Below are 41929 nucleotides of genomic sequence, written 5' to 3'. Positions count from 1 at the left end.
GACAGCATCGGGCGCGCGTGGCGCACGGTCGGGCCGGTCAGCTCCGCCGGGGCGTTGACCTTGCCGAGCGGGCTGTCGGCCGGCTCCAGTTCCGGATGCTCGGCGACCAGTGCCGCCAGCTCGTCCTTCAACGCGTCGTAGTCGGCGTCCGGCAGCGGGCTGTCACCGGCGCCGTAGTACAGATCGTTCAGTCGCTTGACCTGGGCGGTCAGCTCGGCGATGCGCTCTCCAACGTCCACCCCTCGATTAAACGCGACGCCACCGACATCCCGGCCCCGAGCCGCGCTTCGCGTCTAGACGATCCTGGCGCAGAGGACTCCTCGGCGAAAATCCCAGGTCAGGGAGCCCTTGGGGCATCTGCTCCTGTAGTAGCCGGTGAACTGGAGGACGTGTGCGTACTCCTTCGGGAGGTCGCCCTTCCCGCATCTCCAGGCGGTCATCAGGCCGTACCCGCTGATGGCCGCCAAGCCCGGCCTGCTGCCCTGCTTGCCCAGGAAGCACTCGCCTTTTCTGAACTGCCGTTCCACGCAGAGATAGGTTCTTTCGCCCCCGTGAGCGGGGGACTCCCAATACGATTCTCCGTCGAGCGGCTTGGAGCCGCACGCGCTGCTGGTCTTCCCCACCCTGGTGACCCTCAGGTAGGCGTCGCTCTCCCCGCAGGGAACCGCGCGGGGGGCGTCTCCGAGCCAGCCGCCGGGGTTCCAGGGGTTCCCGGACGCGCCCAAGCAGTCGTTCACCGAGATCTCGTTGAACGCCTTCCAGGTGTGGTCAGGAGTCGGACTCGGCCGGGTACTGCCTCCTTCGCTGGCGAGACCGGTCGAGCGGCTCGTTTTGGAGGTCGACGCCGCGGCATCGTTGTCCGATCCTTTGGAGTCCCCGTTGCCCACGACGGCCATGAGCAGGGCGACGAGCGCGACACCCGCGACCCCGGCCACGACCGCGACCCCTGCTTTGGCAGGTGAACGCTCCCCCGGAACCGGCTTCGGTGGCGACTGGCCCGGGTCCGCAGGCGGCCGTTTCCCATCGCGGGACGGAGGAGGCGCCCGGTGTTCGCCTGTGCCCGCCTTCCGCGTGAAGACCTCGGTCTCGGCCACCCGCGACGCGATCATGGTGGTGAACGGCTTCGGCAGTGACATGCCCTCGTCCGCGACCAGTGCGGAACAGCGGTCCAGGAAGTCCCCGGTCGCCGGGCGGTCGTCCGGGTCCTTCTCCAGACCCGCCGCGATCAGGGGCAGCAGCGACGCAGGGACGCCCGTCAGGTCCGGGTCCTCGTACCGGACCCGGTAGCCGAGGGCCTCGGACGGTCCCTCCCCGAAGGGATGGCGGCCGGTCGCGGCGTAGGCCAGCACCGCGGCCAGGCAGAACACGTCGCTGGACGGTTCGAGGTCGCCGCCCAGGAACTGCTCGGGCGACATGTACCCGGGCGTGCCCATCAACGTCAGGCTCTGGGTGGGCGCGTCCATCGCGCGCGCGATGCCGAAGTCGATGATCCGCGGCCCGTCCCGGGCCAGCAGCACGTTCCCCGGCTTGAGGTCCCGGTGGATCACGTTCTGCTCGTGGACCGCCCGCAGTCCCTCGGCGAGCCCCGCGCCGAGGGCCGCCAGCGAGACCTCGGGCAGCGCGCCGTTCTCCTCGACGGCGTCCTGCAACGATGGTCCGGCGATGTACTCCGTGGCGAGCCACGGCGGCTCGGCCTCGGCGTCGGCGTCTATCACCTGCGCCGTGTAGAAGCCCATGATGCGGCGCGCCGCCGCGATCTCCTTCGTGAACCGGCGCCGGAACAGCGCGTTGTCGGCGAAGTGCGGGTGGACGACCTTGACGGCGACCAGCCGCCGGCCCTGGGACCGGCCCAGGTAGACCTGCCCCATGCCGCCCGCTCCCAGCCGTGCCAGCAGCCGGTACGGCCCGACCCGTTCCGGATCGGCGGCCCTGAGCGCCCTGAGTCCCGTGCCGGCCATCTCACCTGCTCCAGGTTGGGAGAACAACGTCGGTCGAGGACGAGCCTGGTGATCGTCCGGTTGGCGCGTCCGCCGCGCGATGCATCCGGTCACGCGCCCGAGCCGGGGCCAGTCTGCGCGGCCGTATCCGGTGATCGCGCCGATATGGCGAGGACTTTGCCGGACCCAGGGCGGGCCGATGAGTTCGCTCGAGTTCCGCACGCGCCGGGCCACGGCGGAGGGGTCGCTACGCTTGGCGGCGTTCCAAGATCTGGTGGAGTTGAGAGCGCATGACGTCGGTCGACGATACGGTCCTCGCCGCCCTACGTTGCGCTGCCCCGGACCGGCTTTCGGCCGCCCTCGATCCGTTGCGGTGTCCGCCGGGCGTCCTGCGGCTTCTCGTCGCGCACGAGGATCCGCGCCTGCGGGAGCTGGGCCTCGTCTGCCTCACCGAACGCCTGGAGGCCGGGCGGGATGAGGACCGCTCCGAGCTCGCCGAGTTCGCGGCGTCGTTGCCGGGCTCACTCGATGGGTCGCCGGAGGCGGCGCTGGCCTTGGCGCGCCTGCATCTCTTCTTGCGCTCCCACGTTCGGTCCCGGCCCTGGCCGCGGTGGCGTGAGGCGGATCTGCCGGCCCGGGTCCGGGTCGCCTGGCTGAGCGCCGAGATCGCTGAGCGGCCCGAGACCCTGCGGGACGAGCGCCCGGGCGAACTGCTCTACCAGGCCGTCCGCGAAATCAGTGTGGCCGATGTGGACGAACCCGAGAGGTTCGCACGCGAGCTGATGGGCCGGCCCGATCCCGTGTTGCGGAAGGAGGCACTGCGGGTCACCCGCGAGGCGTTGCACGCCGGCCTGCTGGCACCGGAGCGAGCCCGGACGCTCGTCGTGAGCCTCGCCCGATCCATCGCCGGGGAACCCGAGCCGAGCGCTGCCGCGGCGGACGTCGCCACGGCGGCGCTGCGTGAGCTGTCCGAGCCCTGGGCCGCGTTGGATCCGCTGCCCCAAGAGCGTCTGTTCCGGTTCCTCGAAGCCGGGCCTGACAGTGCCGCCGCGGCGATCGAAGCCGCGGCCCGCCATCGGCACCAGAACCTGCTGCGCGATGTCGCCGCCGACCGAAACCGGCCTCCGGTGCTCCGGCGGCAGGCGCTGGAGCTGCTCGGAGACCTCGCGAGCCGCGACGATATCGGCGGCCTCGTGAACATCGCCGCTACCGACCCGCTCCTGCTCGCCGGGCCGGCCATCCGGTGCCTGCGCGGGTTGCACCGGCGCGGGCACTTCCCGGCGGGCGACGCCGTTCCAGCGGTCGTGCGTCTGGCCCTCGCCGACCACTCGGTGCCCGCGAACGACGTCGCCACCATCCTGTTCACGTGCCGGCACGAGACGCTCCAGGAACTGGTGACGGCGGACGCGGACGATCCACACTGGCCGCGGCGGCTGGATCTCCTGGTCGCTCTGGCCGCCCAGGGCACCGGGGACCTGCCGGTGGGTGAGCAGGTCACCGGCCTGCTGGGCACCGCGCCGGATCCCCGGCCGTTCCTGCGGGCGATCCGCGCGCTGCGCCACTCAACCGCCGAAGAGGCCGTCATCGCCGCGCTGCCACGGTCACCGGAGGCGGCGGTGGAGGCCCTCGAAGCCGTGGGCGGAGCCCGGACGGTCGCGGCGCTGCGAGACGGTCTGGGCTTGGACGGACCGGACGGCAAGAGCGCTGTGGCGTCCTACCTGCGGCCCGCACGCCACCGGGCCCTGGAAGTGCTGTGGCACCTCACCGAGGACCCCGACCAGCGAAGGTCGATCCTGGTCCGGCTCGACCCGGGTGATCTGCCCCGCCGCATCGCCGCCGATCTCGGCGGGCCGGACGAGCGGGAACTGGCGTTGCTCCGCGCGGGCCTGAACCCGGGCAGGCCCGTGGCCGCCCTGTGCAGGCTGGCGCGCAACGCCGGCTCCGGCACCGTCCCGGCCATCGCCGACCTTCTGCTGCGGGTCGTGTCCGATCTCGCGGCGTCGTGGGCGCCGGGTGCGTCCGGAGACGCCGGCGAACCGGCGGTGCCGCAGGAAGTCGTCACGGCCCTTCGCAATCTCGGCGGCCGTCTCCACGCACGAGGGAAGATCAGGCCGCGTCTGCTGCTGGACGCCAAGAACGAGCGGGAGGCGGGCGAGGCGCTCGTCGCCGGCCTCACGCTCGATCTGCTGGACCGCCCTGAGCTCACGGCGGCCGAGCAAATGATCCTGCTCAGCCTGCTCCTGCAGATTTCCCATCACGGAATACGGTCACGAGTGCATCCGCTCCTGCGCCACCGTGACCGCCACGTCCGCAAGCATGTGATCGCCCTGCTCGCCCGCGACGCCGGTGGCGAGGACGCACAGGCCCTGTCGGCGAGCCTGGTCCCGCTCACCACCGCCTCCGACGTGCAGACCGCGCGCCAGGCGCTGCTCGCACTCGGACACGCGGGCGCGCGCTGGGCCGCGGAACCGATCGCCGCCTGCCTCGACCACCCGAACATGAACGTCAAGAAGACCGCCGCGAACGCGCTGATCCGCGCGGGAGCCCCACCGGCTGTGCCGAAGCTGCTGTTCTGGCTCGGACGGCACGACAATCCGGGCCTGCGCGACGCGCTCGTCGAGGCCTTGCGGACGATCCTCGGCGACGCCTACGCCGCCACCGTCGTCGCCGCGGCCGACCGCGCCGACGATGACCGCACCCGTTCCCTGCTGCTGACCGGCCTAGGCGGCGCACTGTCCGCCCGTGCCGTCGGTGCCCTGGCCGACCAGGGATCACCGGCCGGGGCCGCGCTGCTCTCGCTCGTCGCCGCGGGGCGGCTCACCCTTGGTTCGGGTACGGCCGCGGAGCTGACGGACCGGATGGCGGCCCGCGGCATCACGCCGCCGGTCACGCGAGTGCCGCCGGCCGCTCGGCCGGACGCCGAACTCGACGCTCTGGCGAACCGCGGCTGGGACGCCGAGACCGCGCGGCGCCTCGTGGAGAGGTTCGAACGGGATCTCGGCGAGCTGACCGCCGAGCGGTTGAGCCGGCTCCGGCCGCTGCTGGAGCGTTGGCTGGAACTGGCCGCCGAAGGGCCGGAACAGCGCGGACGGGTCCTGCGGCTCACGTTGCGGCTCTGCCCGCCGCCGTGGACGGACGGTGAGACGGCGGTCTTCGCCCGGTCGGCGCGGACCCTGGTCGCGGGGCTGGCAGACGTCGGTGACGCTGATCGCGACCGTCTTCTCGCGCTGCTTGAGGACACGGTGGTGCGACTGCCGTCCACCGGCAGGTTCGACATCGCCGCGCGGATTCGCGCGCTGCCGCCGGAGGCCATGGGAGGCCGGTCCTTCCTGATACTGCTGCGCCGATGCGGTGCTGTGCTGACCCGGTCCGATCTCGTGCGCGCGCTGGACGCCGCCCGCGCGGGCGCGAACCCGTGGCTGGCGGAAGAGGGGGCGCTTCGGGAGGCGTTCGGGCTGACGGAACCGATCAGCACCGAGGCGTCCGAGCGTCCCGCCGTCCGCCCCTGGCGGGAGGCTCTCGACGCGGCCGTCCGCACTCCTGACACCCTCCGGCGGTTCCGTGGAGACTCGTCCGTCGATCTCGACGGACGCCCGATCGGTTCGCGAGACCAGCTCGACGCGCTGATCGGCGTCTTCGTCAACGCCGGCCCCCAGACGCGTGACGCTCTCCTGGACTGGATGATCGAGCTACAGCCGCCCGGCGCACCGTCATGGACCATCGCGGAGGACGCCCGCCACCCCACACCGAGCCACCCCGCCGACCGGGACCGGCCCCGGTCCGCGGACAGGCATGAGCGCCTTCTGGAACTGCTGGACGATCCCGCGCGGGATCAACGCGAAGCCGCGGCCCGCGTCATGCTGGGCTGGCCCGAACCCCAGTTCCGGCTCACGGTGCTGCGTGCCTTCCTCGACGGCCGGATCGATCTCCCCGTCTCCTCGGCTCTCACGCAGGCCCTGACCCTGATGAGCGACACCGAACTGCGCCAGGCCGGTGACCGCGACTCCGGCGGCGACACGGTTCGCGAACGCATCGCCCTCGTCGCCGCCGGTCTGGACCCGCCGGACGTGGAACGGCTCATCCCCCTGTTGCTGGCGTGGTGGGAGCACGGCGGCGCGTCTCTTCACACCTCGGCCGAGCGAGCACTGCGCAAGGCGAACCCCGACGTCCTGGCGGGAGCCCTGGCCGCCCGCATCGACAACGGAGACTGGGGCCTGCTCCATCTCGTGTCCAGAGTCGCGTTGCTGCGCACCCCCGCGCTGGTGCGAGCGCGCCGGCGGCTCCGCGAAGAGGGACGTCACGACCTCGCGGACAAGATCGTGCTGGTGGGCGGGCCGCTGCGCCGTCCCGGCGCGGCCCAGCAGGACGCCGCCGCTCTCTCGGCGCTTCGCGTCCGATCCCCCGTCCCGGAGGCGGAGCAGCGGCCGGGGCGAGCGGAACTGTTCCACCTGGCCCGGACCGGTGCCCCCGAGCAGATCCGGCGGGCGCTGACCCTGCTCGCCGAGTCCCACGCCGACGATCCCGAACTCGACGAGCTGCTCGGCGAGTCGCTTGGCCATCCCGAGGCCAGGGTCCGGCTGCACGCGCACCGGATCTCCCGCAAGGTGATGGGCCGTGGGGACTACCTGGAGCAGACGGTGCTGCTGCTCGACGACCGGCAACCCGGCATCGTGCGCTCGGCGGTCAAGACGCTGTCGCACGCGGCGTGGAAACCGGCCGTCCCGGCGATGGTCGGTCTGCTCACGCACTCCCACCCCGCCGTCCGCAGGGCCGCGTCCGACGGGCTCGTCCTCTTCGGTGCGCAGGCGATCCCCGCCCTCAAGCACGCCGCAGGCCGGGCGCGCCCGGACAAGCGTGCCCTCTACACCACCGTGCTCGAAAGGATCGCGGCCACGGTGAGCTGACGGCGCGTCGTCAGTCGGCGGGCCCCTGCCAGACGCTCAGGTCGAAGTTCATGAAGTCGTAGTCCTTGGTCCTGATGTGGACGATGCCGAGAAGGCCGGACTCGGTGTAGACGCACCAGGTCGTCCCCGGGTCGGGCTGGAAGATCCTGTTCTCGATGTACTTGGTGTTGTCGTGGCAGGTCTTGTAGGTCGCCGGCCGGCCACGCGCGATCGGACCGAACTTGCCGTCGCCGCGGATGTTCCCGGCGAGAAACTCCAGATCGCCGCCCTCGCCCTTCTTGGGGCGCTTCGGGTTGTCGGCGAAGCCGATGGTGTAGCCGGTCGAGATGTCGATCTTGCTGTAACGGGCCAGGAGCGTGCCGGGCTTCTTCCCCTTCCCGCCCTTGCCGCCGCCGGACCGCGGCGACGCGTTCGTCTTCCCGGAGCCGTCCGTGCCCGTCTGGCTCCCGCTGCCCGACTGGCCGGACCTGACGACGAACCCGAGGACGATGAGCAGCGCGACGACGCCACCGCTGACCAGCAGGAAGGTCTTGCCGCAGCCCGAGCCCCTCTGGCGCGCCGGCGGGTACGGCGGGTACGGGGTGTGCGCGCCAGGCGGGGGCGGAGCGGGCACACCGCGCGCAGGTGGAGGGGGTGTGCCCTGGTAGGGCGGTGCGGGCGCGCCGTGCGGGGGCGGTGTGGGCGCGCCGTGCGGCGGAAGCGTGGGCGCGCCGTACGAGACGCTGGAGGGCGCGCCGTACCGGGGCTGTTCAGGCGCACCGTAGCGGGGTTGCTCAGGCGCGCCGTAGCGGGGCTGCTCGTGCGCGCCCGCCGGGAGCGTGCGGGTGCGCGGCTCGTCCAGGACCCGGGTCGGAGACGGCACCTCCTTGTACGCCCGGAGCTGTTCGGTGACCGGCTCGGGCGGCCAGACGGCGGCCCGCGACGACTGCATGCGGCTGAGCTCGCCGAGCAGTTCGGCGTCGGACGGACGGTTCGCGGGGTCCTTGTCCAGGCACCGCTCGATGATCGGCCGCAGCGCCTCGGGGCACCGGTCGAGCCGGGGCGCCTCCTGGACGATGCGGAACATGACCGCCTGCGGGTCGCCCTCCCCGAAGGGGCTGAGGCCCGTCGCCGCGAAGTGGAGCAGGGTGCCGAACGCGAAGATGTCGACCGCGGCGGTGGACGCGTCGCCGCGCACCTGCTCCGGCGCCATGAACTGCGGCGATCCGATGACGCCGCCCGTCCGGGTGAGCGGTGTCGCGTCGGCGGCGCGGGCGATCCCGAAGTCGATGACCCGCGGGCCGTCGTCGGCCAGCAGCACGTTGGACGGCTTGAGGTCCCGGTGCACGATCCCGGTCCGGTGGATGCTCTGCAGCGCCTCGGCGACGCCCGCCCCCAGCGTGGGCAGCGCCGACGGCGGCAGCGGCCCCGACTCGGCTACCGCCTCCGCGAGGGAGGGGCCGGGGACGTGCACGGTGGCCAGCCACGGCATCGGGCCGCTCGGATCGGCGTCGACGACCGCGGCCGTGTAGAGGTTCTGCACGCGTTGCGCGGCGGTGACCTCCTGGGCGAACCGGCGGCGGAACTCCCGGTCGTCGGCGAACTCGGGGCGCACCACCTTGATCGCGAGCTTCCGCCCGCTCTGCGTGGCGGCGAGGTAGACCCGTCCCATCCCGCCGGCGCCCAGCCGGGCGAGGAGGCGGTATCCGCCGATCTCGGCGGGGTCATCCTGGGCCAGGGGCTCGTACACCTGGTGACGCACGTTTCCTCCGTCAGTTCCGCTGCGTCTCGAACGGTCCTACTGCTGCCGCATCCAGCGTTCGGTCTTGAGCCATCCCTCGCGGCAGGCGGCCAGGAAGGCGTCGCGTCCCGCCGGGAACGACCCGCCTCCCTCCACGCCCTTCCGGTAGGACTTCTCGCAGAAGCCCGACGGGGCGTTCTCCCCCATGGTGACCCGCATGCCCGCGGCCATCTGCGCCATCGTCGTGAACGTGTAGCGCTTGCCCTCGGGATCGATCATCACGATCTGCCTGCTGTTGGTGACCTTGGGGTCGGCGGGCGTGGCCCGCGATGTCGGCGAGGCGCTCGCGGTCGGCGCCGCGGAGGGCGGCGCCGGCTCGGTGGTCGCCGCGGAGGGGGTGCCGGCGGCGGACGGCGCGGACGATGAGCCCGCCGCGTTCTCACCGTCGCCGTCGCACGCGGCGGCGCCGATGAGCAGCAGGCCGCTGACGGCCAGGCGGATCGCGATCGTCTTGGTCACGGGGAGCTCCGGGGGGCGGTGATAAACGGACGGACACCGAAGAGACATGCGTCTGTGTGACGGCCGCCCGGCGGGGAAAGGTTCGCACCATTATCGGGATTCGGAGAGTACTACCCTCGGGAAAAACCAGATGCGCGGGCTCGCGCCTCGGGTTAGAAAGCACGCATGGAAGAGCAGCCGCTACCGGGTGGCAGGCACGTGGGCGGAGTCCGTGTCGGAGACACCGTGCACCGTCCGGCGAATCCTTGGACACCCACCGTGCACGCGGTGCTGCGGCATCTGGAGGCGGCCGGGTTCGAAGGCGCGCCGCGGGTGCTGGGGTATGACGAGCGGGGGCGCGAGGTCCTGACATTCCTGCACGGCGACACCATCGGTGAACGCCACCCGTGGCCGGCATGGCCTCATTCGGACGGAGCGCTGCGGCAGGCGGGCGCGTGGATGCGGCGGCTGCACGACACGACGGCCGCCTTCGTCCCGCCCGAGGACGCGACCTGGTTCGCCGGGCAGAGCTGCCACCCCGGTTCGGTCATCGGCCATCACGACGCCTCACCGTACAACGCGGTGTGGACCGAGGCCGGCGGTCTGGTCGGGTTCGTCGACTGGGACACCGCCGGGCCCTCCTCCCGCGAGTTCGACCTGGCCCACCTCGCACTGACCTGGGTTCCGCTCCAGGCACGGCACGTCGCCGAGTTCCAGGGGTTCACGGCGTTCGAGGACAGGTCCCGCCGCCTGCATCTCCTGCTGGACTCCTACGGCTACGACGGCGATCGCGAGGCCTTCGCCGCCGTCGTCGTCGGCCGGGCCCGCCGTCAGGCCGCCATCATCCGCCGCCTGGTCGACGCCGGGCAGACCGCGCTGCGACCGTTCGGCGAGCAACTGGAGCAGGCCGCGACCGAGATCGAGGGGCTGCCCCCCTCGTTCTGGCGCGCCTAGGAGCCCGTCCCGTCCTCGCCGCGGGTCCGCATTCGATCACGCACCGGCTCGGCCACGGGGCCGCCGAACATTGTTGGCACGACCAACAATGCCGTGTATGGTTGGCATCACCAACGTTGGCCATGCCAACCAAGTGGCGATCCCTGGAGTCAGAGCATGATCAAGCCGTTCCGCATCGAGATCCCCCAGGCCGACCTCGACGACCTGACCGACCGGCTCTCCCGCACCCGCTGGCCCAACGAGGTCGCCGGCGCCGGGTGGGACTACGGCTTCCCGCTGGCACGGCTCAGGGAACTGGCCGAGTACTGGCGCACCGGCTACGACTGGCGCGGGCACGAGGCCGAGCTCAACGAGCTTCCGCACTTCACCACCGAGATCGAGGGCCAGAACATCCATTTCGTCCACGTCCGGTCGCCGAGACCGGACGCGCTCGCGCTCGTCCTCACCCACGGCTGGCCCGGCTCGTTCCTGGAGTTCCTCGACGTGATCGAGCCGCTGTCCCGCGACTTCCACCTGGTGATCCCGTCCCTCCCGGGCTACGGCTTCTCCGGGCCGACCCACGAGCGCGGCTGGGACATCACCAGGATCGCGCGTGCCTGGGCCGAACTGATGCGCCGTCTCGGTTACGAGCGCTACGGCGCGCAGGGCGGCGACTTCGGATCGGGCATCTCGCTGGCGCTCGGCGCCGTGGCTCCCGAGCAGGTCGTCGGGGTCCACGTCAACTACCTGCCGACCCGACCGGACCTGGAGGCGGGCATCGACCTGTCCGAGACGGACGAGGCCAGGCTCGACAAGGTCAGGCGGCTGATGGCGAACCGTCCCCCCTTCCAGGCTCTGCAGGCCCTCACCCCGCAGACCATCGGCTACGCGCTGACCGACTCCCCGGTCGGCCAGCTCGCCTGGATCGCCGAGCGCTTCGCGGAGTGGACGGATCCTCGCTCGCAGATCAGCGACGACCGGATGCTCACCGACATCTCCCTGTACTGGCTGACCGCCACCGCGGCCTCCTCCGCGCGGCTGCACCACGACGCCCCGCGAAAGACCGAGCCGTGCCCGGTGCCGGTCGGGGTGGCGGTCCTCCCGCACGACATCACGCAGTCGGTGCGGCCGCTGGCCGAGCGGCTCTTCGACATCAGGCACTGGTCGGAGTTCGAGCGCGGCGGCCACTTCGCCGCGATGGAGGTGCCGGATCTGTTCGCCGAGGACGTCCGGGACTTCTTCCTCACCCTCGCCAAGGAGGACGAGAATCCGGTCACCTCCCGCCAGAAGACGGTCAGGGCGAGGAGCGGAGGCGTTCGGTGAAGATGTGGTTGCGGTCCGCGCGGCTGCCCGGGGTGCGGCCGCGGCCCCAGCCGACGATGCGGCGGTACTCGCCGAACGCATCGCCCAACACGTCCTCGTCGGTGTGGGGGGAGCCCGCCGGGGCCGGGCCGGTGAACGGCGCGACGTAGAGCGCGTCCGCCGGGCAGTGGGCCTCGCACATGAAGCAGGTCTGGCAGTCGCTCTGCCGGGCGATGACCGGGACACCGCCCGGGCCGCGGTCGAACACGTCCGTCGGGCAGACCTTGACGCAGACGTCGCAGCGTACGCAACGGTCCGCGCTCACCACCTCGATCATGTCAGAGCCTCCTCGGGTTCGGCGGCCGTCCAAAGCCGGTCCAGACCCCCGACAAGGTGCCGGTGCTCGAACCGCGGCAGTTGCGGAAGGCCGTCCAGCCGGTGCATGCCCCGGGACTCGGGACGGGCCAGAGCGGCGCGGTAACTCCACCGGGCGTGCGCCGTCATCGCCGCGGCCGATCTCGCCCGGAGACGTTCGCGGCCGGTTCCGGCGATGCCCTGGGAGATGATCTGGTCCCACAGGGCGTCGAGCGAGGCGAGAGAGTCGCGAAGCCCGTCACGTGTCCGGAAGAGGTTGCGGTCGAGCGGCAGCATCTCGTCCTGCACGGCACGGACGACCGCCGCCGCGTCGAGCCGTCCGGGACGCAGGCCGGCGCGTCCGGCCGGGACGGCGTGCGGACGCCCTCGTCCCACGGCGAACCCGGCGGCGCCCCGGCCGGCCCAGGTGCCCGAGGAGATCGCCCATGCCCCGTTGTAGGCACCGCCGCCGCTGACGGCGCCGGACACCAGCTCCCGCGTCGCGACGTCACCGGCGGCGTAGAGTCCGGGGACGGTCGTCGCGCAGTCGTCGCCGACGATCCGCAGTCCGCCCGTCCCTCGGACCGTGCCCTCCAGCACCATGCGCAGCTCGTACCGGTCGCGGAAAGGGTCGATCCCCGCCTTGTCCAATGGGAGGAAGTAGTTCGGCTGGGCGTCCCGCATCGCCTCGTGCAGGTGCGGAGGCGCCTTGTCCAGACGCGCGAACACCTTCTCCCCCGCCGCGAGCCGCTCCGCGACGCGGATCCTGGCGCCGAGCGGGTCCGGCACGTCGATCGGGGCGCCGTCCTCGGCGTAGTACGTCGCGAACTGCATCATCAGGCCCTTGGTGTGCGAACCGTGTGCCGGGGAGGACGCGTAGGCGCTGGAGAACTCCATGCCCGACAGCTCGGCGCCCAGCTCGGCGGCCATCAGGTGACCGTCACCGGTGTCGACGTTGGTGCCGAACGCGCCGGAAAGGAACGCGCAACCGCCGGTGGCCAGGACGACCGCGCCCGCGCGGACGGTCCACGTCTCGCCGCCCTTCTGGCGGGCGATGCCGGACGCGCCGGCCGCGACGCCCCAGTCGTCCACGAGCAGCCGCAGCGCGGGATGGTGGTCGAGGATCGTCACGCCCGATCTGTGCACACGGCGCCGCATCCGCTTCATGTACTCGGGCCCCTGGAGGCTGCCCCGCCGCTCGACGCCGTCCTCGCCGGAGGGGAACGGGTAGCCGAAGGAGGCGAGGTCGTCGACACGGCGGTAGGTCTCGTCCAGGACGCGCGCCATGACACGGCGGTCGGCGAGCCGGCCGCTCTGCTCGAAGCGCTCGTCGACGGCCCGTGCCCGCGCCTCGGTGTCCGGCGGGACGTACCAGAGGTTGTTGCCGCCCGACGCGGTCGGGCCGCTGGTCCCGCAGTAGCCCTTGTCCGCGAGGACGACGGCGGCCCCGGCCCCGGCCGCGGCGAGCGCCGCCCACGCCCCGGCGGGCCCGCCGCCGAGGACGAGGACGTCGGCGTCCAGCCGGGTCACGGCCTGGCCCCGGGCGCCAGCCAGGAGTCGAGCGTGTAGTCCTTCTTGACGAGCGCCTGCTGGACGAGGAACGCCTTGGTCCCGTCGAGCAACTCCAGCCCCTCGGCCGGAAAGGGCTCGTCGGGCAGTTGGTCCTTCAGTGTCGTCTTGACCGAGATGTCGGGGGCGTAGCCGCCGGTCTCGGCCACGTACGCGGTGTAGCCGGGCCAGTCGGCCTTGGCGACCCTCGCGGCCTTGGTCTCGGCCTTCTGCCACACCTGGACGATGTCCCTGTGCCCCGCCAGGTACTTCTCCGTCACCACGGTGACGGACGTGCCGAGCAGGTCGGGATGGTCCCGCGACGCGATGTCGATCGACCGGTAGCCCTTCTTTTCCTGCGCGGCCTGGTCGGCGGAGACCAGGCCGCCGGCGTCGATCGCGTTCTTCTCCAGCGCCGCGATGATCGCCGGCGTGTACATGTGGATGATCTCCTTCGGCCTCACCCCGGCCCGCTCCAGCGCGCCGAGCAGGTAGCGGTGGATGTAGGAGCCGGTCTGGACGCCGATCCGCTTGCCCTCCAGGTCCTTCAGGGACGCGGGCCCGCCGTCCTTCTTCGCGACGATCGCGGCGTCGAGGCGGACGGAGTTGAGCGACAGCAGCCGGGTCGGCAGGCCCTGCCCCCGGCCGATCAGGGCGGGGGTGTCCCCGTACTGGCCGATGTCGAGGGAGCCGCCGGCGAGGGCCTGGTTCAGGTCGGGGCCGTTCGGGAACGTCGCGACCCGGATCCTGGTGATGCCGGCGGCCTTCAGCTCGGGCAGCAGCTCGCCGCGCCGGTCGAGGAACCCGACGGCGCGGGTCAGCTTGTTGCCGGCCCCCGACCCGATCACTCCGATGCGGAGCGTCCCGGAGCCGCTGTCGGCCTCGGAGGAGCCGCACGCCGTCGCGGCGAGGACGAGGAGGCCGGCGGCCAGAACTCGGGGAAATCTCACGTGGTTGCCTTTCGCGGGGTCGATCGAGTGGTGTCTCAGGAGATGAGGGGGGCGCCCGGGTCGAGCGACGGGCCGATCGCGTGCCTGGCGCCGGGGGTGCGGCCCCAGCCCCAGCCGATCTGCGCGCGGTAGGCGCCGAGCGTCCCGTCCGCGGCGAGCGCCGCCTCGTCTGGAGGCTGGGGCAGCGCGTGCGAGCGCGGGTCGACGAACAGGGCGTCGGCCGGGCAGTACGCCTCGCACATGAAGCAGGTCTGGCAGTCGCCCTGCCGGGCGATGACCGGGACGCCGTCCGCTCCGCGGTCGAAGACGTTCGTCGGGCACACGTCCACGCACTTGTCGCAGGCGATGCACCGCTCCCGCGAGACGATCTCGATCACGACGCCACCGCCTCGTCCTCCGGACGCGTCCAGATCTCGTCGAGGCCGCCGGTGAGGAGCCGGCGGTGCTGGGCCGGGTCCTGGTCGGGCAGGTCCTGGCGCTTGTGCATGCCCCGCGTCTCGGTGCGGGTGAGCGCGGCGCGGTACATCCAGCGGGCGTGCGCGGTCATCGCGGCGGCCGACCGCGCCCGGACGACCCCGGCGCCCTCCTCGCGGAGCGTGCCGCGCAGCTGCCGCCACGTCCGGTCCAGGACGTCCAGTGCCGGGGCGAGGCGCCCGCCGTGCCGCAGCAGGTTCTTGTCGTAGGGCAGCACCTCGGCCTGAACGGCGGCGACGTAGTCGGCGTGGCCGCCGGCCGCCGTCCCCTCCGGGCGGACGCCCGCCTCGCCGAGGGCGTGCACGGTCCGCGCTCCGGCGCGCCCGCCCAGTCCGGCGGCGTAGCGGGCGGCGCCCTGCCCGGCCCAGGTGCCCGACGACATCGCCCACGCGGCGTTGTGGCTTCCGCCGCCGGTGAAGCCGCCGCAGATCAGCTCGCGGGTCGCGGCGTCCCCCGCCGCGTACAGGCCGGGCACCGTGGTGGAGCAGTCGGCGCCGGTGATCCGGATGCCGCCGGTGCCGCGGACCGTCCCCTCGGCGAGGAGGGTGACGGGGAACAGGTCCGTGAACGGGTCGATGCCCTGCCGGTCGAACGGGAGGAAGAAGTTCGCCTGCGCGAGCCGCATCGCCCGCCGGTCCTCGGGCGTGGCCCGGTCGATGCGGCACAGGACGGGTTCGCTGAGCAGCGTCCGGGCGATCACCGAACGTCCCCGCCGGCTGCCCGCCCCTTCCAGTACGGTCCCGTCCGCGTGGTAGAAGGTGGCGAACGAGTAGAACGCCGTCTTGGTCACGGACGTGAAGGCCGGGGCGATCGCGTAGGCGTTGGAGAACTCCATGCCGGACAGTTCCGCGCCCGCCTCCGCCGCGAACAGAGCGCCGTCCCCGGTGTTGACATCGCAGCCCAGCGCCTTGCTGAGGAAGGCGCACCCGCCGGTCGCGAGCACGACCGCGCCCGCCCGGACCCGGAACGGCCGGTCGTCCCGCACGCGGTACCCGGCGGCGCCGGCGACGGCCCCGGCGCCGTCCGCGAGCAGTTCGGTGACCGGGCTGTGGTCGAGGACCCGCACCCCCGACCGGCGGACCCGCACGCGCATCCGCCGCATGTACTCGGGCCCCTGCAGGCCCCGCCTGATCTGGCGGCCGTTCCCGTCCTCCGGGAACGGGTACCTGGAGATCTCGGCCAGCTCGTTCATGTTCGCGTACGTCTGGTCGAGGACGCGGGCCATCCACTCGCGGTCGGCGAGGTATCCGCCCAGGGCCTCGCGGTCGGCCATGGCCGCCTCCCGGGCCTCCGGGTCCGGCTCGACGTACCAGACCCCGGTGCCCGCCGACGCCGTCGCGCCGCTCGTCCCGAGGTAGCCCTTGTCGGCGAGGACGACGTCGGCGCCGGCCTCCGCGGCCTTGATCGCGGCCCACGCGCCGGCGGGGCCGCCGCCCGCGACGAGCACGTCGGCGGTCAGGTCGGTCATGATGCCTCCTTGGCGGTCAGACGGTTGGTCGAGCGGAGCTCGTCGGTTGAATGGCGGTGGGTGGGGGCTGGAGGACGGTCTGGGCGCCGAGCCCGTCGAGCAGGTCGCGCCGCAGCGCGATGAACCTCGGGTCGTCCAGCGACCTCGGCCTCGGGAGGCCGACGGCGTACTCCCGCTCGATCCGGCCGTCCGCGAGCAGGAGCGCGCGGTCGGCGAGCAGCAGCGCCTCCTCGACGTCGTGGGTGACCAGCAGGACCGCCGGCCGGTGCTCGGCCCACAGGTCGGCGACGAGCGCCTGGGCTTTGAGCCGGGTGAGCGCGTCCAGGGCCCCGAACGGCTCGTCGAGCAGAAGCAGGTCGGGCGTCCGCACCAGCGCCCGCGCCAGCGCGACGCGCTGGGACTCGCCGCCCGACAGGGTGAGCGGCCACGCGTCGGCGCGAGCCGTCAGCCCGACCTCCGCCAGGGCCGCCTCGGCCCGCCCGCGCAGGTCGCGTCCCCGCAGGCCGAGGACGACGTTGTCCCACACCCGGCTCCAGGGCAGCAGGCGGTGCTCCTGGTAGACGACGGCCCGCCTGCCGGGGACATCGATCTCGCCGCCGCCTTCGCCGTCCAGCCCGGCCAGCGCGCGCAGCAGCGTGCTCTTCCCGGAGCCGCTCGCCCCGAGCAGGGCGACGAACTCGCCGGGCGCGATGTCGAGGTCGACGCCGTCCAGGACGGCGCGCTCGCCGAACACCCGCCTGAGGCCGCGGACGCGCACGCCGCTCGCAACCGTCGCCGTCATCGCGCCACCAGCCCTCTCCGCCACGCGAGGGCGCGCCGCTCGATGAGCCGCACCAGCAGGTCCGTCGAAACGCCGAGCAGCGCGTACACCACGAGCACCAGGAAGACCGTGTCCATCTGCAGGAACTGGGTGGCCTGGTTGATGACGAAGCCGATGCCGCTGGCCGTCGCGGACTGCTCCACGACGACGAGCGTCAGCCAGGCGACACCGAGCGACAGGCGCAGGCCGACGAGGATCTGCGGGAGCGCGCCGGGCAGGATGACCTTCCGGATGAGGCCGAGACGGCCGAGCCCGCAGGTACGGGCCGACTCCACCAGCCGCTCGTCCACGCCCCGGATGCCGTGGAACACGTTGATGTAGAGCGGGAACACGACGCCGACCGCGATCAGGCCGACCTTGGACGTCTCACCGATCCCGAACCAGATGATGAACAGCGGGACCAGCGCGAGGTGCGGAAGCATCCGGACCGCCTGGACCGGCGCGTCGATGACGTCCTCGCTGATCCTGAACAGCCCGGAGAGCAGTCCGAGGACGAGGCCGGCCGGCAGCCCGACCGCCAGCCCCTTCAGGACCCGCGCCAGCGAGACTCCGAGATTCTGGAACAGCGCGCCCGACGAGGCCATCTCCCAGCCGCGGACGGCGACGTCGCTGAGCGGCGGGGTCGTGCTGCCGAGCCAGCCCGCGCGGGCGCCTGCCTCCCACAGGGCGAGGACGACGACGAGCCCGCTGACCTTGCGGGCCCGGCGCAGCAGGGACAGCAGCACGGCGCCGGAACGGGCGGCGACCGCGGGCCGCGCCGCTTCGGGAATCGCCGAGCGGGGTGGATCGAGCAGACGGGTGGACACGAGGCACCTCCGGAAGAGGGGAACGGAAGGAAGGCGGCAGGGTCCCGGCGCAGAGGGCGGCCGGTGGAAGAGGGGACTCGCCGGTCAGTGGCGTCGGCGCACGAAAAAGTGGCTCAACAGGACGCGCTGCACACGCGAAGGAGGTCGACGTGGCGCCTCGCCACCAGGACCTTCGCTGCGTTCATGCCCACAGCATGCACTCGGCGTCCGCCCCTGTGAAGCCCCAAAGAAGCTGGCTTCACCTGCGAAGACGTCCATCGCCGGGCAAGTTTCCGATAAAACCTACCGTTTCACCTGGGAATATGCCGAAGACGCCTCTCCTCGCCGATCGACTCCACGGTTACGCAGATCACACCGGCGGGAACCCTTGGGCGGACAGACCGCGACAAGCCCTGCACAGACGGTCCGCCCGACGCCCTCCTCCGCTCGGTGCAGGCGGACCAGACTCGTTCCGCATGGACGACCGCCGGCCCGGTGAGCTGACAGCCCGGCCTACGGAAGGCGCCCAACTCCACCCGGACCACCGGGCCTGATCGCGCAGTCGCCGACCCGCGGGCACCCCACCGCGTCGCCTGGGAAATGCGTGCTTTGGTGGCCGATTTTCTTTAAATGCTAGATGTCAGATATAAGCTTTGCCGAATATGGCGATCCCGCATGTCGCGCATTTGGGCCCAGATTAGCGAGGAATACCCGGACCATGCGATAGATTAATTCCCACCATGGGCCGCCGGGGACGGCCTTGCGCACTTCCTGGCGGCGTTGAAACGGTTCACAAGGAGCATCCAGCCATGACTCATACCAATGCGCCCACGCCCGTCTGGAGGAAGAGCAGCCGGAGCAGCGACCCCGACCTCGCGGTATGCGTGGAGGTGGCGTCGATCGGCAGCACCCGCGCGATCCGCGACTCCAAGGACCCCGAAGGTCCGCGACTGTCGCTGTCCATGGACTCCTGGCGGACGTTCATGAACGCGGTGAAGACCGACGCCTTCGAGGCCTGAGCGGACGGAAGCGGAGGCGCGGATCCCGTGGGGGCCGCGCGAGCGGTACCGGTGGCCGCCGCGCCTCCCATCGATGGCGCGGACGCGTCATCGCAGGTCAAAAGCCCCGTTCTTGATCTCGTCCAACATCCCGCGTAAGGCGGCCTTCGGAAGGACGATGGTCGCCCGACAGGGGTCATTGGTGTCCCGGATGGCGGCGTACGAGGCGGAGGCGGCAACAGCGACGCAGTTTCCCCCCTGATCCTCCGAGCCAGACCGCCTGCTCTTGCGCCATGGCACCTTGTCCCAGTTTCCTTGACCGCCCATTACCTCTTCCGTCCTCGGGAGCATCGCGGTGGTTCTCGGTGGGAGAGGACGGCGATGTCCGCGAGCCCGATCCCTCGGCGGCCGGATCGGCTGGATTCCCACGACGCTCACGTGGTCGCCGACAATTACCAGAGATAAACAATCCGTACGGACACACAAATTTGCTCCCCTACTATACGTGGGGAGCATAGTCATGTCCAGATCCGGAAAATTACACCTCAACTGTCATCGGCAGCGTGGCGCCGGATTTATCCTTACCCAACTCAACGGGCATTGAAACAGATCCAAGTCAGGAGCAGGGGACCGGAAGGCTGCCACGTTTCCAGCCCCCGGTCGGTTTAGACTCAGACCGGAATCGGATATATATCGCAGTCCGCGCGGGCTCCCTCTTGCGCGGCCGCGGTGGCCAGATGCTGGGGGCCGTGTACCCTGCGCATGCCGTCGATGGCGCGCTCCGTCAGGCTGCCGGCCTCCTGCTCCTCCTCCAGCGCGCGCAGGTCGAGCCCGAGGTTGAGCATGCATGCCAGCGAGGTGGGGTGCTCCTCCCCGAGGACGCGCTGCGCCCGTTCCAGGGTCTCCCGGTCCCTCTCCATGGCCTCATGGAAATTGCCGACCGCGTAGTGGTCACTGGCCAGATTGATCGCACAGACGATGCTGCGCGGGTGGTCGATGCCGAGGACCCGGGTCAGGACCTCCAGTGCCGCCTCGTCCAGCTTCTTGGCCTCTTCGAGCTGCCCGTTCAGCCGGAGGGCGACCGCGAGGTTGATGTTCGCGCTCGGCGTGTTGGGGTGATCGGGGCCGAACATCCGCAGGAAGTTCTGCGCCGTGATGCGCGCCAGACGAATCGAGTCGCCGAGCCTGCCGACCTGGCGCAGGTTCACCGCGTGGTTCAGCGCGGCGGAGATCGAACCCGGATGGTACTGCCCGTACCGCTCGTTGTAGCGTTCGAGCGCCTCGGTGGAGAGATCGAGCGCGCGCTCGTGGTCTCCTGCCTTGCGCTCCATCACAGAGAGCGCCGTCAGGCTTTCGGCAAGGCCGGCGAAACTGCTGCCGAATGCGGATTCGAGGCGCTGCGCGTTCTGCCGCGTCAGCTCTCTCGCCACGTCGAAGTGGCCCAGCTCCATCTCGTCCACGGCGACCGCCGCCAGGGACGACAGGGTCCGGCCGTGGTGCTCCCCGAAGATGTTGATCAGGTGCCGGTAGGTCTGCCGGTCGAGATCGCACGCCGCCCGGAAGTCACCGTTGAGGCGGAGGCTGATGGCGTAGAGGTGAGCCTGCTGCAGGGTGGTGGGGTCGTCCTCGCCGTACATGCGGCGCAGTGCCTCGAAGGAGCGCCTGTCGTATTCGAGAGCCTGCTGGAACTGCCCCAGGTAGCGCAGGTCGGCCGTCACGAAGCGCTGCGCGTCGATCGTGCGCTCGTCGTCCGCGCCGTGCTCCTCGGCCCGCAGGTCGCGGACCCGGAGATGGTGAACGTACGCCTCCTCGAACCGCCCCTGCAGGCGCATGGCGCGACCGAGGTGCAGCATCGCCTCCTGCACCTGCTCGTTGCCCTCGCCCAGCATCTCCGTCCAGGTCTTGACCGCGGTCTCCGCCAGTTCGAGGAAGCCGCGGTGGTCGCCCCACTGGAAGAGGAAGTCGATCTCGTTGAGGACGAGCCGGCGCGTCCAGGGATCGTCGAAGCCGACGACGCCCGAGTAGTGGACGTGCGGCAGCAGATCGGCGTAGCGCCGCCAGTTCGCCGGCAGCGCCGGGTCGCGCGGGTCGAAGTTGGCCATCAGCTGGTAGCCGCACCGGCGCAGCTCCTCGGCCTCTCCGGGCGGGATCTGCCCGACGAGGACGCGCTGGACCAGGCGGTGCAACATGATCGTGTTGTGCTTGTGGCTGATCCTCGCCAGGGCGTACCGGTTGATCGCACGGATCGCGCGCCCCCGCCTGACCGGGTCCCCCAGGGCCTCGATCAGCTCGGGAGGACCGTCGACGTTGCGCGCGCCGGACAGCATCCGCAGCGAGATCGGCTCCGGCGCGAAGAACGCGCAGACCTGCAGCAGTTGCAGCGCCGCGGGGTCGCTCGTCCGCAGCCGGTCCAGGGAGACGTTCCAGGCCGCGGCGACCGGCAGCTCGTTGGCCACGAGCGCGGCATCGGCCAGCAGCTCGGTCGCCTTCTCGTGCTTCTCCCTGAAGAGCTGGAGGTACTCGTCGACCGGCATGCCGGTCTCGGCGAGCCAGACCCCGGCCTGGGCGATCGCCAACGGAAGGTCGCCGAGCACCTCGGCGAGCTCGTCCGCCTCGGCGTCGGCGAGCTCGGGCCCGCGGAGGCGGAGCAGGGCCTTGCTCTCCTCCCGGGCGAAGACGTCGACCTCCAGGGAGCTGGCGACCTTCGTCCACTCCTGGTTGCGGGAGGTGACGAGGATCTTGCCCGGGCCGTTGGTCGGGAAGAAGTCGCGGACGTCCTGGAGTTCCTCGGCGTTGTCGAAGACCAGCAGCCAGTTGCGGTAGGGGCGGCCGAGGCGCAGCGCCTCGCGGACGGCCGGCACCGCGACGTTGACCTCCTGGCTGACCGGCAGGTCGAGCTCGGCCGCCAGTTCGGCGAGGTCCTGCTGGATCTGGCCGGGCCGCTCCGATCTGATCCACCAGATGACGTCATAATCCGCCATATGGCGGTAAACATATTCAATGGCTATCTGGGATTTACCGACCCCGCCCATTCCATGCAAAGCCTGCGGCAGGACCGCCGTCGTTCCCTCCGAAAGGCGCTCATGGAGTTGCTCCAGCAACTCTTCCCGCCCGGTGAAACTGATGTTCTGTGGAGGTACGTTTCCCCAGACGGGCGGCGGCTCGTCCGCCTTGCGCCCGACTTTCTCCGGGATATCTCGAACTGTCACACCGACTCCAAGGTGGGGGGCCTTGACAATGTCCTCAGGTCTGGTGAGCGCATCGAGAGCGGCGATGTCCAGCGATTGCATGGAGCCAGTCCTTCCCGCATCTCGCACGGCTCTAGCCTGGATTCGTTCATAGAGAGGGTCAATTTTGCCGTGGAGTTCGGCGTCCAGCGCCTTCGCAGGCCTGAGATAGGGCCCGGCCAGCGCCCTGAAAACATGCAGAACGGGAAGGGCGAACGGCACGAGTTCGGCAGTCAATTCTGGCATTTCAGCCCGCTCCGGGGCGGTGACCAGTCCGGCCAGATCGCGGAGCCCGGCGATGCGGTCGCCCAGATGCCGGGCCACCGTCGTCAGCACCCGGGTCGTGTCGGAGCGCCGCCCCCCGGCGAGGAGTTCGTCGCGGACCCCGGGAGCGAAGTCGAAGACGACCTCGTCCCGCGCGTCGGCCCCCGGCCCGGGCTCGGGGCCGACCCGGTGCAGCAGTCCGCTGCCGACCAGTTCGACCAGGTCGGAGGGCCGCGACTCCGGAAGCATGGTGCGCTGGACGAGCCGCATGACCGGGGCGTTCAGGGGCGCCGCGGCCAGGTGCACCGCCAGGGCGTACACGGTCGGGCTGACCGCCGCGCGGAACCGCCGGACGATCTCGGACGCCGACGCCTCCGTGACCGGGAACTCCACGATCTCCGCCGCCTCTACGGCCAGAGGGGGTTCCGCGGGTGCTCCGCAGACGGCGACCGCGCCGTACCAGTCACCGCGGCGCGCCGCCGCGAACCCCGCCCAGCCGGCGAGCTGCCCCGGATCCAGCTCGATCACGGGCACGTGGACGTGCGAACGGTCCGCATGCCGGGACTCGGCGGCCGGGTCGCCGAGGAGGGGCGCGGCGGGGTAGCGCGCTCGGTAGAGGCGGTTGGCGATCGCGGGCCGCGCCGCGTAGAGCTTGGCGGGCCGGGTGGTGAGGCCCGTACGCCGCCACTGGCGCCGGGCGAGCAGATTGATCACCACGATCGGGGCCTGCCGGCCCCACCGGGCCAGCAGTCGCTGGGCGGCGCCCGAGTGCCAGGCGTCTCCGATCCCGTCCGTCAGCACGAAGATGAGCCGCCGGTCGCGGCGTCCCCGGGAGGTGAGGCCCTCGGCCGCGCGCGCGGCGGCCAGCGGGCCCGTCTCGCGCAACGCCAGCGGCCCGCTCTCGCCGGTGTCGGTGTCGAGCAGGTGCGTGCGGATCATCCCGAAGGCGCCGACGGCCCCGAGGCAGTCGATGAACCGGTCGGTCGTCGGCCGGTTGAGCGCGGCCAGGCGCCCGTCGTCGACGACGACGTCGAGATCGAGCCACCGTTCGGGGACGGGACGTGTCTGGGGCAGCCAGAGACCGTCCTCGGCGGCGCGGACCGCCGTCGCCTCGTCGTCCAGTTCCACCTCGCCCCGGCGGGACTCGACCGCCCGTTTGAAAGGGCGGAGCGCCTGTTCGAGGCGGCGCCGGTCGGTCAGGGGCCGTACTCCGGCGAACGGGTCGCTCCGCACGGGGAAGAGGAGGGGAGGGGGCGCGGCGTGCCCGTTCATCCCCGCCCGATGCGGTGCCGGGTCCGGCGGGACTTCGCCTCGGGACGTTCCGAGAGCCGACGCCGGCGGCGTCCCGGCCGCACCGGGCGTCGTCGCCTGCCCTGCACCGGGAGAGGAGTCGCGCGAATCGCCGTCAGGGCCGTCGCCCTCTGGAGGCTCGGCGCGATCGGCGGCGGAGGCGGCACCGTTCGCGGACCGCCGCTGCTCCGCCTGGGGTGCGCGCGCCGCGGCGGGATCGCCCTCGCGGCCCGCCGCGAGGGCGGCGGCGTTCATCTGCGCGGCCAGCCAGATGGCGTCGGAGACCTGGTGCCAAAGGGGAGGACCGGCCGGGGCGTCGGGACGTCCCGCGCCTCGCGCCGCTGGGTCTCCGGTCCGCTCGCTCACTCAGGCGCCACTTCCAACCGCTGCCAGATGAGATCCAGGAGGCGTTCCCAGCCGGTGTCGGGGTCGCTTGCACCGGAGGTGGCGAGGTAGACGGCGTTGAGCAACTGGTCCGCGGCGAGCCCGCGGTGGCTGCTGCGGTGCTCCAGGAAACTGCGGACCAGCCGCCGGGTGCGCTCGTCGGACCTCTCGGCGAAGTGCGCCGCCACCATGTCGGCGAGCCGTGTCTCGTCGGGCTCTCCCATCGAGAACTGCAGGCACCGGCGCAGGAAGGCGGGCGGGAACTCCCGCTCGCCGTTGCTGGTGATCACCACGATGGGGAACGCCCGGCACCGGACTCTGCCCCGCACGATCTCTGCCGTGCCGTCAGGATCGGCGGTGTGGACCTTCACCGCGGGTTCGCGGGCGCTGACGCGGAAGAGCTCGGTGATCCCGTATTCGCCCTCCTCCAGGACGTCGAGAAGGTCGTTCGGCAGATCAATGTCGCTTTTGTCGAGTTCATCGACGAGCAGCACCCGCGGGAGCTCATAGGGCAGCAGCGCGGTACCCAGCGGGCCGAGCCGGAGGTAGTGCCCCACTCCGGCGTCGGTCAGCGCGGCGACATCCGGATCGCCCTCGGCCGGCGCCTCCGGTAACTCCCCGGCCTGGCGCGCGAGCGTCCTGCGGCCGGTCGCGGCGTCCTGCGCCCGTCCGATCGCGTCGTACTCGTAGAGGCCGTCGCGCAACGTGCTCCGGCTGCCGATGGGCCAGCGCAGCACCCGGCCGAGGCCCAGCTCGCGGGTGATCCGGTAGGCGAGGGTCGACTTCCCGACGCCCGGGTCTCCGGTGACCAGAAGCGGCCGCCGCAGGAACAGCGCCGCGTTGACGGCGTCGACCTCCGCGGGGTCGGCCAGGCGCGGCCGCGCGCTGACGGGGCCGAGCCTGCGGACGAGGTCACGCTCGTCGCCGGGCGGAGGCGGGAGGGCCGGTCCGCCGTCGAAGGCGCGCCACGGGGGCGGCGGGGGCAGTTCCTCGGCGAACCGCCCCTCCGGCAGGGGGCGTCCGGTGCCGCGATAGATCCACCATGCGGCGCGGGCGTCCGGGGCGGCGTCCCCCGCGCCGGCGGGCATGGGCGCGTCACGAGGGTAAGGGACCTCGGGCGGCTCGTCAGCGGCCATCGACGATGTCCCCTTCTGGTGTGACTATGGGTTGCTGCGATGGATGGTCGAACTCGGGCAGAACCGGTGAGGGCCACCTTAGATCGAGCATCCCCTTCGGGGCGGCCGTTCGCAAGAGCTTGTTGGGCCACGGCGTTGTGACCCTTAATCAGTCACGTCGCGTCAACCGTCACATCCGGGAAGCAGGGGCCCGAAGTGCACTGGAATCGTCCAGGAAGTGATTCGGGTCATCCCATAGGAGGGTTAGTTCCAGAGCGGAGCCATCATTATGGTCATCGGACGGCGCGTTTCCCCGGAGCCGTCTGATGTCGGTCGGCAGGGTCCTGATGTCGGGACGATCGACGACCTGCCGCACCGCCTCCCGCATTTCCGGGGCGGGCGGATCCGCCCTGTGCCAGAGCACCACGGGCACCCCGGCCCGCAGCGCCTTCCAGAGTTCGCTGCGGCCGGGCTCGCGATCGGGCGGACCGCTCAGCACGCACGCGACGATCTCGCGGCGGCTCAGCAGCCGGTCGCCCATCGGACGCGGATGCGCGGGCTCCCCCGGGGCGGCCCAGTAGGTGAGCCCGTCGACGGCGTCGACGAGCACCTGCCAGCGCTGGCGCCATGCACGGTGGAAGCCGAACGCGCGCAGCCGCTCCTGGCTCCGGACGAGGATCTCGTACTCCGCGCCGAGCGGCGGGGGATCCGGCATCTCCAGGGCGTCGCGCGTCCACTGGTCCACATCGAGATTGATCATGTCGAGCGGCAGCACGAACTCCAGCACCAGCGAGTCGTCGAGCTCGTAGGCCCAGCCGCGCTCGGCCTCGTGGATCAGGGCGCCGACGCGCTCGCGCACCGAACTCATGGTGACGACCTCGTCCTCTCCCGGCTCGGGGCGCCACTCGAGCGGATGTATCTGCCGCCAGTGCGACAGCCGGAACACGACCTCGTCCTCGACGAGATCCGGGAGCGGTTCGAGCTGGATGATGAGGTAGATGGGCTTGTCGGCGCGCGTCGAGAGCACCCCGGAACGGTCGCGCATGCGGTCGAGGTAATCGGCCTGGGCGACGTCGCCCGCGCCGCGCAACTGCTCGGTCTGCCGGGCGAGCCAATCACGCAGCCTTTTGAGCCGCCACGCCTCCTCGGTCCCCGCACTTCCGGCCGTCTGCCTTGTCTGCATGGTCTGCAGCAGCATCGCGACGAAAATGAGGTGCGGCGAGGGTTTCCCGGGCGCCGTGTTGTGGTCGAGGAGCGCCGAGAACGCGTCCCAGGCGTCGGTGAGCCTGAACGGCACGGTGGCGATGCCGTTTCCGGTGGCGGCCACGTAAAGGCGGGTGAGGGAGGGGATCCGCAGACCGGTGAGCAGATCCTCGATCTGGGTCTCGACGACCGGCTCCAGGTGGGCGCGGACCGGGCTCAGCATGCGCTTCAGGTGGGCCACGGCCGCCGTCGGGCCGGCCACGAACTCGATCGCGCGGATCAGCAGCTGGAGCCCGTCGGGTATTTCCCGGCAGGCGAGCACGAGGTGGTAGAGGTAATACCTCGGCTGCGGCAGATCCGGCAGCAGCACCGGTGCGCGCACGTGCTCGCTGATGTAATGCAGGACGATGGAGCGGGCGGTGGCCTCCCGCATATCCGGTATGTCCAAGAGCAGCGCGACGATGTCGGCGGTGGTCTGCTCAGCGAGGACCTGCTCCTGCGCGTGCCCCAGCGACAGCGAGGCCGACGGCACCAGGGCGGGCCACCTCGACTCCTCGTCGGCCATGCGCCGTCACCGCCTCCCCGCCCCCGTCCGTTCCGCCAGTCAATGTAGGCCGCGACCGCCCGGTCGTTCTGCGTCGCCGGACACAATGGGATTTACCACATCGCCGCAAGAGGCGCCCATTCGCCGGAGCGGCCGGCCGGAACCCTACTTGCCGGAGTGTGCACCATGCGTGCACCCTTGGGGGCAATCCAATCGTTCAAGGGGCATCAGAGGTCATGCGGAACGGCTCCGGCGAAGCGGGGACAGGCTGGACCCCGACCGGTCATTGCACGCTCTTCGTCTGCGACATCATCAGTTTCGGCAAACGCCCTGACCACGTGCAAAGCCATCTGCGAACCGTCTTATACGAGGCCCTCCGGAGCTGTTTCGAGGCGTCGGGCATCCCCCTCGAAGGCTGTTACCAGGAGGACCGCGGCGACGGTGTCATCGTCGTGCTGCCGCCGTCCTACGACCCGTCCCGCCTCGCCCATCCGCTGCCCGACCACCTGCGCGGCGCCCTGCGCCGGCACAACGAACTGGCCGCCGAACACGCCCGGATGCGGCTGCGGATCGCGCTGCACAGCGGGCCGCTCGAATCGGACGCCAAGGGGATCGTCGGCACCTCCGTCAACCACGTCAACCGGCTCCTGGACGCGCCGTCCTTCAAGGAGGCGCTCGCCGCGGTGCCGGCCGACCTGGGGGTGCTGGCGTCCGAAGAGTTCTACCGCGAGGTGATCCGGGAGGGCCGCGGCGCCATCGACCCCACGGAGTTCCGGCCGATCGACGTGCGCCTCAAGGAGACCGAGACCACCGCCTGGCTCAGCGTCCGCACCCCGCGACCGCCGGAGGCCGCGGAGGACGCCGCCGGCGCGCCCGCCCGGGTGGGGCCGCTTCCGGCCAGCGGGACCGTGCCGCCTGCCCCCGGCCTCGGCGCGCACACCACGCCGGACCAGGCGGACGCCACCGCTCTGCCCGCCCTCTTCGAGATCGTCGAGCGGCTCATGGACATCCCGCTGCTGACGACGGCCGAGGGCCGCCAGCAGATCCTGGACGCCCTGCGCAAAGAGATCGCGATCCGGGTGCCGCGCCGCGCGCAGCCCCATCTGGACGTCCATTCGATCGTCCGGACGTGCCTGGAGTTCCCCGGCGGGCTCCAGGAGTTCCTCGCGCTGGTCCACGCCTACGCCGGTGAGTCGTCGCAGGTCCAAGCGCTGGACGACACGGTCGCGAGGCTGACCGGGCGGGCCCCCTGAGGTCGGCCGCGCGAGCCTTCTCCGCCGAAGGTCACCAGGTCACGGGCAGCTCCAGGGGGCCGTGGAAGAGGGAGTCCGCCCGCCACTGGACGGCCTCCGGGGGCACCGCCAGGCGCAGGTCGGGGAAGCGCCGCACCAGGGCGGCGAGAGCCGTCCGCATCTCGGTCCTGGCGAGCTGGGCGCCGATGCAGAAGTGGGGGCCGTGGCCGAACGTCAGGTGCTTGTTGTCGGTGCGGCCGAGGTCCGTCACCTCCGGATCGGGGAACAGTACCGGGTCGTGGTTGGCCGCGAGCGCCGACACCGCGACCGTGCTGCCGGCGGGGATCGGCACCCCGCCGATCTCCACGTCCCGGAGGGCCAGGCGCGGGGTGCCGACCGGCACCGACGGCACCGTCCGCAGCAGCTCCTCCACCGCCGGGGCCACCAGCTCCGGATCGCGGTGCAGCGCGGCGTACAGCTCTGGGCGCGCCAGCAGGGCGTACACGCATCGGGCGAGCTGGTTCATCGTGGGCCCGTGCCCGGCGATCAGGAGCGTGATCGCGAGCCTGACCAGCTCCGCCTCGGTGATCCGCTCCCCTCGGTCGGACATCGTCAGCAGTTCGCTGACCAGGTCGCCGGCCGGTTCGGCGCGTCTGGCCGCGACCAGGTCGACGAAGTAGCGCTGGATCGCGGCCCGGGCCTGGTCGATCTCCTCCGGGGAGGGGCCGCGCAGCGCCATGATCGTCTCGGCCCAGCCGCGGAAGGAGTCGCGGTCCTCCCGCCGCACGCCGAGCAGCTCGCAGATGTCGGTGAGCGGCAGCGGCGCGCACAGCGCGTGGACCAGGTCGGCGGGCGGCCCGCCCGCGGCCATCTCGTCCAGTAGTCCGTCGACGACCTGCGCGATGCCCGCCCGCATGGCCTCGACGCGGCGGCGGTTGAACGCCTGGGCGACCGCCCTCCGGAGCCGGGTGTGCTCCGGCGGGTCCATCTCGAACAGGACCCTGCTGGAGCCGACCGGCTCCCGCGGCTGCGCGGGCGCGCGGGGCAGGAACGTCGCGGCGCTGCTGAAGGCCGGGTCGCACAGCACATGCTGCGCCTCGGCCGCCCGGGTCACCACGTACCCGACGTCGCCCGACAGCATCCGCACGCGGGCGGCCGGGCCGGGCGTGCGTATGTCGTTGATCGGCGGCGGCCGGTCGCCGGCCTCCTCCCGACCGGTCGGCTCGTTCATCGCTCCTCCCGTCCGGTCCCGGACGCCCCGGGTGCCTGGTCGTCCTCGGCCTGGCCCGCGTGGTAGGCGCTGATGCGCGTGCGGGTCGCGCGGACCTTGGCGTCCAGGCCGCGGAGCGCGGCGGCGAGGGCCCGGTGCTCCGGGGAGGCGAGGAAGCCCTCGTGGGCGTCCTCGTCGGTCCAGTCGCTGATCAGGTGGTAGGTGCCGGGGTCGGCGAGGTCACGCGAGAGCGACTGGGCGACGTGCCCGGGGTGGCGGGCGGCGACGGCCGCCATCTGGCACCAGGTCCGCTCGAACTCCGTGCCGCGCGCCTCGTCCACGCTGATCTCCAGCAGCAGCCGGTACGTCGCCTGCGGCCGGTCGTCGGACCAGTGGTAGAACTCCTCGGCCTGCGCCTGGCGCATGGCCGGACGGTCCCTGTCGTACGGGACGAGCAGCGTGGCGAGCCTGGCGTTGATGTCGAGGAACCCGGGGTCGTCGCCGGCGGCGTACAGGGCCTTCTCGAAGGAGGCGTCCCCCTCGACCAGGTGGATGTACAGGTCGTGGAAGGTCAGCAGCGTGCGGCGCGTGACGCCGATGCGGCGGGGCAGGTCGGTGCGGTCGTGCTCGCGGAACACCGCCGCGACGGCGTCCCGGTCACCGGGCGCGATCTTCCGGATCATGACCGCCCGGTGGGTCGGGGGCGGGGCCTGGGGAAGCATGCTCGTCCTCCTTGACATCGGGATCGGCGGGCCCGGGTCACCGGCGCCCGGTCACGCGGCCTCCATGGGGCGGCATTCCAGAACGGTCCAGTGCCCCTCCCGGGGGCGGCCGACCAGCGCGAAACCGCACCGCGCGAGCAGCCGCCGCCACTCCCCCGGCGTCCGCTCCCGGCCGCCGAACAGCACGAGCATGTCGAGGTCGAGGAACTTGGCGTGGTCCCAACGGTTCCCCTCCGCCACAACGTGCTCGACGATGAACAGCCGCGCGTCGCGGCGCTCTCCGATCGCCTCGCGGACGGCGGTCAGCAGCTCGGCGGCCCGCTCGTCCGGCCAGTTGTGCAGGACGGCCTTGAGCACGTAGGCGTCGCAGTCGTCCGGCAGCGGGTCGGTGAGGAAGTCGCCGGCGATGCGGGTGACGCGCTCGGCGACCCCCTCGGCGTCGAGCACCTCAGCCGCGGCCTTGACGGCGGACGGACGTTCGAACAGCACGCCCGCCGCGTCCGGGGCACGCCGCAGCGCCGCCGCGAGGAAGTGGCCCTGCCCGCCGCCGATGTCGGCGATCCGGCCGAACCGCTCGGGCCCGACGACGTCCAGGTGCCGATCGGTCTCCCAGCGGCCCAGCGTGGTCATGGTGTGGTCGAAGCGGTCGCCGTCCTCGGGGTTCTCCTCGAAGTAGCGCCAGATGTCGGTGCCCAGCGTCGGGACCGTCGCCGGCTCGCCGGTGCGGATGCTGTGCGCCAGCGCGCCGAACGGCTTCGTCACGAACGGCCGTGCGCTGTGCAGGACCAGAGGCAGCAGGCTGTAGGGGTCGTCGGCGCGGAGGGCGTCGCCCACCGGGGTGCCGGCGAACCGCCCGTCCGGCCGTTCCTCCAGAATCCCGACGGAGGCGGCGCAGCGCAGCAGGCGGTAGAGCGCGTCCGGCACGGCGCCGGTGGCCTCGGCCAGCTCGGTGACGGAGCGCGGCCCGGACGCGGTCAGATCCGCCACGCCCAGTTCGGCCAGGGTGCTCACCACCGCGGCCAGCCGCATCCCGCACGTCAGGTACAGCAGGCGCCGCGCGTGGAGGTCGCCGGGCCCGTACCCGTCGGGGCCGTCATCGCCGGAGGCCTTGCGCGCGCGTTCCTCCAGGACCGCCTTGATGTGCGCCATCTGCTCGACGGTGCCGCGGTTGATGCGGTCGCGCATCGCGCCCTCGCCGATCGGAGAGTCCGGCTTCATCGCGAACTCCTGCGTCCACCGCATCAGCACGCCCGCCGCCTGCTCGCGGTACTCCCAGCAGATGTTCATGAACGCGAACGGCCCGGTCTCCACCCGGTGGGCGCGGACGGTGCGGGTCTCGGGGTCGGGGACGCGCCGCGACACCCACGACCAGACGTTGCCCTGCTCGTCCGGGTGGGTGGTGAGCCGGAACACCACCGAGGGGCCGTCCCTCTCGACGATCTCCACTGCGGCGTACTCGGTGAACAGGTCCGGCCACCCGGCCACGTCGTTGGTGTGCTCCCACACCAGCTCCATGGGCGCGTCCACCAGGATCTGGTTGTCGGTGCGCGCGGTCATCGCCGGGCCTCCCCGTCCCCGGCCGCGGCCTGATTGAGGCAGCGGAGCATCTCGGCGGGGGTCGCGAGGTCGAACAGCCGGTCCTCGTCGAGTTCCAGGCCGAAGCGCTCGGCCATCCGCGCGGAGACCTCCATCATCGCGACGGAGTCGTAGCCGAGGTCGGTGAACGCGCGGTCGGCGATGTCGCCGCCGAGATCGACGCCGTCGTCCTCGCCCGCGCACGCGCGCAGGACGGTCACCAGATCGGTCAGGGTTATCGGTCCGTCTTGGGCCATGTCAGCTCCAGGGGTCAGGTTCCGGGAAGGGCGCGGGTGGCTCGTTCATCGCGTGGTTCGGCCGCCGGTGGGGTTTCGCGCGGGCAGGCGGCCAGGACGAGAGCGCTGTTGAACCCGCCCTCGCCGCGCGCCAGGATCAGCGCGTGGTCGATGCGGGCGGGCCGGGGGCGCCCGGTGACCAGGTCGAGTCCGTAGGACGGATCGGGACGGACGTCGGCGGTCGGCGGGATCATCCCGTCGCGCATGGCCAGCAGGCAGGTCGCGACGTCGACGGCGGCGCCGCCCGCCGACATGCGTCCGGTCATCGCCTTGGGCGCGGTCACCGGCACACCGCCGGCGCCGAACAGCCCGGTGAGCGCCTCGGCCTCGGCACGGTCGCGCATCGTGCCGCCCGCGGCGTCCGCGAACACCACGTCGATCCGCTCGGGGGCGAGGCCGGCGTCGGCGAGCGCGAGCGCGGCGGCGTTGCGCAGCGTCGCCGGGCGGCTCGATCCGGGCGGCGGGTCCATCGTCGCGGCGTATCCGGCGACCCGTCCGTACCGGTGGCGGGCGCCGCGGGCGCGGGCACGGCCCTCGCGTTCCAGGACGAGGATCGCGCCGCCCTCGGCGAGCACGTGCCCGGAGGCGTCGGCGGCGAAGGGGCGGTAGGCGGTCGCCGGGTCGTCGCCGGCGGACAGCTGCGGAGCGGTCGGCGCGTCGCGGCCGGCCGACATCGCGGTCACCCCCCACGAGCAGACCGGGGCCTCGAACCCCCCGGTCAGCACGCCGTCGGCGCCCTTGCGCAGCACACGGCACGCCTGCCCGATCGCGTCCAGCCCCCCGGCCTGGCCGCTGACCAGGACGCCGCAGGGGCCGCGCAGCCCGTGCCGGATGGAGATCTGACCGGTGTTGACCGCGTAGAACCAGGCGTACGACTGGTACGCGCTCACCTTCTTCGGCCCCATCGACCACAGCTTGCGGAGCTCGTTCTCGCCGAACTCGAACCCGCCGGCGGAGTTGGCCAGCACGACGCCGTACCGCAGCGACTCCTCGGGGGACGGCGACAGCCCGGCATCGGTGATCGCCCATTCGGCGGCGGTCAGCGCCAGCTGGGTGAGGCGGTCGGTCTGCGGCAGCAGCCGTCCCGGGAGGTGGTCGCGCGGGACGAATCCGGGGACCTCGCCGGCGAGCCGGGCCGGGTAGCCGCTCGGGTCGAACCGGGTGATGGGCCCGATCGCGATGCGGCCGGTCAGCGTCGCCTCCCAGTGCCGCTCGGCGCCGAGGCCGCTCGGCGACACCACGCCGATCCCGGTGATGACCGCCCGGTCGTCCTCGGCGGCCGCCGCGGCGCCGGTCATCCCGGCCACCGTCCCGGGGCGCTGAGCACCATCGCGCTCTGGAAACCGCCGAACCCGCTGCCGACCGTGAGCACCGTGTCGACCCGCTGCTCGCGCGCCGTCACCGGAACGTAGTCCAGGTCGCATTCGGGATCGCGATGCCGGAGGTTCGCGGTGGGCGGGACGAGGTCGTGCTCGATCGCCAGCGCGCTCGCCGCCACCTCGATCGCGCCGATCGCGCCCAGCGAGTGCCCCACCACCGACTTGATGGAGCTGACCGGGAGCCGGTAGGCGTGCTCGGGACCGAGCGCGAGTTTGAAGGCGGCCGTCTCGTGCCGGTCGTTCTGCCTGGTGCCGGACCCGTGCGCGTTGACGTAGTCGACGCCCTCCGCGGGGACGCGCGCCTCGTCCAGCGCCGTTCTGATCGCCGCCGCCATCTCGGCCCCGTCGGGCCGCAGCCCGGTCATGTGGTAGGCGTTGCTCCGGGACGCGAACCCGCGGATCTCCGCGTGCACGTGCGCCCCCCGCGCACGGGCCGCCGCGGCGTCCTCCAGCACCAGCATCGCCGCGCCCTCGCCGAGCACGAACCCCGCCCGGGTGGCGTCGAACGGTCGGCAGGCCCGTTCGGGGTCGTCGTTGTCCGGGGACGTCGCCCGGATCGCGTCGAAGCAGGCCACCGTGATCGGGGAGATGGGGGCCTCGCACGCCCCCGCCAGCACCACGTCCGCGGCGCCGTCGCGGATGATCTCCACACCGTGCGCGACGGCGTCCAGTCCGGAGGTGCAGCCGGTCGACACCACGCAGGCGGGCCCCTCGGCGCCGACGTCCCAGGCGACCTCGCGGACCAGGGACGCCGGGACGAGGTAGTCGGGCAGGTGCGGCGAGCCGTAGGACGGATCGACCACCGGGAGGCGGCCGCTGTCGCTGACCACGCTGTACTCGCGTTCGAGCGAGACGGTGCAGCCGACCGCGCTGCCGACGACCACGCCGGTGCGGGCCGGGTCGAGGTCGCCGGACCGCAGGCCGCAGGCGGCCAGGGCCTCCCGGGCGGTGACGAGGGCGAACTGGGCGGCGCGGTCCATCCGGCGCCGCTGCCGGGGCGTCAGCCCGTGCCTTCCGGCGTCGAAGTCGATCTCCGCCGCCATCTGGGACCGGTACGGCCCCGGATCGAACACGGTGATCCTGCGGAAGGTGGGCTTGCCGCCGGTGACGGTCTCCCAGAAGCCGCCCGCGCCCGGGGCGCCCGGCGTCAGGACCCCGATCCCGGTGATCGCCACGGGGCGGGCCGGCCCCCCGCTCATGCCGGCTCCCGCGTGCCCACGGCGGCGGACGGAGGCATGTCCACCGCCGGCGGCGGCCCGTCGCCGGCCGGCTCGGCGGTCTCCACATGTCCCATGTCGGGGCTCGGGGCCAGCGGCCCGAGAAACAGCACGGCCGTCGCCGGCCGGTCGCTCCGGTTCTCGTAGCCGTGCCGGGCGCCGCGACGGATCAGCACCGCTTCCCTGGCGTCCACGACCTGCTCGACACCGTTGACGGCGAGAACCAGCCACCCCTCGGAGACGTAGACGTGCTCATCCGTGTACGGGTGGTAATGCTCGCTGACGCGCTCCCCCGGCTGGAGTTCGAGCAGCGCCATGAGGCCCGCCGTCGTCCGGGCCGTGCCGGGCGACAGGAGCATGCGGATGCTGCCGCCGAGCCGGTGGTTCGGTTCGACCTCGCGGGCGCCGACCTTGACGGCTTCGAGCGCGTTCACGTTCCCTCGCCCCGCTTGGCGGCCGGTGCCGGACCGGCGTGAACGGGCGGAGCGGCCGACCCGGCCCGCGTCCGGTCGCGGGCGGGCGCGTCGCGCACCTCGAAGGCGTGCGTCGCGAAGGGCATGGGGGTGCGGGCCATAGGGGGTTTCGTCCTTCCTGGCTGGCGGCGGCCTCCCTCGCCCTGCTCGGCAGCCGAGGGTGGCCGGTACGCCTCTGGAGATCGATGTCGAGCGTCGTGTCGGGGCCCTCCCGCCCAGGGGAAGCACGTGCGCTCGATCCGGGCTCGCTCCTTTCAGGGAACCGCGCGGACTCTCTTCTTTATAGCCAATAGCGAACGATCAATGGCAGGCCATAGGTAGATTGTTGCGAGATCCTCGGAGCACAGTTCTTCTGAAATCCGGACCGAGCGCGCCATCAAGACACCCCACCCCCGAAAGGGGTTCGATGTGAGTCATTTGCGCCACATGTCCGGGCTGCACAACTCGCCAGATGAGCCAGCCACGCCGGTTATGCGACCGAGGGCGCCCCGCTCGCCATGACGACGATCATCGGCTCTGACCTGCTGAGAGCATCCAGGGTGGCGCACAGGGCACGGTCGAGGCACCGAGTCGACGCAGGCACCTTTTCGTACCCCACGGCATTAGCGAGAAGAAGATGTCGAGCGGTCAGGAAGTCAAAGAGAGAGCATTCCAGGCGTGACCATAAACGACCTCGCCTGCAATGACGAAGTGCTTTGAATCCACACCCCAGGCCGTTGCCAGTAGCAGGCAGCCGACACCGACCCACCCGCTCCTCGCCCTCAGACCAATTCGCCGCGAGTGCACTGGGCCGCGCCATAAGGGCACGCGCTCATGCGGCCGCGACCCCGCGCCCACGATGAGCGGATCCCGCGGCCGAGGCGGATGCGTCCGAACGCGCGCCTCGGGGACCGTTCCACAGCCGGGGCTCCCCGCCCGCCGTGACACGGAGACGGCTCGCTGATATGAGTGATCCACACGACGCGCGACGGTGCCGCCCCTAGAGTGATCTTGGGCGGCAGTCATGACGATCGAGGGGCCGGAAATGACCGAGGACCAGGTGGACCTGAATACCGAGATCCCCCATTCCGCCCGGGTCTACGACTACATTCTCGGTGGCAAGGACAACTATCCGGCGGACCGTGAGGCCGCGACGAACATCGTCGCCGACTGGCCCCACCTGCCGAGGTCCATGCGGGCCAACCGGAATTTCATGGCGCGAATGGCCCGTCGGCTCACCGCCGAGTTCGGCATCCGGCAGTTCCTGGACATCGGCACCGGGCTGCCCACCGCGCCCAACCTGCACGAGGTGGCCCAGTCCGTCGCGCCGGACTCGCGAATCGTCTACGTCGACAACGACCCGATCGTTCTGGTGCACGCCCGCGCCCTTCTCACGAGCACGCCGGAAGGCCGCACCACCTACCTGGACGCCGACTTCCTCGACCCCGACGCGATCCTGGGCTCCGGCCACCTGCGCGACACCCTCGACCTGAGCCGGCCCGTGGCGCTGAGCCTGATCGCGATCGTGCACTTCATCCCGGACGACGCCGAGGTGCAGCGGATCATCGACCGCCTCATGGAGCCGCTGGCCCCGGGCAGCATGCTGGCCGTGTCGACCTGCACCGCCGACAGCGCCCCGGACGAGGTGGCCGCGGGCGTCGCCGCCTACAACGCCAACGGCATCCCGCTGGTGGCGCGCACGAAGCCCGAGGTGGAGCGCTTCTTCCACGGCCTGGAGATCCTCGATCCGGGCATCGTGCTCGTCAACCACTGGCACCCCGACCGCGAGGCGTCCGAAGACCCGGACGCCCACGTCCACATGTACGGCGGCATAGGCCGCAAACGCCAGGCGGCCGCCGAGGCGGGGTCAGTGCGGGACCACTGAGCGCTTCAGAGGTCCGTGACGGCCCTCGATCAGGCAGAAGACCAATCGCTCTCCGGCTTCCCAGTTCGTCCCGTCGGGGGCGATGAAGTTGATGTCAGTGGAGTCGAGGACATCGGCGGGCGGTTTCGCCCCCCAAGCCTTGCGGAAGATCTTGCCGCAGCGTTCGAGCACCCCCTTCTCCATCCGTTCGTCCCCCGGGTAGTCGTCGCCCTGCAGCGTGTAGACGCCGAGCACCTCGAATTCATGTTCCTCAGTACAGGCGATGAGGGGCTGGTCGCCGTGGGCGTCCCACTTCTTGATGCAGTCACCCGGCGCCAGTTCGGGGGTGTATCGAGTTGTCGTTTCCATGGTCTGGTGGAGAGGGGCCGGCAGCAGCCCTGACCCCTTGTAGACCATGACGCATGTCGCGACCCGCTTTCCGTCGGCCCACGCTTCCTGATCCGGGGGCGCGACATAGAGCGTCAGATCGGGGCCGTACCGGCTTCTATCCAGAAACTCGGTCCGCTCACGGCAAACGGTCCGCGCCCGGTCGGTCATCTCCTTCTCTCCTGGGTACGGGGTGTCCGGGAGCTGCCCCTCGGCACCGACCTCTCCCTGATGACGCGTGGTACAGAGCGAACGCCGCGCGTACATACCGGTGGCGGTCTCTTCGAACTCGCCGAAGCACTCACCGGGGCGCATGTCGGTGACCGCCACCTTTCCGTCCTTGCGTGCGGACGGTCCGCTCGTGTCCAGGGGCAGCAAGGCGAGCGCAAGGGCGACGGCGGCGGCCCAGGCTAGGGAGGCGGCCAGTCCGCCGATGGCGAGTCCCTTGCCCCTCTCGTCGCGGCGGGTGGTCTGGACGAGCGCGGCGATGACGAAGCCGACCGCGAACGGGATCAGGCCGAGCAGCCCCGTGACCAGCGCGATGACCGCGAACCGGTTCGTCCGGCGCGGTGCGGGGGCGGGCAGGGGCGGAGCGGGCGCGGGGGCGGACGGGAGAGCCGGGGGCTCGGCGGCGTCGGGCGGGGCCCAGGCGGGGGACGGCGCCGGGTCGTTCGGGACGTCGTCAGAGGGAGGTGGCGTGGTCACGGCGGAACCGTAGAACCAGAAATCCCAATGAAACCGGCATTTCAGGCAGTCGTCGCCGAGTCGTGATCATGAAGGCCGGGACCCGTCAGGTGGTGGCCAGGGTGGGGGCGCCCGGTCCGGAGAGATCGTTCGACGCCGCGCGGCGGCCGGACATCGCCAGGAGCAGGGAGAGCGCGGTTCCGCTCACTTCCGGGCCGTCTCCGACCGAGAGGCCGGCGTCCGTCGCCGTGAAGCGGAAACGGGCCGTCAACTCTTTGGCTCCGCCGAAGGATGCCGGTGTGCGGGCCTGGTAGCGGAGCGATCTGACGACGGCCTCCAGCGGGTAGGCGTGGACGATGCCCAGGGGCCGGCGGATGTCCTCGCCGTGGACGACCTCTTCCACCAGCCGGCTGTCGAGCGACCCCGGAGGGGTGGACATCCGTGAGGCCACCTGGCGGAACCGCTCCAGCGTCTCCTGGGGTGAGGCGCCACGCTCGCGCTCCACCCCCTGCGTGTTCTGCCGGTCGAAGTCGAACCGCGCCTGAGCGAGGCGGAGGACGAACCCGAGGCGGGTCGTGCGGGCCGTGTCGACCAGGTGCGCGACCACGTCGTGCACCGTCCACCCGTCGCAGAGCGAGGGTTCCTCCCACCGCTCGCCGTCGAGGTGCGAGAGGTCGTCGATCAGCGCCGCACGCTCCGCGTGCACCATCGGCCAAACATCGTTCTTCACGGTTCTCTCCTTCGGAGACCATCGGGTCCGGAGTGAGGACCCGCGGCACGGCGAGAACTCATCGCCGGAGGCGCGCGTCGCTGGATCGGCCCGTGGCCTGCGGCTTTGCAGGCGGTCCGCGCGGGGCAGGGCAGGGATGTGGCGCTTGACACACCGGATCGGACCCGCCTAACCTCCCGTCAACCGACAGGCACAGACGAAGACACCCCTGTCAGTGGTCTTCGTCTGTGCCTTTGTCATTCCCGGACCGCTGGCAAGGGTTTCAACCCCCCGAAAGGCGGCGGGCATGAACGACGGCCCTGCGAGCAAGAGAACGGCGGTCATCCGCAGCGCGGCGGACGCGGCCGGCCTCATCGACACCCTCACGAGCCTGCGCGGCCGGGCGAACTGGATCTGGTTCCTCGCCCTGTCGGGGCTGTTCCTGGACGCCTACTCCAACGCGGCGCTGGGCGCGGGGCTGTCCCCCATGGTCGCGCAGCTGGACCTGTCGCCCACGCAGGTCAGCGTGCTCACCGCGATGGCCCCGGCCATCGCGATCGTCTCCAATCCGTTCGGCGGCTGGCTCGCCGCCCGGATCGGCCGGATCAGGCCCCTGCTGATGACGAAGGTCATCTTCGGGGTCGGCGCGATCCTGACCGCGGTCGGTTCGGACTTCCAGACCGTCTTCGCCGGACGGGCCCTGGTGGGCGTCGCCTACGGCATCGACTTCGCCGTGGCGATGGCGCTGCTCGCCGAGTACACCCCGTCCTCGCTCAAGGGCCGGCTCAACTTCTGGCAGGGCGCCTGGTACGTGGCGACGACCACCAACCTCGCGCTCACGCTGCTGTTCTACAAGCTCGACGTCGGCTCCGACATCTGGCGGTGGTCGGTGGGCTCGGCGGTCGTCTTCGCGACGGCGCTGTTCCTCCTCCAGCTGGCCTTCCTGGTGGAGAGCCCGACCTGGCTGGCGTCCAAGGGCCGGCTGCGGGAGTCCGCGGCGAACCTGCGCCGCCTGTACGGGGTAGAGGCGCAGGAGGGCCCGCTGGCCACCCCGCAGGCCCGGGAGGCGCGCCACCAGGTCGGCATCCGGGACGCGGGGGTGCTGTTCCGCGGCGCGTACCTGCCCCGGACGGTGTTGTCCACGGTGATCTCCCTGACCCAGTCCATGCAGTACTTCGCCGTCGGCTGGTACCTGCCGGTGATCAGCCTGGAGCTGTTCGGCAAGGAGTTCGAGAAGGCGACCGCGGGCTCCATGGCGTTCAACGCGGTCGGCATCGCCGGCGGGTGCCTGTCGGCCTATTTCGGCCGCCGGCTCGGGCTGCGCGTCAGCTCGGCGGCCGGGTACGCCGTGGTGTTCGTGGCGCTGCTGGTCATGGGGGCGACCTTCAAGCAGCTCCCGATCGCGCTGGCCGCGACACTGCCGGTGCTGTTCATCTTCTTCCACTCCGCGGGTCCCGGCCCCAACGGCAAGTCGATCGCCGCGCTGTCGTACCGCAGCGACATCCGCACCCTCGGCACCGGCGTGACCGGGATGCTCGGCAGCTTCGGCTCGGTCGCCGGCCTGTACGTGTTCCCGCAGCTCCAGGCGGCTTTCGGGGTCGGAACCAGCCTGATGGTGCTGTCGGCGGTGCCGCTGCTCGGCCTGGTCACCTGCGTGATCGTCAAGTGGGACCCGACGCGCGTCGCGGTGAACCTGGAAGAGGAGCCGGTCCGGCTGGAGCGCCGCGAGACGGTGCCGGTCTGAGAGCGGTGCCCGTCTTAGCGCGGTGCCCGTCTAAGAGCAGTGCCCGTCTAAGCGCAGTGCCGGTCCGGACGCGCTGAGGAGAGGAATGTTTCGCAGATGATCAGAGAACGCCGGCGCGGCGTGCTGAGCATCGACGAGGGCACCACCGGGACCCGCGCCGCCGTCGTCCTCGACGACGGCGGCGCGGTACCGGCCGCGTACCTGCCGATCTCGGTGCGCTCCCCCGACCACCTGCGCGTGGAGCAGGACGGGGCGGAGATCTGGGAGAACACCGTCCGGGTCTGCCGGACGGCCCTGGAGCGGGCGGCCGCGGACCGGGTGGAGATCGCGGGGGTGTCGATCTCCACGCAGCGCGCGACCGTGCTGCTGTGGGACGCGGTGACCGGTGAGCCGCTGAGTCCCGCCGTCGTGTGGCAGGACCGCCGCTACGCCGGACGGCTGCGGGAGTGGGAGCCGGACTGGGACGAGCGTCTCGCCGAGTGCACCGGCCGGCCGGTCGGGTCCCGTGCCCCGCTGCTGTGGGCGGCGGAGGAGATCGCCCGCAACGCGGAGGCGCGGCGGGCGCACGAGCGGGGCCGGCTGGTGTTCGGGTCGATCGACACCTGGCTGGTCTGGAAGCTCACCCGCGGGGCCCGGCACGTCATGTCCGCGACGAACGCCGTCGCCGCCGGCGCCTACGACCTGAGGACCGGCGCCTGGTACCGGCCGTGGGCGGACTTCCTCGGCTGCCCGCCCGACATCCTGCCGTCCGTCGTGGACGAGGACGGGGACTTCGGCTCCACCGACCCGGCCGTCCTGGGGGTGCGGCTGCCGATCCTGTCGGTCATGGGCGACCAGCACGCGGCGATGGTCGCGCTCGGCGCGCACCGGCCCGGCCAGGCGATGTGCGTGCACGGGACGGGCACGTTCCTGGACGCCGTCGCGGGCGACCGGCCGCCCGGCCGCCGGGACCGGGTGCCCGGCGTGCTGACCCTGCTCGCCTGGCGCTCGCGCGGTGTGCCGCTGTTCAGCCTGGAGGGGTACGCCGCGACGACCGGCTCGGCGGTGCGCTGGCTCTGCGAGGAGATCGGGCTGTTCGAGTCGCCCCGGCACCTGGCCGAGCTGGCCCGCGAGCACTCCGGGCCGTCCCGCGTGCGGTTCGTGCCCGCGCTGGCGGGGCTGCGCACACCGGTCTGGGCCCCGGAGGCCACCGGGCTCCTCGCCGGGTTGAGCCTGTCCACCACCCGGGCCGAGCTCGCCCGCGGCGTCCTCGACGGTTTCGCGCACTCGGTGTGCGACCTGCTCGAAGGCGTGGAGGAGGCCATGGGGCGGCCCGTCACCGACCTCGTCTGCGGCGGCGGCCTGGCCGGCAGCGACGCCCTGATGTCCGCCCAGGCCGACCTGATCGGGCGGCCGGTGCGCCGCGCCCTCGCCCATGAGACCGCCAGCCTGCGCGGCACCGCCTACCTCGGCGGCGTGCGCGCCGGACTGTGGCCCGACCTCGCCTCGGCCGTCGCCGGGCTCGGCACCGCCCCGGTGTTCGAGCCCGCGCTCGCCGACGGCGACCGCCGGGAGGCCCGCGCCGCGTGGCGCGACCTGCTGGCCCGCCATGTCCCCACCCACTCAACGAAGGAATCGACGTCGTGATCCGGCTTACCGAACGCAAGGCGAGGCCAGAGGCGAGGAACGCGGTCCGCCGCACCCCGCTGGCGCTGGACCGCGGCGCGCAGATCGAACGGCTCGCCGCCGAGCGGTTCGACG

At 71.9% G+C, this 41929-nt stretch carries 33 protein-coding genes and 1 pseudogene (1 of these 34 only partly in view); 9 read left to right on the top strand and 25 right to left on the bottom strand.

Features of this window, described 5'->3' with window-relative positions; all coding sequences use genetic code 11:
- Positions 1 to 239 (bottom strand): annotated as a pseudogene (locus tag AB0C84_RS27925) (NAD-dependent DNA ligase LigA); the annotation flags it as partial.
- Positions 240 to 293: 54 nt separating this feature from the next.
- Positions 294 to 1958 carry a serine/threonine-protein kinase gene (locus AB0C84_RS27920; protein WP_361072133.1) on the bottom strand — a complete coding sequence of 555 codons (1665 nt, stop codon included), beginning with the start codon at positions 1956 to 1958 and terminating at the stop codon, positions 294 to 296.
- A gap of 269 nt (positions 1959 to 2227) precedes the next feature.
- Between AB0C84_RS27920 and AB0C84_RS27915 the strand changes: the two genes are divergently transcribed.
- Positions 2228 to 6841: a HEAT repeat domain-containing protein gene (locus tag AB0C84_RS27915; RefSeq protein WP_361072130.1), complete on the top strand. Its 4614-nt coding sequence runs from the start codon at positions 2228 to 2230 to the stop codon at positions 6839 to 6841.
- A gap of 10 nt (positions 6842 to 6851) precedes the next feature.
- Here AB0C84_RS27915 and AB0C84_RS27910 read toward each other — a convergent pair whose 3' ends face one another.
- Positions 6852 to 8582 (bottom strand): serine/threonine-protein kinase, encoded by a 1731-nt coding sequence (locus tag AB0C84_RS27910; RefSeq protein ID WP_361072127.1) that lies wholly within the window; start codon positions 8580 to 8582, stop codon positions 6852 to 6854.
- A gap of 36 nt (positions 8583 to 8618) precedes the next feature.
- Positions 8619 to 9080, bottom strand: coding sequence for a hypothetical protein (locus tag AB0C84_RS27905; protein WP_361072125.1), 462 nt, complete (start codon positions 9078 to 9080; stop codon positions 8619 to 8621).
- A 258-nt stretch (positions 9081 to 9338) separates the two neighbouring features.
- On the opposite strand from AB0C84_RS27905, the gene AB0C84_RS27900 reads away from it, so the two are divergent.
- Together AB0C84_RS27900 and AB0C84_RS27895 are read left to right on the top strand one after the other, a co-directional pair.
- The gene (locus AB0C84_RS27900) at positions 9339 to 10013 is read left to right on the top strand and encodes a phosphotransferase (protein ID WP_361072122.1); all 675 of its coding nucleotides are present in this window, start codon (positions 9339 to 9341) and stop codon (positions 10011 to 10013) included.
- A gap of 156 nt (positions 10014 to 10169) precedes the next feature.
- The gene (locus AB0C84_RS27895; RefSeq protein ID WP_361072120.1) at positions 10170 to 11315 is read left to right on the top strand and encodes an epoxide hydrolase family protein; all 1146 of its coding nucleotides are present in this window, start codon (positions 10170 to 10172) and stop codon (positions 11313 to 11315) included.
- Here AB0C84_RS27895 and AB0C84_RS27890 read toward each other — a convergent pair.
- Genes AB0C84_RS27890 through AB0C84_RS27860 form a run of 7 tightly spaced genes read right to left on the bottom strand, consistent with a single transcriptional unit; the run spans position 11287 to position 17714 of the window.
- On the bottom strand, positions 11287 to 11631 hold the full coding sequence (locus AB0C84_RS27890) for a ferredoxin family protein (RefSeq protein ID WP_361072117.1): 345 nt from the start codon (positions 11629 to 11631) through the stop codon (positions 11287 to 11289). The two genes, AB0C84_RS27895 and AB0C84_RS27890, sit on opposite strands and share 29 nt — an antisense overlap.
- Positions 11628 to 13178, bottom strand: a complete 1551-nt coding sequence (locus tag AB0C84_RS27885) for an FAD-binding protein (protein WP_361072114.1) — start codon at positions 13176 to 13178, stop codon at positions 11628 to 11630. Before AB0C84_RS27885 ends, AB0C84_RS27890 begins: the two co-directional genes overlap by 4 nt.
- On the bottom strand, positions 13175 to 14146 hold the full coding sequence (locus AB0C84_RS27880) for an ABC transporter substrate-binding protein (protein ID WP_361072111.1): 972 nt from the start codon (positions 14144 to 14146) through the stop codon (positions 13175 to 13177). The genes AB0C84_RS27885 and AB0C84_RS27880 overlap by 4 nt, the downstream gene beginning before the upstream one ends.
- A gap of 35 nt (positions 14147 to 14181) precedes the next feature.
- Complete coding sequence (locus AB0C84_RS27875) at positions 14182 to 14523, bottom strand: ferredoxin family protein (protein ID WP_361072108.1); 342 nt, start codon at positions 14521 to 14523, stop codon at positions 14182 to 14184.
- The gene (locus AB0C84_RS27870; protein ID WP_361072105.1) at positions 14520 to 16088 is read right to left on the bottom strand and encodes an FAD-binding protein; all 1569 of its coding nucleotides are present in this window, start codon (positions 16086 to 16088) and stop codon (positions 14520 to 14522) included. Before AB0C84_RS27870 ends, AB0C84_RS27875 begins: the two co-directional genes overlap by 4 nt.
- A gap of 16 nt (positions 16089 to 16104) precedes the next feature.
- The gene (locus tag AB0C84_RS27865; protein ID WP_361072102.1) at positions 16105 to 16869 is read right to left on the bottom strand and encodes an ABC transporter ATP-binding protein; all 765 of its coding nucleotides are present in this window, start codon (positions 16867 to 16869) and stop codon (positions 16105 to 16107) included.
- The gene (locus AB0C84_RS27860; protein WP_361072099.1) at positions 16866 to 17714 is read right to left on the bottom strand and encodes an ABC transporter permease; all 849 of its coding nucleotides are present in this window, start codon (positions 17712 to 17714) and stop codon (positions 16866 to 16868) included. Before AB0C84_RS27860 ends, AB0C84_RS27865 begins: the two co-directional genes overlap by 4 nt.
- 788 nt (positions 17715 to 18502) lie before the next feature.
- Here AB0C84_RS27860 and AB0C84_RS27855 point away from each other — a divergent pair.
- A complete protein-coding gene (locus AB0C84_RS27855) occupies positions 18503 to 18712 on the top strand; it encodes a DUF397 domain-containing protein (protein WP_179842451.1) in 210 nt (69 codons plus the stop codon).
- A gap of 87 nt (positions 18713 to 18799) precedes the next feature.
- Here AB0C84_RS27855 and AB0C84_RS27850 read toward each other — a convergent pair whose 3' ends face one another.
- From AB0C84_RS27850 to AB0C84_RS27835, 4 genes are all read right to left on the bottom strand, one after another.
- The gene (locus tag AB0C84_RS27850) at positions 18800 to 19018 is read right to left on the bottom strand and encodes a DUF397 domain-containing protein (protein WP_361072096.1); all 219 of its coding nucleotides are present in this window, start codon (positions 19016 to 19018) and stop codon (positions 18800 to 18802) included.
- 344 nt (positions 19019 to 19362) lie between these two features.
- The gene (gene fxsT / locus AB0C84_RS27845) at positions 19363 to 23838 is read right to left on the bottom strand and encodes an FxSxx-COOH system tetratricopeptide repeat protein (protein WP_361072093.1); all 4476 of its coding nucleotides are present in this window, start codon (positions 23836 to 23838) and stop codon (positions 19363 to 19365) included.
- Positions 23835 to 24992: a MoxR family ATPase gene (locus tag AB0C84_RS27840; protein ID WP_361072090.1), complete on the bottom strand. Its 1158-nt coding sequence runs from the start codon at positions 24990 to 24992 to the stop codon at positions 23835 to 23837. Before AB0C84_RS27840 ends, fxsT begins: the two co-directional genes overlap by 4 nt.
- A gap of 169 nt (positions 24993 to 25161) precedes the next feature.
- Positions 25162 to 26739 (bottom strand): hypothetical protein, encoded by a 1578-nt coding sequence (locus AB0C84_RS27835; RefSeq protein WP_361072087.1) that lies wholly within the window; start codon positions 26737 to 26739, stop codon positions 25162 to 25164.
- Positions 26740 to 27056: 317 nt separating this feature from the next.
- On the opposite strand from AB0C84_RS27835, the gene AB0C84_RS27830 reads away from it, so the two are divergent.
- Positions 27057 to 27971, top strand: coding sequence for a hypothetical protein (locus tag AB0C84_RS27830; RefSeq protein WP_361072084.1), 915 nt, complete (start codon positions 27057 to 27059; stop codon positions 27969 to 27971).
- A gap of 31 nt (positions 27972 to 28002) precedes the next feature.
- Here the strand turns inward: AB0C84_RS27830 and AB0C84_RS27825 are convergent, their stop codons facing one another.
- From AB0C84_RS27825 to AB0C84_RS27790, 8 genes are read right to left on the bottom strand one after another with little or no spacing between them, the layout of a single operon-like run.
- A complete protein-coding gene (locus tag AB0C84_RS27825; protein ID WP_361072081.1) occupies positions 28003 to 29181 on the bottom strand; it encodes a cytochrome P450 in 1179 nt (392 codons plus the stop codon).
- Positions 29178 to 29882, bottom strand: a complete 705-nt coding sequence (locus AB0C84_RS27820) for a TcmI family type II polyketide cyclase (protein WP_361072078.1) — start codon at positions 29880 to 29882, stop codon at positions 29178 to 29180. Before AB0C84_RS27820 ends, AB0C84_RS27825 begins: the two co-directional genes overlap by 4 nt.
- Before the next feature lie 51 nt (positions 29883 to 29933).
- A complete protein-coding gene (locus AB0C84_RS27815) occupies positions 29934 to 31439 on the bottom strand; it encodes a methyltransferase (protein ID WP_361072075.1) in 1506 nt (501 codons plus the stop codon).
- Positions 31436 to 31714, bottom strand: coding sequence for an acyl carrier protein (locus AB0C84_RS27810; RefSeq protein ID WP_179842458.1), 279 nt, complete (start codon positions 31712 to 31714; stop codon positions 31436 to 31438). Before AB0C84_RS27810 ends, AB0C84_RS27815 begins: the two co-directional genes overlap by 4 nt.
- 14 nt (positions 31715 to 31728) lie before the next feature.
- Complete coding sequence (locus tag AB0C84_RS27805) at positions 31729 to 33051, bottom strand: ketosynthase chain-length factor (protein ID WP_361072072.1); 1323 nt, start codon at positions 33049 to 33051, stop codon at positions 31729 to 31731.
- Positions 33048 to 34331, bottom strand: coding sequence for a beta-ketoacyl-[acyl-carrier-protein] synthase family protein (locus AB0C84_RS27800; RefSeq protein ID WP_361072069.1), 1284 nt, complete (start codon positions 34329 to 34331; stop codon positions 33048 to 33050). Before AB0C84_RS27800 ends, AB0C84_RS27805 begins: the two co-directional genes overlap by 4 nt.
- Positions 34328 to 34783, bottom strand: coding sequence for a cupin domain-containing protein (locus AB0C84_RS27795; RefSeq protein ID WP_361072066.1), 456 nt, complete (start codon positions 34781 to 34783; stop codon positions 34328 to 34330). The genes AB0C84_RS27800 and AB0C84_RS27795 overlap by 4 nt, the downstream gene beginning before the upstream one ends.
- Positions 34780 to 34923: a hypothetical protein gene (locus tag AB0C84_RS27790; protein WP_258941703.1), complete on the bottom strand. Its 144-nt coding sequence runs from the start codon at positions 34921 to 34923 to the stop codon at positions 34780 to 34782. Before AB0C84_RS27790 ends, AB0C84_RS27795 begins: the two co-directional genes overlap by 4 nt.
- A 923-nt stretch (positions 34924 to 35846) precedes the next feature.
- Between AB0C84_RS27790 and AB0C84_RS27785 the strand changes: the two genes are divergently transcribed.
- Entirely contained in the window at positions 35847 to 36686 is an 840-nt protein-coding gene (locus AB0C84_RS27785; protein WP_361072062.1) for an SAM-dependent methyltransferase, read from the top strand.
- On the opposite strand, the gene AB0C84_RS27780 is transcribed toward AB0C84_RS27785, so the two are convergent.
- Entirely contained in the window at positions 36669 to 37757 is a 1089-nt protein-coding gene (locus tag AB0C84_RS27780; RefSeq protein WP_361072059.1) for a septum formation family protein, read from the bottom strand. The two genes, AB0C84_RS27785 and AB0C84_RS27780, sit on opposite strands and share 18 nt — an antisense overlap.
- An 85-nt stretch (positions 37758 to 37842) precedes the next feature.
- On the bottom strand, positions 37843 to 38466 hold the full coding sequence (locus tag AB0C84_RS27775; RefSeq protein ID WP_361072055.1) for a maleylpyruvate isomerase family mycothiol-dependent enzyme: 624 nt from the start codon (positions 38464 to 38466) through the stop codon (positions 37843 to 37845).
- 286 nt (positions 38467 to 38752) lie between these two features.
- On the opposite strand from AB0C84_RS27775, the gene AB0C84_RS27770 reads away from it, so the two are divergent.
- From AB0C84_RS27770 to AB0C84_RS27760, 3 genes are all read left to right on the top strand, one after another.
- Positions 38753 to 40189, top strand: coding sequence for an MFS transporter (locus tag AB0C84_RS27770; protein WP_361072052.1), 1437 nt, complete (start codon positions 38753 to 38755; stop codon positions 40187 to 40189).
- Positions 40190 to 40285: 96 nt separating this feature from the next.
- Positions 40286 to 41815 carry an FGGY family carbohydrate kinase gene (locus tag AB0C84_RS27765; protein WP_361072049.1) on the top strand — a complete coding sequence of 510 codons (1530 nt, stop codon included), beginning with the start codon at positions 40286 to 40288 and terminating at the stop codon, positions 41813 to 41815.
- On the top strand, positions 41812 to 41929 hold the start of the coding sequence (locus AB0C84_RS27760; RefSeq protein ID WP_361072046.1) for a glycerol-3-phosphate dehydrogenase/oxidase. Its footprint extends 1556 nt past the window's final position; 118 of the gene's 1674 nt are visible here — the first part of the coding sequence; the start codon lies at positions 41812 to 41814; its stop codon lies beyond the right edge, outside the window. The genes AB0C84_RS27765 and AB0C84_RS27760 overlap by 4 nt, the downstream gene beginning before the upstream one ends.

The sequence above is a fragment of the Actinomadura sp. NPDC048955 genome (genome assembly GCF_040649435.1).
Classification (GTDB): Bacteria; Actinomycetota; Actinomycetes; order Streptosporangiales; family Streptosporangiaceae; genus Spirillospora; species Spirillospora luteofluorescens.
Note: the sequence above shows the minus strand (reverse complement) of the source record. Positions and strands in the feature narration are given on the sequence as shown.

Coding starts and splice junctions, on each gene's coding strand:
- AB0C84_RS27920 (WP_361072133.1), bottom strand. CDS start 1,958: ATGGCCGGCACGGGACTCAGGGCGCTCAGGGCCGCCGATCCGGAACGG.
- AB0C84_RS27915 (WP_361072130.1), top strand. CDS start 2,228: ATGACGTCGGTCGACGATACGGTCCTCGCCGCCCTACGTTGCGCTGCC.
- AB0C84_RS27895 (WP_361072120.1), top strand. CDS start 10,170: ATGATCAAGCCGTTCCGCATCGAGATCCCCCAGGCCGACCTCGACGAC.
- AB0C84_RS27890 (WP_361072117.1), bottom strand. CDS start 11,631: ATGATCGAGGTGGTGAGCGCGGACCGTTGCGTACGCTGCGACGTCTGC.
- AB0C84_RS27870 (WP_361072105.1), bottom strand. CDS start 16,088: ATGACCGACCTGACCGCCGACGTGCTCGTCGCGGGCGGCGGCCCCGCC.
- AB0C84_RS27865 (WP_361072102.1), bottom strand. CDS start 16,869: ATGACGGCGACGGTTGCGAGCGGCGTGCGCGTCCGCGGCCTCAGGCGG.
- AB0C84_RS27855 (WP_179842451.1), top strand. CDS start 18,503: ATGACTCATACCAATGCGCCCACGCCCGTCTGGAGGAAGAGCAGCCGG.
- AB0C84_RS27850 (WP_361072096.1), bottom strand. CDS start 19,018: ATGGGCGGTCAAGGAAACTGGGACAAGGTGCCATGGCGCAAGAGCAGG.
- AB0C84_RS27840 (WP_361072090.1), bottom strand. CDS start 24,992: ATGGCCGCTGACGAGCCGCCCGAGGTCCCTTACCCTCGTGACGCGCCC.
- AB0C84_RS27835 (WP_361072087.1), bottom strand. CDS start 26,739: ATGGCCGACGAGGAGTCGAGGTGGCCCGCCCTGGTGCCGTCGGCCTCG.
- AB0C84_RS27825 (WP_361072081.1), bottom strand. CDS start 29,181: ATGAACGAGCCGACCGGTCGGGAGGAGGCCGGCGACCGGCCGCCGCCG.
- AB0C84_RS27820 (WP_361072078.1), bottom strand. CDS start 29,882: ATGCTTCCCCAGGCCCCGCCCCCGACCCACCGGGCGGTCATGATCCGG.
- AB0C84_RS27815 (WP_361072075.1), bottom strand. CDS start 31,439: ATGACCGCGCGCACCGACAACCAGATCCTGGTGGACGCGCCCATGGAG.
- AB0C84_RS27810 (WP_179842458.1), bottom strand. CDS start 31,714: ATGGCCCAAGACGGACCGATAACCCTGACCGATCTGGTGACCGTCCTG.
- AB0C84_RS27805 (WP_361072072.1), bottom strand. CDS start 33,051: ATGACCGGCGCCGCGGCGGCCGCCGAGGACGACCGGGCGGTCATCACC.
- AB0C84_RS27800 (WP_361072069.1), bottom strand. CDS start 34,331: ATGAGCGGGGGGCCGGCCCGCCCCGTGGCGATCACCGGGATCGGGGTC.
- AB0C84_RS27790 (WP_258941703.1), bottom strand. CDS start 34,923: ATGGCCCGCACCCCCATGCCCTTCGCGACGCACGCCTTCGAGGTGCGC.
- AB0C84_RS27785 (WP_361072062.1), top strand. CDS start 35,847: ATGACCGAGGACCAGGTGGACCTGAATACCGAGATCCCCCATTCCGCC.
- AB0C84_RS27770 (WP_361072052.1), top strand. CDS start 38,753: ATGAACGACGGCCCTGCGAGCAAGAGAACGGCGGTCATCCGCAGCGCG.
- AB0C84_RS27765 (WP_361072049.1), top strand. CDS start 40,286: ATGATCAGAGAACGCCGGCGCGGCGTGCTGAGCATCGACGAGGGCACC.